We start from the raw sequence: 57,671 nt of genomic DNA, 5'->3' as shown, positions 1-57,671 counted from the left end.
AAATTGAGATTAATTTAAAATGATAATCAATCAAACGTCCCTCGGGACGAAACGAACCATCTATTTATTTTTTTCTACCAACCAAATGTTCCGATGGAACATGATTTCAATATTCTTTTATTTATTTTTTAATATATAACGAACCATTTTTAATTGTCTTTTTATCCAACAAATCTTGCTGATATAATTTTTCTAAAATAGAACTAGCTTCAGAAGTCGATTTATCTAAAATTACAGCATACTCTTTTGGAGCTAATGTTGGGAAAATCTCAAACAAATCTAATGGATTTTCGTTTTTAATGGTTTTCTTTTTTGCTTCAGGAAATAATGCTAATAATGCATTTTCATAAGCTGCATAAGGTTTAGAACCGTAAACAGTCAGTTGGTTATTATTGGCATCGGCTAAAAATAAAGTAGGGAAGCCTCGTACTCCTAGAGTTTTGCCTAAATTTAAATCTTCTTGAAAAAGCTTTTTGGCATCTCCGTCATAATTGGTTTTCAGTTTTTCGACATCCAAACCAGCAATTTTAGCAGCTTCTGCAATGTTTTCCCATTTTGCGATGTTCTTTTTATTTAGATATAATTCTTCGCGAAGAACACGCATAAATTTCACAGCCTTTTCTTTACTCTGCATTTGCGCTGCTTTCATAGCAATACATGAAGGATAAGATGAATCTAACGGATCTTCAAGCCATACATTTCCATCAATCGGCATTTCGTAATACAAACTGGCCTCATCCCAATGATGCGCCACATCTGAAGGTTTGCTTATTCCGCCGCTGTTATAGCTCCAATCAGGTAACAAACCGCCCATTCGGTAGTCAATTTCGAAATAATCGCCGTATTCCAGTTTTAATTTTCTAAGTTGAGGTTCAATTCCCCAACAAGAAGAGCAAATAGGATCGGTATAATAAATTATCTTAACAGGTTTGTTTTCTGTTGGAATAGTTGTTTTTGCATTCGATTTTTCGCCAGCAGGCATTTCGCACATTCCGCTTACAGGATCGCATAATAGCGGATTTGTTTTTTCTTCGCTCATTTTAGAATTCGTTTGTGACTGGCAGCTTACACTGCAAATCAGGATTAATAGTATCGACAGTATTTTCATAGTAGTTTTTAAAAGGTACTCTCGGTTTTATGAATTTATTGCAAAGTTGAGTCGAATATCATAACCAGTCAATTAGTCAAAAAAACATGACTAGAAAAAAATCTATTCACTATTTTAAAAAGTGAGATTATCATTATAAAGTAATTGCGAGCTTGTAATTAATTGTTTATTTTTCACTTCTTAAAAATAGAAGCCAAAGATGAATTATATTCAAAAGATTAAACGCCTTTACAGCCTATCTGAAAATAAAAACTACGGATTTTTAGAAAATCAGATTCTCGATCTTGAGAAAAAATTAAATGTGAAACTTCCTTCAAAACTCAAAGAATATTATTTAGAATTAGGAAAAGAAGAAAACCTTAATTACTGTTTTAACAGACTTTTGAAACCTGAAAATGAAATCGGATTTTCTGATGACGATTTTCTGTTTTTTTACGAAGAAAATCAAAACGTAGCTTTTTGGGGAATTAAAAAAGAAGATTTATCATTGGTGAATCCGCCAGTATATGGCAATTACGACACAATAGAAAAATCGGATTGGGAGATTGAAACGGAGACAATCGAAGACTTTTTTTTGCTAATGGCTGTTTTCAACGGTACTTTGGGCGGACTTCAATTTAACGGAAATTATTTAGGAGAAATTGATTCTGAAATTGTAAAACTTGTTGTAGAAAGTTATGTGCTTGTTCCCGAAATCAGCAGAGAAAATCAAAAGATATACACAGATGAGTTTTATGATGTAATCAGTTTGTCATTCGATCAAGAAAACAATTGCACAGGAGCTTTTATTGGATCAAGTGATCAGGAACGATTTGATGCCATTCTTAATCTTGTTGATATTGACTGGTCGTATCTTTCTTATGATGATGAAGAATATGATGAGGATGATAAAGAATAATTAAATTAAAAATGGGGCAATAAAATAGAGAATGAGAGAATTAAATTATTTAGTAAAAATAGATGGAAACGAAGCGCTTTTAGAAAAATTCATTGAAGCGATTGATACTAATGCCGTTAAAATTGATAAAGCATATCCAAATCCGTATGTATTAGATTCGGGCGAAAAATTTCTGTTATCTCCTATAATTGAATATTTTTTCCAGACTAGATCTTTCTCAAAAGAGTTTTATATTTCATTTGTTGAAAAACTAAGAAAACTTACTGGATTTGATAGCTACCGTTATACATTAGGATTGCAAGCTGAGGAATTGGTTTTTAAAAGTTTTGAAAGAGTAAAAAAAGGCAAATACAAGATTTTTATACCAAAAACTAAAGAAGAACTTCCGAAGCCAATATTGACAGAAGAACAAAAAGAACTTTTAAGTTTTATATGTTATATTGCTGTTTCTCATATAAAATACGGACCTAGTTATGCTACAGTTACTGCAAATGAATATTTTGATGTGGTAACAGAATTGGGTTCAGATGAAGTAGAACAACTTAAGAAGTACGGAACAGGGAAGCTTTCAAAAGAGCTGACAGAATTTAAAGACAAAGATTTTGCGGGTAAAGCAAATGATGTTTTTGCTAAAATAAGTCTTAAACTGATTACCGAAACAGAAGAAAGTTACGAAAAAGCATTAAACTTCATTAACAATCTTCTAAAATCTGATTTCCCTAAAAGCTTTGAAATTACTTTTTCATCTAAAGGAAAAGAATTGCTTCCAATAAAAGGGCTTCCAAAATGTGGACAGAATTATCTTTTCGCAGGAGCGGTAAAATATCCAAATCTGCATAATGGTATTTTAGAATATATTGATCTTACTAAAAAGAAATACGAATGGTACACCAACCTTGAAGCTGAAAATTGTGCCATGCCTTCTACTTTTGCTGTTTTTGCTTTAGGATTAGAGAACGAAAAGTATTTTGATACCCTAATAGATTATTATCAAACAATAGATGGAGAACACCAATCTATTCAGCAGAAATTTACACCAGTGTTTCTAGAGAAATTCGGAATAAATGAGAAATCAATTAAAGTATATATCAACGCTATTTTATCGATGCAGGAACATCCGAATAATAAAGTGTTCATTTCTTATTTTACAAATGAAAATAGCTTGAAGTTATTGCTGGACAATAAAGAGAATTTTATTTCGAATTATTTTACGGAGGAAGATTTAAAAGACTATTCAGATAGTGGGACTAATGTTCAGGAAATGGCAGATTATTGCTGGGAAGGTGTGATGTATACTACGTTTGGAGAAAGTAAAGGTTTCGCTAAAATTAGCAAACAGCTTACAGATTCAGAAAGAGAAATCTTTGAAAAACTTTTGTAATGAGCGTTATTAATAAGCAAATACAAATTGAAGAACTCAGCAATAATACCTTTTTCTGGAGATATTATTTCTGCTGGTCACGCGGTTATGATGAAAAAGAAGAACTCAATATCGACGAGGTTCTAGAAGTTGTCGAAATTAACGAAACTGAAGCTTATGAGTGGGAATGGAAGTTTTTCAATCAGAATGATATTGAAGAAAATCCAAGATATGTTTCGGGCAAAATAAATGATGATTTAAATTATGCTGTTGAATTCGCCGAATATGAAATCAACTTTTTCTTGAATGATATTTACATCGGCAATTTAGGCGGACATTTTGAAGCTTGGTTTTTTACTTTGGATGAATTATTAACTTTTGAAAAATATCCAAATCTGTTTCTTCTTTTTCTTCCAATGACAGGAATACATGAAAATGAAAAAGTTATTTTAAAACCCATAATTGTAAAACATTTAAATGCAATTCCAGAGTTTGAACTGCATTCCGAATATATTTCAGATTGTATTTTAAATGGTTTAGTAATGCAATCTTCATTCCTGGAAATAAAAGATATCGGATTGACAAATACCGAAAACCACAGCGTAAGAAACATAACAGATTACCCATGCTACAAAGAAGGGGTAACACTATTAAATAAAATTTTGCTTTCTTTTATAAATGAGTAACAAATACGCAACTTTGTTCCTTTGCAACTCTGGACCTTTGTGCCTTGCCACACTCATTAAACTTTCATTAACAAAAAGTAATTTATCATTATTTTATATTTGTAGGAAACAAATTAATCATAAAGCATTCTTCTCATGAAAATAAAGCCTTTTTTCTACATATTTTTATTCGGTATTATTTCGGTTTCGGCGTATAGTCAGAATGTAAAATTGCTAAATATCAATCAGCTTAACGAGAGAATCAAAAATGGAAAAGACAGCACTTATGTTGTGAATTTTTGGGCAACATGGTGTGCGCCATGTATAAAAGAATTACCACATTTTGAGAAATTGGGAGTAGAGCACAAATCTGAAAAACTGGCTGTTTTATTAGTAAGTTTAGATTTTAAATCGAAACTGGAATCAAATGTGATTCCGTTTGTAAAAAGGAAGAATTTAAAGAATGAAGTCTTTTTATTGAATGAAAGCAGTCCACAGGAATTTATTGATAGAATAGATCCGAGTTGGTCAGGAAGTATTCCGGCTACACTTTTTATTAAAAATGATAAACGAAAATTTGTTGAAAGCGAATTTACCTACGAACAATTATTAACTGAATATAAAAAACTGTAAACCATTATGAAAAAAATAATCTTATTACTAGCATTAGCATTTTCTGCATTTCTATCTCATGCACAAAGTGGAGTAACTCTTAAAGCAGGCGATGCAGCTCCAGATTTCAAACTGAAAAATGTTGACAATAAAGAAGTTTCTTTTGGAACTTTTAAAGATGCAAAGGGATATATTGTTATTTTTACTTGCAATACTTGTCCATACGCAGTTGGTTACGAACAGAGAATTATCGATTTGGATAAAAAATTTAAATCGCAAGGATATCCTGTAATTGCAATTAACCCAAACGACCCGGAAGCTTCTAATGCAGATACTTTTGCAAAAATGCAAGATTTAGCAAAAGACAAAAAATATTCTTTCCCATATTTATTTGATCCAGGACAAAAAATTACAGACGAGTATGGTGCAAAACGTACGCCTCATATTTTTATCGTTTCTAAAACAGCAAAAGGAAATGTTGTAGAATATGTTGGAGCAATCGATAATGATCCAGAAGGGAATAATCCTCAGAAAATTAAATACGCAGAAGATGTAATTGCATCATTAAAAAGCGGACAAAAGCCAGCAATTACGCAAACTAAAGAAATTGGCTGTACGGTAAAAAGAAAAGCAAAAGCTTAAGTTTTTTGTTTCAGGTTTAAAGTTCCAAGTTAAACGGAACAGAATAAAACATGAAACATGAAACCTGAAACAAAAGAATAATAAAATATAAACGCCCCATATTTGGGGCGTTTTTGGCATGTATAGTGAACAAGTTTACTTTTTATCAATCTTGTAAAGTCTTCCTTGATCGGTAACGGCGTATAATGCTTCATCTTTTCCTTGTGTAATATCTCTGAATCTTTGTCCTTCGCCAGCCAATAATCTTTCTTCTCCAGCCACTTTATTGTCTTTAAAAGCTAAACGAACAATATGCATACCGCTTAAAGCGCCTATGAATAAATTATTTTGCCATTCTGGAATTCGTTTTCCAGCGTAAAACGTCATTCCGCTTGGTGAAACTACAGGATCCCAGTAATAAACAGGCTGTTCCATTCCGGTTTGCTGCGTAATACCTTCTCCAATTTTCGTACCACTATATTCAATTCCGTAAGTAATTGTTGGCCAGCCGTAATTTGCACCAGCTTTAATTCGGTTAATTTCATCACCTCCTCTTGGACCGTGTTCGCTTTGCCACAATTCACCAGTTGTTGGGTGCATAGCCAATCCCTGCGGGTTTCTGTGGCCAATAGTATAAAGTTCTGGCAAGGCTCCTGTTTGTGTAAAAGTAGGATTTCCTGGAGCCGCTTGTCCGCTTGTTGTAATATGGACAATTTTCCCCAAACTGCTCGTGACAGATTGCGCCAACGGACGAGTTTCTAGCACAGATCTTTCACCAATGCTTACAAATAAATTTCCGGTTTTATCAAATAAAACTCGGCCGCCATAGTGCAGTGTACTTGAGTTTGGAGTATTTGAGCGATAAATGACTGTTGCATTTTCAATCGCTTTCTCGTCATCAGAAATTCTACCTTTCGCGACAGCGGTAATATTTCCGCCAGCAACAACTTCAGAGAAAACCCAGTAAATCATTCGGTTTGTTGCAAACGCAGGATCTAAACAAATTCCTAATAATCCTCCTTGACTATCTGGATTAACAGTGGGAACTCCCGTTAAGGCATTGCTAATAACCCCAGCTTGGGTTACGATTTTAATTTTACCTGCTTTTTCAGTTACCAAAAGTCGTCCATCAGGAAGGTAGGCAACGCCCCAAGGAGCGCTTAAACCGTTGGTGATTACTTTAGATTCAATTTCGGTGGTAGTCTGAATGCTTCCCGCGCGTGTCTGCCCAGAAAATGCGGGTTGATAAGTGGTGTTTGCCGTTCCTGTTTCTACAGGAGGACCTGTTGGTCCTGGATCTGTGCCTCCGTCAGTATTGTCATTATTCGAACAGCTACCTAAAGCAAGAATTCCAGCAAGAAGAAAAATACTTTTTTGAATTATCATAATGCTTTCATTTTAATGGTTAAAATTAAATTTTTGCATTATCGAACATTTCGAAAGAGAAGATTTAGGGTAGAGGTTTGTTAATTATCAAATGGTCAGTTTCGAACAAACTCTTATTTTCAATTAAGAATGCCTAAATGCTGATGCCATTTTATATGAAGTAATAGAATTTCAAAAACAGAAATCAAACTTCTTTTGGAAAAAGCATTTAGTGGGACATGCCTAATTGGAACGGGAAATTGTTATAAAATATTGCCAGTAAGTACTGGATTATCTTCTTCTTAGCAGAAATTTAACATACAATATTTTAAAAGAAATAAGGCTGAGCTCTTATTTTTAAAGGAGATTTTAAAGACTTTTTAATTTTTTCATGAAGATTGGAAAGACTTCATTTAATTCGTCAAAAAGAGGGTTTTTACGATTTTTTATTTTGATTTCACTGAATAATTTTAATCCTAAAGCAAATTGAGTTGCCTCTGAATCATTGGCAAAAATGTTCTTTTGTTTAATTTTTTCTATGATTCCAAAGATTTCGTCGTGATTGTCAAATTCAATTCCAAGTTCTCTTGCAGGTTCCGTTTCACCGTTTGCATATTCCTTAAGGCTTAATGTCAAGTAATATTTGTTTGATCTTTTTTCCATGATTTTTGTAATTCTAATTTTATTTGAGCCATTTATCGACTAAAGTCTTAAAGGCTTCTTTGTATTGTTCGCCAACTGTTATTTCTATTTTATCGATAAAAATGGAGTTTTTACTGATGGCGCTTATTTTATCTAATGAAATAATGAAAGAGCGGTGCACACGCATGAATTTTGACGATGGTAGTTTTTCTTCTAAAGCTTTAAGCGAAATCAGCGACATTAAGGCCTTTTGAGAATCTTCCAGATGCACTCTTACGTAATCTTTCAAACTTTCAATGTAGGTGATATCTTTTAGCGAAATTCTTACCCATTGGTATTCAACTTTCAAAAAGATAAATTCATCATCGGCAGCAATGCTGTTAAAATGATTATTGGCTTCTTCAGATAATTGTAAAACTTTGCTGGAAGCGCGTAAAAATTCTTCGTAGCTGAAAGGCTTAAGAAGATAATCTACCGCATTTACTTTATAACCTTCAATTGCATAATGATTATAAGCAGTTGTAAAAATGATTTTTGGTAATGGTCCAGGCTGATCTTGTATTAATCTTGCCAGTTCCATTCCGCTTAAATTGGGCATATTGATATCCAAGAAAACTAAATCGGGTTTTGTTTCCCTGATCAATCCCATGGCATCTACAGCATTATCACAAGTAGAAATTAATTCTAAAAATGGTGTTTGCTCTATAAAGGTTTCTACTAGTCTTAAAGCTAATGGTTCGTCATCTACTGCTATACATTTTATTACTGTCATTGCTCTAAATTTATCTTCAATTTAATTTTATATGTTCCGTGATCGGTAACTCCAAAAGAAATAGAGTGCTGATTCGGATAAATCAATTGCAGTCTTCGTTTGGTGTTGGTCAAGCCAATTCCGCCTACATCAGAAACTGCTGTTTTTTCAAAATAAGTATTTTCAACTTCAAATTCGAGCTCACTTCCATTTTGCGTAAGCTTAATGTAAATTTCACTTTTATCGGTGGCATGAACACCATGTTTAAAAGCATTTTCTACTAAAGGTAGTAATAACATCGGAACAATTGGGTAATCATGTATCTTTTCAGGAATATCTGTCGTAATAGTCAGTTTGCTATTGGCACGAAGTTTCATTAATGCAATGAAGTCTCTCATAAATTCGGCTTCTTTCAGCAGCGTTGTTTTTTCTTCGGTGCTGTAAAGCAAATAACGCATCATACGGCTTAAGGTATGAAGTGCATTTCTAGAATCTTCAACATTGGTATAAGTTAACGAATAAATACTATTGAGCGAATTAAAGAAGAAATGCGGGTTAATTTGAGCTTTTAGCATCGCCAATTCGGCCATTGTTTTGTCTTGTTCTAATTTTTGTTTATGCTGTGCGGCTTTCTGCCAATGCTGAAGCATAGCCCAACTCGTGCTTATTCCTAAAACCAATAGCGTTAAAGTAAAAACGTAATTGTCAAAATAAGGATTTTTGTATTTTTTAAAACCAATGGCTTTCATAATCTGATTATGAAGATCGGTTTGTGAAGTATAAAAATAGGCAATGAGCTGCATGGCAACAATTGCGGCAAATGCCCAAAGCAAGAAGGGTGAAGTATTGTCTTTTATAATAGTTTTAGGAACAATGATTTTTGCTGTAGAATAAAAGACAACCATTAGCAGAAACAATATGATGCTTTGCCAAAGCCAGAATACTTGTGGAAGTACAACATTCCAAGTAAGAGGAATATAAAACAGCATAAGATACCCTAATAATAACCAGCCAAGAATGTGTAGTCCGGTAAATAAATAAGGTCTGAAAATATTCGGTGTCATTACAATTTGTAGTTTATATCGACAATATTACATTTTATTTAAATACAAATTTTGAGCAATCGCTAAAACGGTATTTACAGTCTCTAAAAAGCATTTTAGAGCCGATAAGATAAAAATTAAACACTTGTTTAATATTATAAAAAAATCCATCGGTTCTCATCTTACTTTTATCGATTCTCTTTTGCTCTTCGTCTATTTGAAATTTTTCGTATCTTATATTTTATTTCTTTTGTTCACATATAATCGATAATTACACATTTTTCACAATGACTAAGCAATCATTTTTAAGCATCCTCGCAGCATCACTTATTATCGCTTCTTGCGGTAAAAATGATAAATCGGCTCAAGCCGGAGGCGCACCGCAGATTAAAGAATATAAGACTGTTACATTACAGCCGAAATCAGCGATATTGAACAGCGATTTTCCTGCTAGTATACAAGGACAGCAAAACATAGAAATTCGCCCACGAGTTGAAGGTTATATTGATAAAATTTTTGTTGATGAAGGTGCAGTAGTCAAAGCTGGACAGCCATTATTTAAAATAAGCGCTCCAGAATATGAGCAGCAAGTTCGTACTGCAACAGCAAGTATTAAAAGTGCTCAAGCAGAAGTAAGTTCGGCAAAATTGGCTGTGAACAAAGTGAAACCATTGGTTGAAAAAGGAATTATCAGCAAATACGATTTAGAGTCGGCTCAATATACTTATGAGTCAGCTATGGCATCTTTGGCTCAAGCAAACGCAGCTTTAGTAAATGCTAAAGTTAATTTAGGATATACTACTGTGACAAGTCCTGTAAATGGAGTTGTAGGTTCAATTCCTTTCCGTTTAGGAAGTTTGGTAAGTTCTAATACTGCTGAACCTTTAACAACAGTTTCAAGTATTGGAAATGTATATGCTTATTTTGCTATGAACGAAAAAGTACTGCTGAATTTTACTAAAGACGCTGGAGGTTCATTAAACCAGAAAATAAAAAGCATGCCTGCAGTTTCTTTACTGCTCTCAGACGGTTCGACTTATGATCAAAAAGGAAAAATAGAAACCGTAAACGGATTAATTAATACAGAAACAGGTACTGTAAATTTTAGAGCACGTTTTCCAAATCCAAAAGGAATTATCAGAAGCGGAAGCAGTACAACAGTACAAATTCCGAATGAAGTAAAAGATGCTATAATTATTCCTCAAAGCGCCACTTTTGAATTACAAGATAAAATGTTTGCAGTAGTCTTAGGAAAAGACAAGAAAACTAGAAATGCTAATATTACAGTATTAGACAATTCAGCAGGAAATTATTATGTGGTAACAAGCGGTTTAAATCCTGGAGATGAAATCGTATTAGAAGGAGTAGCTTCTTTGAAAGAAGGAACTGAAATTAAAGCCCAAAATCAAAGCCCAGAAACAGTTTACGCCGATTTAAAATAAAAGAAATGTTTAAAAAATTTATACAAAGACCCGTACTCTCGACGGTAATATCTGTTATTATCGTTATTTTAGGTGTTTTAGGCCTAATTGAGTTACCGATTTCCCAATATCCGGATATCGCGCCACCAACGGTAAACGTTGCGGCTAGTTATACTGGAGCGAATGCTGATGTGGTACTTAAAAGTATCGTAATTCCATTGGAAGAACAGATTAATGGTGTAGAAAACATGACTTACATGACTTCTACAGCAACAAATGATGGAAACGCATCGATTAAAGTTTTCTTTAAAGTAGGAACAAATCCTGACTTAGCAGCGGTAAACGTTCAGAATAGGGTTTCTAGAGCAACAAGTTTACTGCCAGTAGAGGTAACTCAGGCTGGGGTTACAGTAACCAAGAGCCAGAGTAGTAACTTGTTGATTTTCTCTTTATATAGTGATGATAAAGCTTACGATCAAACGTTTCTTCAAAACTATGCAAAGATTAATCTTGTGCCACAGATTCAACGTGTGGTTGGGGTAGGAGATGTAACTGTTTTTGGTGCCAAAGATTACTCTATGAGAATCTGGTTGAAACCAGATGTAATGCAGCAATATAAACTGATTCCGAGCGATATTTCGGCAGCTTTAGCAGAACAGAATATCGAGGCTGCGCCAGGTAAATTTGGTGAAAACGGAAATCAGTCATTTCAATATGTTATTAAATACAAAGGACGTTTAACAAGCGCTCAAGAATTTGGAGACATTGTTATAAAATCTGTTGGAAACGGACAGATGTTAAGACTTAAAGATGTTGCCAAAGTAGAGTTAGGATCTTTAAGTTATGCTCAAACAATTAAAACAAATGGTGTAGAATCGGCAGCGATGGCAATTAGCCAGACTCCTGGATCAAACGCGCGTGATGTAATTATCAATTCTAAAAAACTGATTGAAGAAGCAGCGAAGAGTTTTCCAAAAGGAATGAAATACACCATTATGGTGGACGTTAACGAAAACTTGGATGCTTCTATTGAAAAAGTAATTCATACTTTGGTTGAAGCCTTTATATTGGTTTTTATAGTAGTATTTATTTTCCTTCAAGATTTTAGATCGACTTTAATTCCGGCAATTGCGGTTCCGGTTGCGATTGTGGGAACATTTTTCTTCCTGAATTTATTCGGATTTACGATCAACTTATTGACGCTTTTTGCGATGGTACTTGCCATTGGTATTGTGGTCGATGATGCGATTGTCGTCGTCGAGGCCGTTCACGCCAAGCTGGATCACGGATATAAATCAGCTAAGAAAGCAACCATTCATGCAATGGACGAAATTTCGGGAGCAATCATTTCGATTACCTTGGTAATGGCTGCGGTATTTATTCCGGTAACATTTATTAACGGGTCTACAGGGGTTTTCTACAAGCAGTTCGGTATTACGCTGGCAGTTGCGATTATTCTTTCGGCAGTAAACGCCTTGACTTTGAGTCCTGCATTATGTGCGCTTTTATTGAAACCGCATGCCGATGATCATAAACATAAAAGTTATTTACAGCGTTTTTATACTTCTTTTAACGTTGCATTCGATAATGTTACTGCACGATACAAACGTTCGGTAAGCTTCCTTTCTGTTAAAAAATGGATTGCTTTGGCTTCAATTATAATTGCTGGTGTGGCATTAGTTTATATGATGAAAACTACGCCATCTGCTTTCGTACCTTCTGAGGATCAGGGAACTGTTTTCGCTAACATCAGCTTACCGCCATCTGCTTCTATGGAACGTTCAGATATTATTGCCAAAAGAGTCGATAGTATTGCAAAGACAATTCCGGGAGTTAAAAACACACTTCGTATTGTCGGACAGAACTTTACGGCTGGAGCGGGTAGTGCGTACAGTATGGTTATTGTGAAATTGAAACCTTGGGACGAACGTGACCTTAGTGTTGATGATGTAATCGGTCAGCTTTTTGCAAAAACAAGCGGTATTCGCGAGGCAAGTATTTTCTTCATTTCACCTCCAACCATTCAAGGTTTTGGACAAAGTGGTGGATTCGAATTCCAATTGCAGGATAAAGGAGGACATACAACTGCAGAGTTCTTTAAAGTAAATAACGAATTCTTAGCAAAATTATCAGAGCGTCCAGAAATTCAATATGCGACAACGCCGTTTAACCCTGGTTTCCCTCAGTATATGATGGATATTAATTTAGCGAAAGCAAAAGATGCAGGAGTTTCTGTAAATACGATTCTATCAACCATGCAAGGATATTATGGTGGATTGTACGCTTCGAATTTCAATAAATTCGGAAAACAATACCGTGTAATGGTTCAGGCGGCTCCAGAATTTAGAGCCAATACCGAAGGATTGAACAAGATATTCGTTAGAAATAGTGCAGGAAACATGGCGCCAATTACGGAGTTTGTAAAAATGACCAGAGTTTTTGGACCAGAATCTATTTCGAGATTTAACTTATTTACGTCAATTTCAATTACAGGAGCACCAAAACCAGGTTACAGTTCTGGAGATGCCATTAAAGCTATTCAGGAAGTGGCGGCAGAAAATCTTCCGGCAGGTTACGGTTATGAATTTTCTGGTTTAACGCGAGAGGAATTAGCATCTGGAAGTGAAACGATTTTCATTTTCCTTTTATGTTTGGTTTTCGTTTATTTCTTGTTGAGTGCACAGTACGAAAGTTACATTCTGCCATTTGCCGTATTATTATCAATTCCGTTTGGATTAGCTGGCGCGTATTTATTCTCGATTATTTTTAAATTGAATAGTAATATTTACTTGCAGATTTCATTAATCATGCTGATCGGGCTTCTTGCAAAGAACGGTATTTTGATTGTCGAATTTGCTTTGGATAGAAGAAGAAAAGGATTGCCTGTTGTACAAGCAGCAATTGATGGAGCAGTAGCGCGTTTACGTCCAATTTTGATGACTTCGTTTGCCTTTATTTTAGGATTAGTTCCGTTGATGTTTGCCAAAGGTGCAGGTGCTGTTGGTAATAAATCTATTGGTACTGGCGCCGTTGGGGGTATGTTAATTGGAACTATTTTAGGAGTTTTCGTAATTCCGGTTCTATTTGTCATTTTCCAAAACTTACAAGAAAAAATAAGTGGTCCTGCGAAAGATGGTTATGACGATGACGATGAAGACGAAATTCATTTAATAGAAGCTCACAAAGAGTAAACTTAAATTACAACAAAAATGACGAATAGTTCAAATAAATATATTTTACTGGTAATAACAGCCGCACTAATTAGTGCGTGCTCTGTTACCAAGAAATACGAACGTCCCACAACTTTAAAAACAGACCAGCTGTATCGTGATCAGTCTACAACCGATTCGACTACAATTGCAGATATGCCTTGGAATACCGTTTTTAAAGATGAAAAGTTAAATGCATTAATTCAGAAAGGTTTAGAACAGAACTTGAATTTAAAAAATGCAATTGAGAATATTGTTCAAGCAAGAGCTTCTTTACGTCAGAGTAAATTGGCTTATTATCCAAGTTTGCAATTGGACGCCAATGTGACGCATAACAAACAATCTCAAGCAGGATTAAACTTTCCTGCAGGAATCAACATTAACACTCTGACTACAACTTACAAATTGGGAGTTAGCAGTTCTTGGGAAATTGATGTTTGGGGAAAATTAAGCAGTTCTAAAAGAGCGGCTTTGGCAACTTATTTGGCTTCTGATGCTGCAAAACAAGCAGTTCAAACGCAGTTGATTGCCGATATTGCCAATAATTATTTCTTGCTATTATCGTATGATGAATCGTTAAAAATTACAGAAGAAACATTAAAAAGCCGTATCGAAAACGTTGCAACCATTAAAGCCTTAAAAGAAGGAGCAATTGTAACTGGTGCAGCTGTTGTACAGAGTGAAGCCAACCAGCATGCGGCAGAAGTTTTAATTCCGGACTTAAAACAAAGCATTCGTGAAACCGAAAATGCTATAAATATTTTACTAGGGCAAGGGCCTGGACCAATTGATAGAGGTGTTTTAGGAACACAGATTATTCCTGAAAAAATCGCAATCGGAATGCCTGCTCAGTTGTTAAATAATCGTCCAGATGTCCGTCAAGCAGAGTTTAATTTCAGAGTCGCTTTTGAGTCGACTAATTTGGCTAAAACTTATTTTTACCCAAGTTTGACACTTACAGCAAGCACAGGATTTTCAAATTTAGAATTGAATGACTTCTTTAGCCATTCTATCTTTTATTCTATTATTGGAGGATTAACACAGCCTTTATTCAATAATGGCTTAAATAAAATGAGATTGACAACAGCCCAGTCACAACAATTGCAAGCATACAATAATTTCCAGCAAAGTCTTTTAGTGGCAGGTCAGGAAGTTTCAAATGCTTTGTATGCGTACCAAATGGCTGTTGAAAAAGAAGATTCTAGAGCGAAACAAATTGCAGCTTTAGAAAAAGCAGTAGACTTTACACAAGAACTTTTAGAATACAGTTCGGCAACTAACTATACAGATGTATTAACATCTCAACAAAATCTTTTAGCAGCACAATTGAACGGAGTTAATGATAACCTGCAAAAATTACAAGCTGTTATTAATTTGTACAGAGCGTTGGGTGGTGGTTGGAAATAATTGTTTATAATGATAAAAACCGTCTCAAAACCTGAGACGGTTTTTTGAAATGTACGTCGTTTAAAAAACGCTCTCCGTCGATTAGTTTGATGATTTTGTATAATGAATGCTTGAATCGTGAATCTTTGGCATTACTTTCGATTAATATCTAATAAGATTAACATTTAAATTCTAAAGAAATGAAAAAGTTTATATTCGCCTCAGTGCTTTTTATGAGTGCAATTTTTGCTCAAGCTCAGGTATCAGTAAATGTAAATATTGGTACACCTCCAAATTGGGGACCACAAGGTTACGACAACAGCAGATACTATTATTTGCCAGACATCGATGTATATTATGATGTGAATCAAAGCGTATTTATTTACGACAACAGCGGAAAATGGGTTCGTGAAAGAAGACTTCCGTCAAGATATAGAAGTTATGATTTGTATTCAGGATACAAAGTAGTTTTGACCGATTATAGAGGAGATTCTCCTTATTACTATCACACAAAACATAGAGCCGAATATCCGCAAGGTTACCACGGAAAACCTCAAAAAAATAGAGGAGAAAAACCAAAAGGCAACAACGGTAATCATTACGGAAACGATAAAGGGAAAAACAAAGGAAATAAGTCAGACAAGAACCACGATCACGGTAATGGCAAACACCATTAAATAAACATGACTAAAAGAAAACGCCTCCAATTGGAGGCGTTTTTGATTTATACCATAAGTAAATATAAAATATACTGATTATATATTTAAATATAGCTCGCGGTTTCAATCGCGGGAGACATAATGTAATGATATTGTGTCGCTCCTCCGGAGCTTTTTTCTTGCGCTAGGAATTTTTGCTATAAATATTTCACTCCGCTGGAACTTTTTTAGATGTGTATTTTATTCGTTAATTGATAGCTAAAATAAATTGCCTCCAGCTTTAGCTGGAGGTTACTAGATTCTACATTTATTGGCTTTAGCCAAACTAGGCGCAAAAGTTTGGCTAAAGCCTTTTATTTGGATAAACAAAAAAACTCCAGCTAAAGCTGGAGGCAATTGATATTTAAATTTTTTATTAAAATAAATTTGTGCTAATTCGTGCAATTAGTGGCTATAAAAATCCTTTTTAATCCTATATCCCGATAGCTATCGGGAGTGGAAAAAATTATTCTGAAACCGCTTTCACTTTATGACCAAAAGCACCAAAAGAAAGGATAATCAAGAAACAGATTAAAGGAATAATATATCCTGACTGAATATCATCATGATTCATATCGATTAAAGTACCCATTCCGTAAGGAATAATCGCACCACCAACAATTGACATTACTAGCCAAGAAGAACCCGTTTCTGTGTTCGATTTTAAACCTTTAATACCTAATGAAAAGATTGTTGGAAACATAATTGACATAAAGAATCCGATTCCGCCAAGAGCGTAAAGAACTCCCATTCCTGATCCATATATGGCTACAAGAGAAAGAAGAGCTGACATAACACAGTAAATCGAAAGTAAAACGTAATCTTTTACAAACTTTAAAAAGAAAGTCCCAATAAAACGTCCAGCCATAAATAAAAAGCCATAACCGGCTAAATAAAAAGCTGCAGTTTTTTCATCTAAACCAGCTCCTTGTTGTGCAATTCTGATAAAGAAACTAGTAACGCATACTTGAGCGCCAACATAAAAGAATTGAGCGACAACAGCCCATGTTAAATGCCTAAATTTTAAAACAGAGAAAAAACCAGGTTTAACTTCAACTTCAGTATGCTTTGGTTTCATCGAAGGAAGATGCATGAAATAAAAAGCTATAGCTACTAGAACCAATACAGTTCCTAAAACAATGTAAGGCATTTTAACAGCCTGAGCTTCGCCTAATAAATACGCTGCTTTTTCAGTCTCTGGCATTGCTGCCATTTGCTCTTTTGTATGATTTGTTCCTGATAAAATAAATAATGAACCTACAAACGGAGCAACAACTGCTGCTAGCGCATTAAAAGAAGCTGCTAAATTTATTCTTTTAGAGGAAGCCTCTGCGGGACCTAAAATAGTAGCGTAAGGATTTGCACTGGTTTCAAGAATTGTTAATCCGCAGCCAATTACAAAAAGAGCAAATAAAAACAATTCATATGTTCTTGAATCTGCGGCTGGAACAAATAAAAATGCTCCTGCGGCAAAAACTAATAATCCGACGATAATACTAGTTTTGTAGCCAAATTTTTTGATTAGCATTCCCGCAGGAATTGCCATGATAAAATAAGCAAAGAAGACAGAAGTATCAATCAAAGTAGATTGACTATTATTTAATTCACAGGCTTTCTTTAAGTGTGGAATCAAAACAGAATCCAGATTATGCGCCATTCCCCAAAGAAAAAATAAACTGGTAATTAAAATAAATGGAACTTTATAATTGGCAGCACCGTTTCCAGTTTCTAAAGGCGCTTCATGTTGATCGCCGGCTTGGTTTGTAATTTGCATTGTTTAGGTAGTTTTTAGTTTTTTATATAGGTTCAAAGCTTCAAAGCGACAAAGGTTCAAAGTGAAGAAACCTTTGTTTCTCTGCACCTTTGAACCTTTGTTCCTTGAAGAAAATTATTTTTTCTTCACTAAAAGTAAGTGATCACATACCAAAACCACTTCACCGCGTTGGTTGATGATTTCTACATGTTCTGTGACAGCTCCCATTTCTGGATTTTTGGCTTCGCCTTTTTCAGAAATGGTAACTTCTGAGTGAATCGTATCTCCGATATGAACTGGTTTTACAAAACGCATTTTATCATATCCTCTAGAAAAAGCTTCCGGATTTATTTCAGATGCTGTTAATCCAATTCCGATGGCAAAAACCATAGTTCCGTGCGCGATTCTTTGTCCGAATGGCTGAGTTTTGCACCATTCTTCGTCCATGTGGTGTGGAAAGAAATCTCCAGTGTGTCCAGCGTGAACTACAAAATCAGTTTCTGTAATGGTTCTGCCTAAAGTTACTCGTTTGTCGTCGATTTGATAATCTTCGAAAAAAGTCGATTTAAAATACATAATTTATTCTTTTTATTCGTCAGCTCTTTCAAATAGATTTCAAAATCAGGTTTGTTTTGAAGAGGACTTAAATTTTGTTTTTTGGTTTTGAAATATAGTGTTTTAATTACACTTCATCAAAAGAAATTCCGCCGTTTTTGTTACTTTCATAACAAGCTTCTACGACTTTCATTGTGTCCAGAACATCTTGAACACTTGCTGATAATTTTTGGTCAGAACCTTCTTTGAAATGCATCAGATTAGACATTGCACCAATAAAAGCTTCTGGAAACCACGAACCTTCTAGTTTTACTTCTGTCCATTCATATTCATTTTCATTATCTTTTTTTGGCAGCGCGTATTCAAAAACATCAGGAAGACCGTCAGGATAGTTCATCAACAAGCCCATTTTTGCTTTAACAGCGCCTTTTGTTCCTTCCCATTTGATGTAGCTTTCTTCATGTTTTGGACCAAAGTGATGATCGTGATTCGTATTGATTACAACATGCTTGTCTTCGCCATAATCCAAGATAATCGTAGATCTGCTTGATGATAATTTTTTAAGCGGATGTTTAGCCGTTTTCGCGTAAACACTTTTAGGGTTTCCCAGAAAAGATCTTATGCAATCAATATAATGCACGCTGTGGAAAAGAATCTCCAATCTAGGATGTTCTTTAATTAAAGGAAATAATTCCCAAGGCGTATTTACGGTAACTTTAAATTCTAAATCGTATAATTCGCCAATAATCCCCTGATCAATCAAATATCTGGCTGCGCTTACAAAAGAAGCAAAACGCAATTGGAAATTGATTGCCGCAACTAAATTTTTTCTTTCGCAAACTGCTACAATCTCACGTGCCTGAGCCAAATCATTTCCCATTGGCTTTTGGATCAAAACAGCAGCGCCGTCAGGCAATTGTTCAAGAATCTCAATGTATTGATCAGGTAAAACGGTGATATCGTAAACAGCGTTTGAAGGCGCATTTTTTACTGCATCGGCAACACTTTCAAAAACATGATCGATTTTGAATTGCTTCTGTAAATCGTATGCTTTTGAAATCGTTCGGTTGGTAATACCAAAAACTTTAAAACCAGCCATTTCGTAAGCAGGAAGATGCGCATCTTTTACAATACCGCTCGCTCCGATAATTACAATGGGCTGTTCTGTTTGGGGAAGTAAAGGTTTATATTGAATATTCATTTGTTCTATGTTTTGAAATTAAGCTTGCCAATTTTAATTTTTGACAGAACTGTGTAATGTTGTTCCTTGACTTAGTTCTTTTATTTTCTTTTGAGTTTCTTCTAAAAGTATATCTGATGAAATATCTGTTTCAATCGCTTTTAAAACTGCTCCGTCAATTAATTCGGCTACTTTTGGCCAGATTGGAGTTTGAGGAAGTGTCAATGCATTTTCGTGAAGCATTTCCAGTTTATGATAAAACGGAATTAAAGTATTAATTTCTTCATCTTTCCAAGTCGATTTTCGGCATCCGATTCCGCCTTCCATAGTTAATAATTTATCGCTTTCGGGTGTAGTGGCAAATCGTAAAAAATCATATGCCAGTTTTTTGTGCTTGCTTCCTGAACCAATCGTATACAGCCAATATACATTTAAAGAAGCCGTTTTATGACCGGGATCAGATGGAAGGGAAGTGATATCGATTTTTCCTTTCACTTTCGATTCTTCAATCACTTCTGCCATTGAAGCAAATCCGAACCAGTTGATTGCCATTGCGGCTTGTCCTTCGGCGAAAGCCAAACCTGCTTCAACAGAACCAAATTCTTTCGATTTTGGATGAACAGCATTTGCATCATTGACCATTTTTCTATAAAAATCCAATGCTTTTATTGCTGCTTCATTATGAATATCAATCTGATTTTTTTTGTTTAATAATGAACCTCCACGTGTCCATAATTGCAGACAGAAGTCAAAAACCATATTGTGTCCGTCAGGATAATTGGCAAAAACAGCACCGTATAAATTTTGCTCGGGACGATTAAAAAATGTCGCAATTTCTGTAAATTCTTGCCACGTTTTTGGAGTAGAAAGTTCGTAACCAAACTGTTTTCTAAAATTCTCTTTTTCGGTTTCGTTTTCGAATAAATCCTTTCGATAAATCAAACATTCGGGGCCGTCATGAAATGGAAGTCCAAAAATGCCATTGCTTAATTTCTGCAAATGCAACAGCGATTTATGCCATCCAAAAGGATAATTTTCTGGCGGATTTTCTCCTATTAAGGAAAATAAATTTAGAACCGCATTTTCGTTTGCAGCATCAAAAATCCAATCGGTATTGATATGGGCAATATCCCATTTTCCTTCTTTTAAACCTTTATCTGAAATGGTAGTTTCATATAAATCATGAAGTTCTAATGCAACCATTTCAGCTTCCATTTTTATATTGTTTTGAAGTGAAAATGCATCCCATAATTTTCGAAGTGTACTTTCGAAAGGATCGAATTTACGAACGGCGATTCTAATTTTTTCCATTAACAGTCTATAAATTCTTTAATAATTTTCTCGTTGTCCTGACCTAGTTTCGGCGAACCTTTTCCTGAAGTCAGATATTCGCCGTCAATTTTTATCGGACAGCGTGTAGTTTTATAAGTATAGCCGTCCAACATTTCGACTTGCTGAGTGAAATTCAAAACCTTAAATCCATCTTCCGCAAATAGCTGTTGATAGTTTAAAACTCCTGCGCACCAAATGTCTGCTGGTTCTAAAATATCTAACCAAAATTGTGTTTCCTGCGTTTGCAAATGATCGGCAAGAATATTTTTTATTTCGTCTCTAAGCGTAAATTTATTTTCAGGGAAAACCAATAAAGCATCGCATTTTAGCAAAGAAGCCAAAACAGGAATCGAGCCCATTGCAAGTGCCAGATAACCGTTTTTGGTTTTGTAAATTCCGTATGGTGCACCCAAATAAGCGTGTGCATTATTGGTTTTGGTTCGAACTGGCAATTCACCGCCGTCATTGAAGAAAGTGGTAATGGTTTCAAACTGAAAATCAAACGCCGATTCCAGCATACTCACCTGAATTTGTGCTCCAATATTATGCGTTGCTTTTCGATATAAAGCAGCTAAAATTCCTTGTGCCAAATGTGCTCCGGCTAACATATCTACAATCGATAATCCCATTGGAACCGGACCATCTTCCTGATTACCGCTTAACCAGGTCAAAGCCGTTAAAGATTGTAAAAGCAAATCCTGACCTGGTAGATCCTTTAAATCAGGATGCTCTCCAAAACCAGAAATCGAAGCATAAATCACATTCGGATTAATGTTTTTTATATCTTCATAACTCAATCCAATGCGTTCCATAACTCCGGGTCTGAAATTATGCATGACAACATCGGCTTTAGCTAATAATTTTTTTAGTTTTTGAAGCTCTTCTAGCTGTTTAAAATCAATGGCGAAAGATTCTTTGTTTCTGTTGATGGTATGAAAAACAGACGATTCGCCGTTCATAATCAAATCAGAAGTATATAAAGTACGGCAAATATCTCCCGTTCCCGGTTTTTCAATTTTTATAACGCGTGCGCCCAAATCAGCCAAACGCAAACTCGCCGAAGGCCCCGAAAGAAACTGACTGAAATCTATAATTAAATAATCTTCTAAAGGTTTCATTTTTTTTGTTTAACCGTTTTATTGTTTAATCTTTATTTTCAACAATTAAAATCTATTTTAATCTGCTAAAATCTTTTTAAATCTGCGTGAAATACCTTTTATGCATAGATTTTTTCACGCAGATTTATACAGATTAAAGCAGATTTGCACAGATTTTAATTTAATCTGTTGAGTATTATTTAGCTTGAATAAATTCTTCGTGTATAATTAAATTGTCTTGTCCTACTTTTGGAGCGGCTTTTTCGCTTAATAGAATTTCACCGTCTAATTGAATCGGACTTCTCGTTGTAACTAAAGTTTCGCCTTCGGTATTCTTCACCGTTTGTTTCAGTTGCAATTCATTCACAAAAGGCTGATTGTTTAATTCTTCATAATTGAAAACTTTTCCGCACCAAATCCCTTCTTTTTGCAGAATTTCAATCCAGTAATCAGAAGTTTGGGTTTGAATTCTTTCGCTTAAAATCGTTCTGATTTCATCGCGTTTTTCAAACCAAAGATGTTTATCCGCGTAAGCGTTTAAATCCAATCCTAAAGTTTTTCCAATAAAAAGTAAATTGCCCATTGCAAGAGATAAATAGCCGTTTTGTGTTTGGTAAACTCCGTAAGGAGCGCTTAAAAAAGCATGTGCACTTCCTTTAATATCGCCGCGTTCAGGTAATTGACCGCCATCATTTAAGAAAGAAGTAATCGCTTCAAACTGTACATCTAGAATAGATTCCAACAGACTCACTTCTACCAAAACACCTTTTTTGGTTTTAGCTCTTTTTAAAAGTGCTGCCAAAATTCCTTGTACAAAATGATTCCCGCACATTAAATCGGCTACAGCCAAACCAAAAGGAACTGGACCTTGACTTTTGCGTCCGCTTAACCAGCTTAATCCGGAAAGCGATTGTAACAATAAATCTTGTCCTGGTTTTTTAGCCCACGGACCTTCGTTTCCGTAACCTGTAATGGTTCCGTAAATAATCTGTGGATTTATAGAAAGCGTATTTTCAAAATCTAATCCGATTTTTTCCATCACTCCGGGTCTGAAATTATGTGTCATAATATCAGCCTTTTCGATTAGTTTTTTTATTAAAACCAAATCGTCAGGATTTTTCAAATCGGCAGCAAAAGATTCTTTATTTCTGTTAATGGTATGAAAAAGCAAACTGCTGTCATCCACAAACAAATCTTTAATACTCAATTGTCTGCAGGCTTCGCCTTTTACGGGACGTTCGATTTTGATGACGCGTGCACCCAAATCGGCTAGTTTTAATCCAGCTGAAGGCCCTGCTAAAAACTGACAGAATTCCAGAACAATTAATCCTTCTAAAGGTCTCATACGGTTTGGATTTTTAGAGATTCCGCATAAAGCGAATTCATTTCTTCCAATACTTTTAATTCGTCTCCGCCATTCATCAAATAATTGCGAACCACATCTCCAGCATGATCCTGGAAATACATATGCCCATAATACCTCGGACGAAGAAAAGCGCGTTCTAAAGCAGGAAATGTATTTTTGAAATAATCATGCGTCACACCATTAATTCTCTCGCTTTTCCAAGCTTGCAAATGACCTGGCTGACCGCCATTGTCGGTATAAATATTCTGCTGAACTTGTGATGAACACGTAAATTCGGCGTATTTAATGGCAGTTTCAATATGTTCGCTGAATGATGAGACCGCTAATCCAGTGCCACCCAAAGACGAAATCATTGAATTGTTATTTAAACTTACTAAATCGTAAAAATGTAAAAGTTTACGGCTGTAGCCAATGCGTGAATAGTTAGAATAACCATATGCAAAGGGACAATACGCAATTTCGTCTGAGTTAACCATTGCTTCATAAACCTGAATTGGGTTTCGGTTAAAATTAGCTGTATCAATTAATTGAGCCAGTTCTCTAAACATTTGAAGCGCTTTGATTCCAGTGGTTTCAGAAATTACTTTTTCTTCAGAAAGAAAAGGAGCTTCACCCAAACTACAGCAAAACATATAAAAGCTCATTAAAACATCTACCGGAATTCCAGCAAAAGCAACTAAACCTTTTTTGGCCAATGCTAATAAATCATCATAAGTTTTAGGAACTTCTAAATTGTTTTTCTCTAAAAGGTCCAATCGGGCAGAAGCAACCGGAGTTGCAGCATCAATTGGCAATGCCCATAATTTGTCGTGAAAAACATAACTTCCGTATGATTTTCCAACAGTATTAATTTCTTGGTCTTTAATATATTCGTTTGATAAATAATCAGATAACGGAAGAATCGCTTTGGTCTGAGCTCCAAAACCTGTCCAAGGATGATCGATAACCAATAAATCGAATCTTTTGGCTAAGTCTTCGATAGAAGCATCGGCAAATTCTTGTAAGCTTCTTTTCTCCCAAGAAATTTCAACTTCAGGATGTAGTTCTGTAAAACGCTGCGATGTGGCAACCATAGGAAGCAAACCTCTTGTATGGTTCCAAGTTATGCCTTTTAATTTTATCATTTTTGTATAGAAGTTTTGGGTAAATGTAATCGATTGTATTAATAAATGTAAAATTTACAATTACAAAAGTAGAAATAAGATTTAGATGGACAAGAAATCCCTTCTTTTTAAGAAATCTTTTTTATATAAATCGATAATTAGTGATATAATTTTTACAAACCGTCTAAAAATTGTTATAAAAATTTAAAGTTTAGTCATTTTTATTAGTGGAAAATAAAATAAAGGTCGATTATTAATTTTTAAAAAGTATTTTTGTAATTGTGAATTTTACATTTATTTTTTTTATACAAAAACTAATTAACCTGATGAAATATATTGTTTGCGAAAAACCGCAGGAATTTTTACTAAAAGAAACCAATATTCCGGAACCAAAAGAAGGTGAAGTTTTATTGAAAATTAAAAGAATCGGAATCTGCGGAACTGATATTCACGCTTTTGGAGGAACTCAGCCTTATTTTGAATATCCAAGAATTTTAGGTCACGAATTGGCTGCAGAGTATGTAAAAGGAAATGCTACGGGTTTTGAACCAGGAGATAAAGTAACTTTTATTCCGTATTTCAACTGTGGAAAATGCGTGGCTTGCAGAAACGGATTGACAAATTGCTGTGTAAATATCAAAGTTTTCGGAGTTCATATTGATGGCGGAATGGCCGAATATGTTTCTATTCCAGAACAATATTTATTGCACGGTCAGGGATTAGATTATGATGAATTGGCTTTGGTCGAACCATTGGCAATTGCAGCACACGGCGTTAGAAGAGCGGCTGTAAAGGCTACAGATATTGTTTTGGTAATGGGAGCAGGACCAATCGGAATTGGTTTGATTCAGTTTGCTAAAATAGCTGGAGCCAAAGTAATCGTAATGGATATCAACGATTACAGATTAAACTTCTGTAAAACAGAACTAAATGCAGATGAAACAATTAATCCGTTAAATGATAATGTTGTGCAAAAATTAGCTGAATTGACAAATGGCGACATGGCGAATGTGGTAATTGACGCGACTGGAAATCAGAAAGTGATGAACAGCGCTTTCAATTATATTTCGCATGGCGGAAGATTTGTTTTGGTTGGACTTCAAAAAGGGGAACTGAGTTTTAGTCATCCTGATTTCCACAAAAGAGAATCGACTTTAATGAGTAGCCGAAATGCGACAATAGAAGATTTCGAATATGTAATGAAATGTCTGAAAGAAGGAAAAATCGATCCTAAAAAATACATTACGCACAGAACAAGTTTCTCTGAAATGATTACTGATTTTGGGAATCTGATTGATCCGAAGAATAATGTAATTAAGGCGTTAATTGAAATAGAGTAATTAGTTATTGGTGAAAAGTGATTAGTGAAATGTGTGCAAGTTTAAGTTAAATGTATTTCACTTTTCACATCTTACAAATCACATTTAACACAAAAAAAAATGGATTTAAACTTAAAAAATAAAATAGTTGTCGTTTCTGGTTCGGCTGGTAAAGAAGGCAGTATCGGAGAAACGATCGTGAATAGATTGGCAGATGAAGGCGCAATTCCAGTTTTAGTTGACCGAAATGCGAGAGGTTTTGAATATGTAGAAAGACTTCAAAAAAGAGGTGTTAATTCTTTATTCGTTCAAACTGACGTTACCAATCCTGTTGCGATAGAAAATGCTGTAAAAGTAATTGGAGCTAAATACGGTAGAATCGATGCTATAATCAATAACGTTGGTGTCAATGATGGAGCAGGATTAGATTCAAGTTATGAGGATTTTATGAATTCTTTGAAATTGAATGTGGTAAGTTATTTTCTTTTAGCTAAATATTCGCTTCCATACTTAAAAGAATCAAAAGGAAATATTTTGAATATCGGTTCAAAAGTTGCCTTAACGGGACAAGGCGGGACTTCAGGTTACGCTGCCGCGAAAGGTGGAGTTTTGGGCTTAACAAGAGAATGGGCGGTAGATTTGATTCAGTACGGAATCCGTTCGAATGCCATTATTATTGCAGAAAGTTATACGCCTGCTTATGAAGATTGGATTAAAACATTGCCAGATGGAGAAGCGGTCTTGAAAAAAATCAGTAAAACGATTCCATTAGAAAGCCGAATGACGAAAACAGAAGAAATTGCAGATACGGCACTTTTCATCATTTCTGAAAAATCATCGCATACTACAGGACAATTTGTTTTTGTGGATGGAGGTTACGTACATTTAGACCGCGCTTTAATCAGCGATGTTAATTAAAAAGTTATGAGTAAAAGAATAGATTCCCATCAGCATTTTTGGGTATTTGATCCCGTTAGAGACAGCTGGATTGATGAAACCATGCAAAATATTCAAAGAGATTTTCTTCCAGAAGATTTACACCCGTTATTAAACGCCAATCAGTTTGAGGGCTGTGTTGCTGTTCAGGCTAGCCAATCAGAAGAAGAAACTCAGTTTTTATTGGATTTAGCTTCTAAAAATGATTTCATAAATGGTGTTGTAGGCTGGGTAGATTTGCGAAATGAAAGCATTGAAGAGCGTTTGCAATTTTTTTCAGATCAAAAAAAACTGAAAGGTTTCAGACATGTAGTTCAAGGTGAAGTTGATGATTTTATGGATGGAGCAGCATTCAGAAGAGGAATTAAAGCTTTAAAAGCATTTAATTATACTTACGATATATTAATTTTCCACAGACAGCTTTCGGCTGCAATACGTTTGGTAAAAGATTTTCCAGAACAGCGTTTTGTGATTGATCATATCGCTAAACCAGATATTAAATCAGGAAGTATTGATTCTTGGAAAAAAGGAATCGAAGAAATCGCAAAATATGACAATGTTTGGTGCAAAATCTCAGGAATGGTAACAGAAGCCGACTGGAAAAACTGGAAACCAGAAGATTTGAAACCGTATTTAGATGTGATTTTCGAAAACTTCTCAGCAGATAAATTGATGTATGGTTCAGACTGGCCAGTTCTCAATGTAGCTTCTGATTATCATGAAGCAGTAAAGACTTTAAAAGATTATATTTCGAAATTTTCTATTGAAGATCAGAATAAGATTTGGTTTGAGAATGCGAAGGAGTTTTATAAGTTATGAGTTAGCTCATAGATTAAAAGAGCCTGAAAGGCTCACATCATGAACACTGGGCAACGCCCAGTGACAGCAAATAGACATACGTAACAAAGCCCTGAAAGGGCGTAAGCAATTACATGGCGATTATTGCTTACGCCCTTTCAGGGCTTTTGCTGTGCTCTGGTCTATATCAATTCATAGGGCGTTGCCCTATGGTGATAGCTTTGAGGCCTTTGGCCTCTTAAAACGGTTAAAATATAGCCCGTGGTTTCAACCACGGGACACAATGTGAGAAATGCAATACGTGACAATATTGCATCCCCGTGGTTTCAACCACGGGCTATGTTTGAAAATTGGTTCTAGAATTTAACCGCTTTCTTAGGTACATTTTTGTCAATAGTTGTAGTCTTCGAAAAATTAGCCGAAGAACCACTTAAATCAATATTCTTGCTCGCTTCACCATTAATTGTAATTGCATTTGATGAAGAAGGATTAAATTCGATATTTTTCAGCGAAAGATTTTTAGTATTGTAAATTTCGAAAGCATTCTTCGCTTCGATATCCAATTGTGCATTGCTGATTTTGATTCCGTTTGCGTCAATTATAGAAAAACCTTTTTGTGCTTTGGCAATCAAGTTTGAGATTTCAATATTTTCTAAATTCATTTCAGGAAGACCTTGTAAAAATACGGCTTGCTGAGCACCTTTAATCGTAATATTTTTGATTATAATATTTTTAAACTGAGGCGTTTCTTCGTTTACCGGAATCGCTTTTGTGCTAACGGTATTCCCGCCTTCTGCTAAAGTTTCAGCGATTGATTTTCCTCCGTAATACAAATCAAAAGAAATCGCTTGAGATGGAATATCAGTCATAAAAACATCCGAGATGTAAATGTTTTCTACAACACCGCCACGCCCGCGAGTACTTTTAAAACGTAGACCAACATCAGTTCCCATAAAAGTACAGTTAGAAACGTGCAGGTTTTTTACACCGCCTGACATTTCACTTCCAACCGTAACACCACCATGACCATGATAAACGATATTGTTTTTTACAATGATATTTTCGCAAGGAACGCCTCTGTCACGTCCGTCTTTGTCTTTTCCAGATTTTATACAAATCGCATCGTCACCAACATCAAAACTTGAGTTTTCGATTACTACATTTTTACAAGATTCTACGTCAAGTCCGTCACCGTTTTGAGAAAACCACGGATTGCGAACGGTTATATTTCGAACAATCAAATCTTCAATTAATAAAGGGTGAATATTCCATGCTGGAGAGTTTTGAAAAACAGGTCCGTCAAACATGACTCTTTTGCTATTTTGAATGCTTACCAAAACTGGACGAAGAAAATCGTGAATAGCTTCAAAATCTTCTTTTGTTTTTAAATCAAGACGAATGTTTTGATCGGCACCTTTAGCGCCTTTTAGATATTGCTCAGAAGGATACCAGCTGTCTTTCTTTTCATTTAAAACACCGCCAGACGCTACAAATTTCTTCCATTGTTCATCTGTTAGTTTGCTTTTTTTAACTTGTCTCCAAGCTTCACCTGAACCGTCCCAAACTCCATTTCCGGTAAAAGCAATGTTTTCTAAGTTTTTTCCATAAATAGGAGAGATACAGCGCCAAGTATTTAAACCTTCAAAGCTGGTTTCTATTATTGGATATAAAGATTTATCGGTAGAGAATTTAATTAAAGCGCCAGTTTCAGCATGCAATTCAATATTACTTTTTAGAATGATTGGACCAGTCAGCCAGATTCCGGGTGGGATAATTAATTTTCCTCCACCTTTTTTAGAAAGTGCATCAATCGCATCAGCAAAAGCTTTTGTATTCAAAACATAACCGCCGTTTACCGCTCCAAAGTCTTTTAGATTTACACTGTAATTTGGAATTACAGGTTCTTGGACTTCAATCATTTTAAATTCAATATTTTTATAAGTATCAGAAGATTTTTGTGCAGAAACTGTATTGAAACTCAAAGCAAAAGAGGCGAGAGCAACACATAAAAGGGTTTTTCGGTTAGTTTTCATTCGTATTATATTATAGTTAAAAGTCCTTTTTTTGGAAACCGGTACATTATCAATTCAGTTTTTTATTTATTAAATTTTTATTCAATAAATAAAATTACACTTTTTTAATTTGAAATATTTAATGTAATCGATTACACAAAACTATTAAAAAAATAATAGAAAATGACACTTTTGGTGAGTTTATCACAGATTTCTTATGAATTTAATTTTTTTTAATTGGGAAATCAGACGATAATGAAAAGCCGAATTTTTGAAGTGAATGTTTCGAAGTCAATATTACAGGAGGGTACAGGATGCCTGTAATTTTATATTCTTTTAAATTGTCCCTGTTATTTGGTAAAAGTGTTAAAAATACAATTATTTGTAAAAATTATAGCGCTTTAAATAAATGCCTCGTAATTTTAGCTTAAGAAAAAAATCAATACTATAAATAATGCGTTTAATTCCTTTCAACAAATTACTAGTCGTTTTTTTACTGGTATTCACAATTTCGGCAAGTGGTGCTGAAATCTGGGTTTCACCATCAGGAAAAGATTCGAACATCGGAACAAAATCAAATCCGCTGGCAACGGTTCACATGGCAATGCGAAAAGCGAGAGAACTTCGTCGTTTAAAAGATCCATCTATAAAAGACGGAATTCGAATCATTGTAATGAACGGAACGTATTATTTAAACGAACCTTTATTTGTACGTCCTGAAGATTCTGGAACTGCGGACAGCCCAACAATAATAGAAGCTGATGCAAACGCAAAACCAATTATAAGCGGTGGAATCGAAATTAAAAATTGGACAAAATCGACAACGATTATAAATGGACTAAAAAAAGGCTCCGTTTGGGTGGCCGATGCTCCTAAAAAAGCGGGAAGTCTGATTGATTACAGACAATTATGGGTAAACGATAAAAAGGCAGTTAGAGCCAAAAATACAGATGGAAACTCGATGGAAAGAATCTTATCATGGAATCATGAATCGCAAACTTGTTGGATTCCGTTTAAAGATAAATCGGTAAAGTTTGAGCCGGGAATGGAAATGTTTATTGTGCAATGGTGGTCGAATGCGAATCTTAGAATTAAAAACATCGAAGTTCAAAAAGACAGCGCCAGACTTTCGTTTGAAGAACCTGAAAGTAGAATTCAAAGCGAGCATCCCTGGCCAGCACCTTGGATTTCTAAAAATAACGGAAACTCAGCTTATTTCTTAAACAATGCTTTTTCGCTTTTAAACGAACCAGGAGAATGGTTTTTAGATAAGAAAAATGCCAAAATCTATTATATTCCAAGAGCTGGAGAAGATATTGCTACAGCTAAAGTTACTGCTCCGTTTTTAGAAAATCTTCTGGAAGTAAAAGGAACAATCGATTCTCCTGTTCATCATTTTCAATTTAAAGGAATTTCGTTTCAATACAGCAATTGGCTTCGTCCATCGCAGCAAGGTCATGTGCCGTTGCAATCTGGTTTGTATTTGTTAGATGCTTATAAATTGAAACAGCCAGGAACACCAAATCAGGCAAGTTTAGAAAATCAAGGCTGGGTTGGACGACCTCGCGCTGCCGTAGAAGTGAATTATGCGAATAACATTCAGTTTGAATCGTGCCGTTTTGAGCATTTGGCTTCAACTGGTTTAGATTTAAATAAAGGAACAAATCACAATACCGTAAAAGGAAATTTATTTAAAGATATCGGCGGAAGTGCCATCAATGTTGGGGTTTTCTCTGAAGAAGCTTTTGAAGCGCATTTGCCTTTAATCATAAAAGATGAAAGAGAAATGTGTTCGGATGAAGTAATCGCTGATAATTTAATCACCAACGTAACCAATGAAGATTGGGGAACTCTGGGAATCAGTGCAGGTTTTGTTCGAAATATTACAATTGAACACAACGAAATTTCAGATGTCTCGTATTCTGGAATGGCGATGGGCTGGGGTTGGACACACACTCCAAACGTGATGCAGAACAATAAAATTCTGGCTAATAAAATTCATCATTATGCGAAACACTTGCATGATGTTGCTGGAATTTACACGCTTTCGGCTCAGCCAGGAAGCCGAATCGAAGAAAACTATATCGACAAGGTTTACAACAGTCCATATGCGCACGATCCGTTTTTATGGCTGTATTTGTACACCGATGAAGGAAGTGAAGGTTTTACTATTAAAAACAACTGGATTGCGGAAAAGAAAATCCTTAAAAACCATAACGGCCCAAAAGGAAATATCTGGGAACACAATGATCCGTATGTGAGCACTAAAATAAAAGATGCAGCAGGAATTAGAGCGCCTTATAAAGATTTAGAAAAAGAAGTCGTAATCGATGAAAATTGGGGATTACAGGAAATGCCAAAACCGTATGCCATCGAATTGATAGGTTCTGATTTTGATATCGAAAAAATCAAATCGACTTTAACTGGTTTTAGAATTGTAGGTCAGGAATTGTACCAATGGAAAAATCATTTGGTGATTTACGGAAAAATGAATCAGCCGGAAAGAACGAAGCGAAAACTGGCGGGTGCTTTTCCATCTTTACAGATTAAAATCTATGAGGATTTAGTTTACGATTTCCAAAACTTCGAAAGATGCAAAGATTCAAAACCAGCATCTGATTGGGAAAATGTGGTTTTAACAGCAAATCTTCCTGCTGATGAAAAACTGCAAAAGGAATATGTAGAATATCATAAAACGCAATTCGAAAAATGGCCAGAAGTTGCCAAAGGTTTCTGTAATGCCGATTTCCAGCAATTGCAGGTCTTCAAAAATGAAAGACAATTGATCTTAGTTATCAGTATTCCGAAAGGCGAAAATTTGGATAAACTAAATCCAAAGACAACGGAAAATAATCCGCGTGTAGACGAATGGAATGCCTTAATGAAAAAATACCAATCGGGAATTGAAGGCGCAAAACCAGATGAAACTTGGATTTTCTTAAGTAAAGTAGAAGTAGAAGCAAAAAAATAATACGCATAATAAACCCGACAGGTTTTTAAAACCTGTCAGGTTTATTATGCGGAAAAAATATTTAGCCACAGATTAAAGGATTTCCACAGATTAAAAAATCCATTTAATCCATTTAATCCTTTTAATCTGTGGCAAAAAAAAAACTAAAATCAACAATCTAAAATAACCACACCTCATGTTAAAAATAGCCATTCTGGGACTTGGAGAAGGACGAAGCACAATGTCGGCTGCTATAGAAAGTTCAAAACTAGAACTCGTTAAAATATGCGACCGAAACGAAGAATTGTGCAAACAGCGCGCAAAAGAATTCGATTTTTATTCGTACACGACTAATTACGACGATTTGTTAAACGATGCTTCAATTGATATTATCGCGATTTATACGCCAGATCATCTTCATGCGCAACACGTAAAGCAAGCTTTATTGAGCGGAAAACATGTCGTGTGTACAAAACCTTTTATAGATGATCTTTCGGATGCAAAAGAACTTTTAGAATTGAGCAAATCAACAGGAAAGAAAGTTTTCATTGGGCAAAGTTCCCGTTTCTTTGAACCAGCCAAAAGGCAAAGAGCCGATTACGAAGCAGGTTTAATTGGCGATTTAATTACCATTGAAGCGCAGTATCACGCGGATCACAGATGGTTTTTAAAGAAAGAATGGTCGCTTTTACAATCATTTAAATGGTTGTACGGAGGTTTGAGCCATCCTGTAGATTTTATCAGATGGTATCTTCCAAATATTCAGGAAGTAATGGGTTACGGAATGATCAGCAGTAACGGACAAAATGCAGGATTAAAGAATGAAGATACGATGCATTTTATCTTCAAAGCAACCGATGGAAGAATTGCTCGTGTAAGCGGTGTTTACACTTCGCCAACTCAGCCAGCACAACGTGACAGCGGAATGAGCACAATTTTGCGAGCTACAGAAGGCGCAAGTCAGGCCGATTATCATGAATTGCGTTATGCCGTTACAGACAAAACTGGCGAAGAAAAAGTAATTACTTGGGGAGATAGTACGATAAAATATTATTTCCGTTTTGAGGGACAAAGTCATCACGGCGGAGAATATCAAAATTATTTAGAATATTTTGTAGACAGCATCGAGCAAGGTTTTGAAGCTTATCCAAACATGGAAGAAGGAATTGGAACCGTAGCTTTATTGCAAGCAATGGATAAATCTTTGCAAACAGGAATGCCGGTTAAAATTGCCGATATTCTTAACGAATACGGACTATGAACAGTATCTATGATAAATTAACCACGCTCGATTTTGTCATTGTTGCTGGTTATTTAGTGGCTTTATTGGTCATTGGATATGTGGTAAGTATGAAACAGAGAAAGAAAAACGAAACGCTTTTTCTGGCCGGAAATTCATTAAACTGGTACAGCATCGGATTTAATATGTGGGGAACCAATGTTGGGCCTTCATCTTTATTGGCCTTTGCGAGTATTGGTTATGCAACTGGAATTGTTGCAGGAAATTTCGAATGGTACGCTTTTGTTTTCTTATTGCTTTTGGCAATGGTTTTTGCGCCAAGATATATTGCAAGTAAAGTAAGCACTATGCCCGAATATATGGGAAAACGCTACGGCGACAGTACTCAAAACATTTTAGCTTGGTACGCTTTGGTAAAAATCTTGGTAAGCTGGTTGTCTTTAGGATTATTCAGCGGAGGCGTTTTAGTACGTCAGATTTTGGGAATTCCGATGTGGCAGAGCGTTACTGTTTTAGTGATTTTCTCTGGAATTTTCACTTTTGCAGGAGGATTAAAAGCAATTGCTAAAGTGAATGTTTTTCAGATGATTCTGCTTATTGTAGTTTCGCTTACACTTTCCTTTTTAGGTTTGCAAAAACTAGGAGGAATCGATGTTTTAATTGCTAAAACACCATCAAACTTTTGGAATTTAGTTCGTCCTTCAGATGATTCTCATTATCCTTGGCCAGCTATTTTATTAGGATATCCAGTTGCTGCAGTTGCTTTTTTCTGTACCGATCAATCGATGGTGCAGAGTGTTTTAGGAGCTAAAAATCTGGAGCAGGGACAATTGGGCGTAAACTTTATTGGTTGGTTAAAAGTGATGGCTTTGCCGTTGTTTATTCTTCCTGGAATTTTGTGTTATGCCCTATATCCAGAATTAGGAAGCAACTCAGACTTAGCTTATATGACCATGGTTACAAACCTTTTCCCAAGCGGAATGAACGGTTTGGTGATCTGTGTAATGATTGCGGTTTTGGTTGGAACAATTGGTTCTTCGTTAAACGCCTTGAGTACCGTTTTTACGAATGATATTTATGTAAAGAAAATCAATCCAACGGCGACGATTCAGGATCAGATTAAAATTGGTCGTTTAACGATTGCTGCCGGATGTGTATTTGCGATTCTGATTGCTGTTGCGATTGACAATATCAAAGGACAGAATTTATTCAACATTTTTCAGGCGGTTTTAGGTTTCTTGGCGCCTTCATTATCTGTTGTTTTCCTTTTGAGTGTTTTCTGGAAACGCACTACAAAAAAAGCGGTAAATGCAACGCTTTCTTGGGGTTCGGCTTTTAGTTTGTTTGTTGGGGTTTTATATCTATGGATTTTCCCTGCCGATAAATATCCTGTTTGGCCTCACTTTTTATTGATTTCGTTTTACATTTTTGCCGTGCTTTTAATTACGGCAGTTATTATTTCTTTAACCGATAAAAATCCTGAAGTTAATGTTTCAGACGAAACGGATATTCCTAAAACGAGTAAAAAGGTGAAACTTTTGTTTGGTTTGTTGGGATTGGTGATTTTGATTTTGTATTTGGTTTTTAATGGAAACTAGAATAGTTATCAAACTTATATTATAGAAAAACGCTTCCTAATAATAGGAAGCGTTTTTTGTGTTTATGTTTTAAAATATATTTTTTAAAATTGTTCTTATATTTATATGAATTTCAAAGAAATAAAAATTAAATATGATTAAAATATATGTTGACTGGAATATAATGTCAGGAATGAGAAGTAACCACTTTCCAGAATTATTATCTATACTTTTAAACAATGATAAATTCTTGTGTTTATATTCAACATCACATATTAGTGATATTTTTCGAAGTTATTCGGATGATGAAGAACAGAAAGCAAGAATTCAAGATGATTTAGAATTCATAACAAAAATAACGAATGATTTTTGTCTCTTTAATGATGGTAAAAATATAATTCTGGACCAATATGATCCACAAGAATTACTTGATAGTAGAATTGAAGAGTCGGATATTTTTTCAGATTTATCGATCGATAATTTATTCAAAAGTGATTCCGATGATCCTGCTTTAAATTCATTATTAGAATATTTTAAAACAACCCTAAAATCTTTAGAATTAGACTCTGTTTTTAAAGAAGCATTTGAAAATCCAGAATCTGCAAAAATTCTAAATGATATATTTCCAGGATTGAAAGATGATCTTACAATGAATGGCTTTTTCAATAGCTTTAGTAAAATGAACTATAATTTAAATGAGACAGAAGGTTATAAGGATTTAAGACAAATAGTTCAAAAAATAGGTGTAAATAGTGGGCATTTTAATGAAAATAAAGATCCATTCGAGTTAATTGACAATTCATATAAAAAGAAAGGAATTGAAAATTTTAAATCTAATGAATATTTACCAAAGGGTAAAAATGCACCCGAATGGTATGATGAAATTATGAATGAATATCTTTATCTAGATATGCATGGTTACAAATCTGACAAAGTTAAAGTGTCTGAAAAAGAGAGAAATACGTTTTCAAATACAACAGATGATGCATCTCATACGGCTTTTGCCTCTATTTGTAGTTTTTATCTAACTAATGATGACAAAAATTATCTTAAAACAAAAGCTGTATATAAAAAACTTTCAATAGAAACAAAAGTTTTGAAACCAGCAGAATTTATAGAGTACTACAATGAGTATCTAAATTATAATTCAATTTCAGATCATTTTAAATCGTTATTTGAAATTTTTACTAAACCAATTTTTTATGACACAGATAATGATGAAGGAGAATATTTTGGAAAATTTGCATATCCAAACGAGTATTTCTTCAATTTTTTTAATAAAATTTGGGTTCCAGTTAATAAGGGAGAAGATTATTTTTATTTTACATTAAGTACGATTCCTCCCAATCCAAGTAAAATATACACTGCATTTAAAGAGATCGAATCATTAGTTAGAATGTTTTACGAAGCTTTTGGTCCAGATAAAAATGGATTAGAATTATTTGAAATTTCTGAAATTCAGAATGAAATATGGGGAGGTAGGCATTGGTTATCAGATGTTGGCGAGATAAAACTTGTTAGAATAAATGGATGGTTACAATTGTATTATAATAATGAAGAAATAAAAAAGAAGATTGTAGATGTAAAATTAGCTAGCAATGATTCTTTGATAAAGAGATTGTTAAAAGGATATAAGAGATACTTTAAATCAAAATCTGTCTAGAATTTAATTATACATTAAAAAAACTCAACGAGTTTTATAATCTATCATTATTTCCCAGTCGAAACTAACAACTCCCTAATATCAACCTTCAAATATTTAGAAATCTCATAAAGTGTTTCAATAGAAGGTTGATAATCATTCGTACACCAACGCGAAACTGTCGATACCGTTTTGCCTAAATGTTTTGCTAATTCCTTATTACTTCTATTGTTTTCAACCAAAACAACCTTTATTCTATTTAAATTTAATTGCGACATAATGTTGATTTATTGCTTTTTTATGCAAATATGATGTATTTTAAATATAATAAAAAGTATAATAGTGTTATTAAAAAATGCTATAAAATCGCAATTAAGTTTTGTGTAATTATTATTTGTAATAAAATATTTACTATTTTTGTTTCAATGAAATAAAAATAAAATGAAACAATCAGTAAAAAGACGATTAAAAATACAGCCAAAGCATATTGCACGATCATATCATCGATACGTTATATTTCCAGAAATACGTCTTTGCGGAAAATGGCTTCAGAAAATTGGTTTTCATTACGGGAATTTCGTAACGATTGAACATCAGCAAAATAAAATTATTATTACAACCAATAATGAAATTGAAACGAAATAAAAATCATCTATTTTAAACATAGCCCGTGGTTTCAACCACGGGCTATGTTTTGAAAAAGATTGCAAATAAAGCAAGGCTATTTTATGAGTTGCCTCCAGTTTTAACTGGAGGTGTATGTAAAAAGAATAGAAAAAGGCTTTAGCCAAATTGTCGATATTTTGGCTAAAGCCTTTTGAGCTTCCTAATTAATTTGTCATCCAGCTAAAGCTGGACGCAATTAAAACTTTTAAAAAAAAACTTTGCGCCTTAGCGACTTTGTGGCATAAAAAAATTACTCAACCTTCTTTTTCTTCTCCAAATTTGGCAAGAACCCCGTAATAACCCCAATCAAAGGCAGGAACGCACAAATCTTAAATACATATTCTATACTTGTAGCATCGGCAATTTTTCCTAAAATAGCAGAACCTAAACCACCCATTCCGAAAGCAAATCCGAAGAAAAGACCCGCTACAAGTCCGACTTTTCCAGGCATTAATTCAGTTGCATAAACCAGAATCGCTGAGAATGCCGAAGAAAGAATCAATCCGATAATTACAGATAAAGTTCCAACCCAGAATAAAGAAACATAAGGCAACATCAAAGTAAATGGAGCAACACCCAAAATAGAAACCCAGATTACATATTTTCTTCCATAACGATCTCCAATTGGACCACCAATTAAAGTTCCGGCTGCAACAGCTCCAGAGAACAAGAATAAATAGACTTGTGACTGCTGAATAGAGATATGAAATTTATCAATCAAAAAGAAAGTATAATAACTCGTAATACTGCTCATGTAGAAGTATTTAGAGAAAATCAAAACCAATAAAATTACAAGAGAAGCAATTACACGGTTTTTAGATAAATGATGCGTTTCAATTTTATGAGCCGATTTATTCGCATTTCTTTCAGATAAATGTGCCGTGTACCAAATTGCAATTTTATACAAAGCAAAAACACCAACTAACGCAATAATACAAAACCAAGCGATATAAGATTGTCCGTGCGGAATTACAATAAATGCTGCTAATAAAGGTCCGATAGCACTTCCTGCATTTCCTCCCAATTGAAAAATAGACTGCGCCAAACCTCTTTTTCCGCCCGAAGCCAAATGCGCTACACGTGAAGATTCAGGATGGAAAATTGAAGATCCAATTCCGATTAAACTTACTGATAATAATAAGTTGATAAAACTCGAAGCGATCGAAACAAAGAAAAGTCCAACCATTGTAAAACACATTCCAACAATCAGCGAGTATGGTTTTGAGTTTTTATCGGTATACATTCCCACAAACGGCTGTAAAATAGACGCTACCATTTGGTAAGTCAAAGTAATAATTCCGATTTGAGTAAAACTTAAACTGAAATTATCTTTTAAAAGCGGATAAATTGAAGGAACAACAGCCTGTAAAAGATCATTAATTAAATGAGAAAAACTTATGATGACTAAGATCGAATAAGTGGTTTTTTTAACTATGTCAGGATTTGCTTTAATAGTGTCCATGTGGTATTTTTTGATTTTTAAATTAGGTTAAAAAACAACAGCTGTATTATTTTTTGCAAAGATTAAAAGAATACTAATGTCAGAATTGCTATATTTGGACAATGAATAGTCAATATCGGACATATAGAGTAGCAACGGATTTTGGATATCAAGTAGATTCCTCAATCCCGGTTATAGGTTATACTGAAACAGTTAACAACGAAATGTGCATCTCCCACTCGCATCCAAGAGCTCAATTAATCTATGCAACTCGTGGCGTAATGAATGTTGTGGTCGGCAATAACATTTGGGTTGTAAATCCGTTGCAAGGCCTTTGGATTCCAAGCGGGGTAGAACATCAGGTTACTTTTCAGAAAGACGTTAACTATTACAGTGTTTTTATTGATCCTTCTGCAATTGGAGGATTGCCAGAAAAGAGTTTTTCGTTTGATATTCCGATGTTTTTAAAGCAATTGGTTTTCAAAATCATTTCTTTTGGAACAAGCGGCAACTTAACAGAATCACAATTAAGAATCATTTATGTCTTTTTAGACGAACTGGCTTTAATAGTGCCAAGCGCCACTTTTTTGCCTACTACAAATGATGAAAGGCTACAGAAAGTGGTAGAACTTTTAATGAGTGATGTTTCGAGTAAACAAACAATTGATTATTATGCCGAACTTTCTTTTATGAGCAGCCGAACTTTATCGCGATTATTCATAAAAGAATTGGGAATGAATTTCAGCGATTGGCGCACCCGAATGAAATTACTGGAAGCTATTAAAAGATTAGGCGAAAAACAATCCATAAAAGAAATCGCTTTAGATTTAGGTTACGAAACAGCGAGTGCTTTTATTTATATGTTCAAAAAGCATTTGGGCAAAACGCCTTCTAACTATATTTTAGAAGATGAAAATGAATCTGAAAAGATGATTGCTTAGATTGTTAGCCTAAATTAGAACGCGGATAAAACGGATTTACTTCGTAAAGACGCTGATTTAGACGGATTTTTTCTTTTAGTTATCCAAAATAACACAGTCTTTGTCATTTCGACGAAGGAGAAATCTCCACGAGAAGCTCGACAAAGATTGGGTTCGTTGCGGAGTTACTTGCGAAGATTTGCTTCGCCTGTTCGCTATCGCTCGGGTCTCATTCGTCGAAATGACAAAAATGCGTAAGCTGGCTTTAAATTTAAGCCTTTATAAAAGTTTCTTACATTCTTAATTTCAAAACTTTGACAAAGCTATTGATAGTAAAAAAACAAAAAAATCCGTTTTCATCCGTGTCTTCGCGATAGCGAATCCGTCTCATCCGCGTCCCATAAAATTGTAACATCATTTTTTTTAGTACTAAAAAAGTGATAAGCCATAATTTTTCCCTTAAAAAATTATCAAAAAGTACTGTTTTTTATGAAATAGCAGGATAGTGCAGGTTGTGAAATGTAAAGATAACACTTATCTTTAGTCCCAAAATACACTAACTATGCTAAACCGCTTTCCCATTTTTAAGACTTTACTTCTTTTTGTTGCTCTTTTTTGTTGTTCGCTGTCCTCAGCACAAGAAAAACCAAAAGAAGCGACATGGATCTGGTATCCAGGAGATTTTGAAGTTTGGTTAAGCAATAAAATGCAGGTAAGACGTACAGAACGCGAAGCCGTATTTCCTCCGCTTTGGCAATATTACAGTCCATATGCTTTGGTTACTTTTCAAACAGAAGTAGATATTCCACAACCAGACGAAGTGAAAATCTTCTCAGAAGGATCTTTTCAATTACTTTTAGATGGTATTCAAATTTACGGACAGCCAAAATCGATTACAGTTCCTGCTGGAAAACACAAGATTTCTTTTAAAGTTTACAATCAAGAAGTACTGCCAGCTATTTATATTAATGGTAAATATATTAAATCTGATGCCTCTTGGAAAGTAACCAACGAAGATAAACTTTGGATTGATGAAACTGGAAAAGCACAACAATCTGGTACGCCTTGGGTTCCTGTTGGTTCTTGGAATTTTAATTCGCCAGAAAATAAACCTTCAGGATTCAAACTAACAACAAAACCTTTAAGTGCAAAGAAAACAGAAAAAATAGGGTCTGGCCAATTAGTAGATTTTGGAAAAGAAACTTTTGGTTACATTAAAATTCACGGTTTAAAAGGAAAAGGCAAAGTCGCACTTTATTATGGCGAATCTCGTGAAGAAGCGATGGATTCTGCCAAATGCGAAACTTTAGACCATTTATCTTTTGACGGAAAACAATCTGAAACTTACACTCATGACGGTTCAAAAGCATTCCGTTATGTTCAGGTGCAAGCAGATGCAGGGGTAAAATACGATTCAATTTCGATGCTTTATGAATATCTTCCATTAGATTATCGTGGCGCATTTAAATCATCAGACGAGCAATTGAATAAAATTTGGGATGTGTCGGCTTATACGATGCATTTAACTTCCCGTGAATTTTTTATCGACGGAATCAAACGCGACCGCTGGGTTTGGTCTGGAGACGCTTATCAAAGTTATTTGATGAATTATTATTTATTCTTTGATTCGGCTTCTGTAGAAAGAACTTTGTTAGCGCTTCGCGGAAAAGATCCTGTAACAGCTCATGTAAACATCATTATGGATTATTCATTGTATTGGTTTGTAGGTGTTTACGATTACTACTTACACACAGGCGATACGAAATTCATAAAAACTTTTTATCCAAGAATGAAATCATTAATGGATTTCTGTTTAGAAAGAAGAAACAAAAACGGGTTCCTTGAACCATTAGAAGGAGACTGGGTTTTTATCGATTGGGCAGACGGATTGCCAAAAACTGGTGAAGTTAGTTTTGAGCAAATGCTTTTAGCGAGAAGTTTAGAAGCTATGGCGGTAAGTGCTGAAATTGCTGGGAAAATAGAAGACCAAAAACAATATCAAAAATTAGGTACTGATTTAAAAACGAAATTATTTGATGTCTTTTGGGATAAAAAAGAAGACGTGATGAAACACCAGCGAATCGATGGAAAAATACAAAACATTGTAACCAGATACGCTAATATGTTCGGTATTTTCTTTAATTATTTTAATGAAGAACAAAAACAAAGCGTAAAAAATAAAGTGTTGTTGAATAAAGATGTTCTCCAAATCACAACGCCATACATGCGTTTTTACGAGTTGGAAGCATTGTGCGCGATGGGCGAACAGAATTATGTTTTAAAAGAAATGAAAGATTATTGGGGCGGAATGCTAAATGAAGGCGCAACATCTTTCTGGGAAGAATACAATCCGAACAAAAAAGGAACAGAGCATTTAACAATGTATGGTCGCCCTTACGGAAAAAGCCTTTGCCACGCTTGGGGAGCAAGTCCGATTTACTTATTAGGGAAATATTATTTGGGTGTAAAACCAACCGCTCCAGGTTATTCAGAATATGAAATTAAACCAAATTTGGGAGGTTTAAAGTGGATGGAAGGAAAAGTTCCGACACCAAACGGAGAAGTTAAAGTGTATTGCAGTACCAAAGAAATCAAAGTAAAAGCAGGCGAAGGAGAAGGAAAATTGATTTTTGAAAGTTCATCAAAGCCAAAAACAAACTCTGGAGTAATTACAGAGTTAACAAAGAATAAATATCAATTGATTGTAAAACCGAATGTGGAGTATAAAGTGAGTTATAAGGCTTTGTAAGTTATGAATTATGAGTTATGAGTTATGAGTGATTAGTAATTAACTGATAGTTTGTAACGCCCAGTTTGCCATTCCGACTGAAAGGAGGAATCACACTTGTAACCACAAAGATTATCACGTCCAGTTTGTCATTTCGAGGAACGAGAAATCTTCGCAAGTAACTCCGCAAAGATTGTCGATTATAGTTGCGGAATTCCTAGTGTGATTCCTCCTCCGTCGAAATGACAAAAAAAAGCTCAATAAAAAAAAAATAAAAAACCAATGTTTTCAAAAAATAAAAAATATAACATCAAATTAAAAACCGCTTTCCTAATGCTAATCGCTCTCTGCATTCAAGCAAAAGCACAAACAACAACATGGAAACCAGCCTCATTTGAAATTGTAAAATCAAATTACAAAACGTTCAAAACCACACAATACGCACATGTATTTTCAGGAAGCAAACACAATATTGTTCGTTTAGCTCCAGAATTGCAAGGTTTGACTGGAATTGAACTTCCTTTAGATAAATATAAAAATGGAGCTAATGCTCCTTTGCAGTTAAAGTTTAAAGAACCAGTTCAGGTTTTAGTTGGAGTTTTTCACGATGAAAATTCAGAATATCTTCAAGCAGATAAACTTCAAAACGCCAAATTAATTTTAGAAAACGGAGTCACTATAACAGGATTGCCTTCTGTAAATGTTTATGCGGTTTCTTTCCCAAAAGGAACACAAACATTAAATCTTGGAAAAGGATTATTTGCTGTTTTAGGAGTTGTAAAAGCTTCTGAAAAACTAGAGCCAAGAAATGCCAATTTTCCAGACGGAATACTGTGGAATCCAACTTTTATCGTTGAAGGATTTTCAGATGAGAAACCGCTTTTCGAAATTATCGGCGGAGAAAACAAACCTGTTATCGATGAAGGAATGTCTGGAACAGAAGAAATTCAGGGAGGTTTTGAAGGCGGACGTGTAGTAAAAGTTGGCGATACATATCATATGTTTCCAACAGAAAGAGCAGGAGAAAAAGGAGTAGATTATTATTATGATCGTGTAAAAACCAAAATCGGACACTGGACAAGTAAAGATGCCATTCACTGGAAAAGAGAATCTACAATTTACCGAGCAAGTGGTGTTTATGCCGTTACCGAAGACGATAACCCAATGAATGATCGTCGTGCTGCAATTTGGTCTTATATGCCAGTTTTTAATGAAAAAGCAAACAAATGGTACGGCTATTATTTGGCTTATACCGTAAGTAAAGAAATTGAACCAAACCATTCCTTCGGAAGAATTTGGCGTTGTGAATCGACTGTAGAAGGAATCGACGGAATTGGTGGTCCTTATAAAGATATTGGAATTATTATGGAACCTGGATTAGATTCTCAGCCTTGGGAAGGTCGTCAGGGAGTTGCTTCATTTTTCCCTTATCAAGTTGGAGATAAATATTTCGGGTTTTACAGCGGTGCGTATCCGTTCAATTCATGGGCAGATTATCCGAAAAAATCAGGAAAAGGCTGGTTTGTAGCTTTAGCCGAATCTAAAAGTTTAGAAGGGCCTTGGTTGAGAATGAATAAAGGTTTGGAACCAATTAAAACCATACATCCGCTATTTGTAGAAAATCCAATTGTAAGTCAGTTACCAAACGGAATGTACATCGCGATTTTCGACGGTGGTCCAGACGGCTGGGGACATCATTTACCAAATATGATTGGCTATTCATTATCAGCTGACGGTCTTAATTGGGCAGGAGCACATTATTTACCAATAGAAACCAAAGTAGATAAATGGTGGGATATTATGAGAACTCCTTTGTGTCTAATTTCAGAAGGAAACGATGTTTACACAATAGTATACAATGCAATCGATTTGAAAAGAAGATTTCATCCAACAGGAATGGTAAAAGTAAAGCTAAATAAAGATGTGATGGAATTGAAATTGAAAGAGCTGAAAAAATAATTTCACGCAGATTTTGCAGATTTTAGCTGATTTAAACAGATAAAAATCAATTAATAATCTGCAAAATCTGCGTGAAACAAGATAATAAAAAAACTTAGAGCTTTAGCGCCTTCGTGGCAAAAAAACATAAAAATGAAAATTAAATACCTAATCCTAACCATTTCAGCACTTGTCCTAACAAGTTGTGCAACTAAATACAAGAAAAGAGAAATTACAGACAGCGTAATGCAGGAGATTTACGAAGAAATCAAAACGCCTTATAAATATGGTTTAGTAATGGTTCCTACCGACAACTCGTATAAAATGGATTGCCCGAGTGTATTTAGAAAAGATGGCAAATGGTATATGACGTATTTAATTTACGACGGAAGAGGTTACGAAACCTGGCTTGCGGAAAGCGACAATCTTTTAGATTGGAAACATCTAGGAAAAGTAATGTCATTTTCAGAAAATGAAAAACACTGGGATGTGAACCAAAAAGCAGGATATATTTCGTTGCAAGACATGACTTGGGGCGGAAGCTACGAATGGGAAAAGTACGATGACAAATATTGGATGAGTTATTTTGGCGGAGATAGTAAAGGTTATGAAGCAGGAGTTTTATCAATCGGAATGGCATATACCAAAGAAGCGCCGACAAAACCGCACGAATTTCAAAGATTAGAAAATCCGGTTTTAACGCCAAAAGATAAAGACGCCAGATGGTGGGACAATAGTACGATGTACAAAAACAGTGTGATTCGTGATAAAGATAAATTGACAGGGCACAATTTTATCATGTATTATAATGCCCGTGGCGATAGTATCAATCCTGCAAAAGGTGCAGAACGTATTGCGATGGCGGTTTCAAACGATATGAAAACATGGAAACGTTATGGCGATAAACCATTAATCAATCATCATAAAGGAATTTCAGGAGATGCTTATATTCAGCGAATTAATGATACTTGGGTGATGTTCTATTTTGGAGCTTTCTGGACGGGTTGGAATCAAGGTGCATTTAACCGTTTCGCCGTTTCGAATGATTTAGTAAACTGGACCGATTGGAAAGGAGATGATTTGGTTAAATCTTCTGAACCTTATGATGATATGTTTGCTCATAAATCATTTGTGGTCAAACATGACGGAGTAGTTTATCATTTTTATTGCGCTGTAAACAAAGCAGAACAAAGAGGAATTGCAATCGCAACGTCTAAGGATTTAGGGAAAAGCAAATTGAATTTTGTGGCTCCGCCGGAGAAAAAGAAGAAATAGTTATGAGTTATGAGTTATGAGTTATGAGTTATGAGTTATGAGTTATGAGTTATGAGTTATGAAATACCTTAATACTCCCAACTGAAATGACTCCGTTAGGAGGCTCTCGTCGGTAGAAAAAAATAGCGCATAGAAAATTTTGTCCCATAGGGACAATTGAATCAAAATAATAATGAACAATAATATAAAACCAATGTTTACATCTAAATCAAAATACAATAATCCATTTTTCAGATTACGATTTTTGACGTATACATTTTACATTTTACTATTCACAACTTACACGCAAGGACAATCCGTAACAGGAGAACCAGCGGGAGTTCCAGAATTACATAAAAAATACGAATTTGCTCCTTGGGAAGATCCAACAATAACGAGTATCAACAGACAGCCGTCGAGAGCAACTTCATATTCATATGCTTCTGTTGAAGACGCACTAAAAGGCGACAGAACCAAAAGTCGAATCCAAATGCTAAACGGCGATTGGAATTTTAAATATGCGGTAAATCTTAAAGAAGCTTCAAAAGATTTCTATAAAAATACTGTTTCAGGGTGGGATAAAATCGAAGTGCCTTCAAACTGGGAAATGAAAGGATACGATAATCCAATTTACAAAAGTGCTGTTTATCCGTTTCGACCAATAAATCCGCCTTATATTCCTAAAGATTATAACGGAGTTGGTTCTTACCAACGCAGTTTTACCGTTCCTGAAAATTGGAAAGATATGACCGTGACTTTACATTTCGGAGCTGTAAGTTCAGGTTTTGAAGTTTGGCTTAACGGAGAATTTTTAGGTTATGGAGAAGACAGTTTTTTACCATCAGAATTTGATATTACACCTTATTTAAAAGCAGGCGAAAATGTAGTTTCAGTTCGTGTAATTCGTTGGACTGATGGTTCATATTTAGAAGATCAGGATCATTGGCGCATGAGCGGAATCCAGCGTGAAGTTTTCATTATGGCAGAGCCGAAACTGCGTATTCAGGATTTCTTTGTTCAAACCAAATTAGATAAACAATATACAGATGCGATTTTCAAATTGCGTCCAAAAGTAGAGAATTTAACTGGAGCAAAAATCAAAGATTATACGATAAATGTTCAATTGTATGATGCCAATAATACGGCAATGTTCAAAGAACCCCTTCAAAGACCTGTAATTGATTTAATCAACGAAAGTTATCCTCGTTTGGACAATGTTCGTTTTGGATTCTTTCAAGAGACCATCAAAAATCCTAAAAAATGGAGTTCAGAAGAGCCGAATTTATATACGATGGTTATTTCCATAAAAGATAAAAACGGAAATGTTACCGAAGCCAAAAGCTGTAAAGTGGGTTTCCGTTCGATTGAATTTTCGAAAGAGAATGGCAAAATGCTCATAAACGGAAAAGAAACTTATGTATATGGCGTAAACCGTCACGATCATCATCCTACAAGAGGAAAAGCCGTTACGAGAGAAGATATCAAGCAAGATATTACTACGATTAAAAAGTTCAATTTCAATTTTATACGTACGAGCCATTACCCAAACGATCCTTATTTTTACGAATTATGCGATCAATATGGAATCATGGTAATGGACGAAGCCAATCAGGAAACACACGGAATTGGCGGTAAATTAAGCAACGATCCGCTTTGGACAAACGCTTATATGGAAAGAATGATTAGAATGGTCGAAAGAGATAAAAACCATCCGTCGGTTGTAATGTGGAGTTTAGGAAATGAAGGCGGAAAAGGTCCAAACCATTCTGCAATGTCAGGTTGGGTTCATGATTTTGATATCACTCGTCCAGTGCATTACGAACCAGCGCAGGGAAATGCAAAATTAGACGGTTACATCGATCCGCTTGATCCTAGATATCCGAAAACAATCGATCATGCTTATCGTTTCGAAAACCCACAGGATGATTCATATGTCGATATGGTCAGCCGTTTTTATCCGGGCGTTTTCACTCCTAAATTTTTAGTAGATCAAAAGAAAGATACACGTCCTATTATTTTTGTTGAATATTCTCATGCCATGGGGAATTCAGTTGGAAATTTAAAAGAATTATGGGATGAATTCCGTTCGCTTCCAAGAGTTATTGGAGGTTGTATTTGGGAATTCAAAGATCAGGGAATCGTGAAATTTGATTCGAGATCTGGTCAGAATTATTTTGCGCACGGAGGAGATTTCGGCGAAAAATATCATGATGGAAATTTCAATACAAAAGGAATTGTAGATTCTTACGGAAAACCAAAAGGCTCAATTTTTGAGAATAAATGGGTGTATCAGCCAGCGATTTCGACTTTAAAAGGAAATCAATTAGAAATCAAAAATCGTCAGGCCGTTAAATCTTTAGAAAGCTATGTTCCAGTTTTAAAAGTTTTGGAAAACGGAAACGTAATTAAAACTCAGATTTTGAAACCTTTTAAATTAGAAGCAGGACAATCGACAACTTTAGAAGTGAGTCAATATCTTCCAAAAATGAAAGCCGATGCCGAATATATTTTAAATATAGAATTCCAACTTTCAAAAGATGAATTATGGGCTTCAAAAGGTTACGCTGTCGCGGAAGATCAATTCATATTGAAAAAGAAAGAAGTCGTTTCTCCAGAATCTAAAAAAGAAACGCTGAATGTTTCTGAATCTGAATCTGATTTTAAAATCAAAGGAAAAGCTTTTGATATTACAATTGGAAAAACAAATGGCGCTTTGAGTTCTTATATTTTCAATGGAGAAGAACAAGTTTTTGCACCGCTTTTACCAAACTTCGTAAGACCGCTTACAGACAACGACAAACGCGGATGGAAATCGCAAAAGTTGTTGAAACAATGGTATAAAGCAAAACCAAAATTGGTTAACATTTCAATTCATAAATCAGCTTCGGAAATCAAAATTACAAGTGATTACGAAATTATAAAAGACAGTGCGAACGTAAAAGTAGTTTACGACATTTTACCAAACGGACTAGTAAAAGTAGATTATAGCTTGAAAGCTTCAAACAAACTGCCGAACATTCCAAAAATCGGAATGCAGATGGGAGTTCAGAGAAAATTCGATCAAATTTCATGGTATGGAAAAGGCGAATTGGAAAATTATAGCGATAGAAGTTTCGGTTCGTTTGTTGGAAAATATTCGCTTCCAATAAATGATTTTATCGAACATTATCCAAAACCACAAGAAAACGGAAACAGATGCGATGTAAGATGGATGGCATTAAGTACTCCGCAAAAAAACAACGGATTTTTAGTAGTTAACGATAATAAAGTTTTAAGTATGAGTGCATGGCCTTATACGCAAGAAAATCTAAGCGCATCTGGACATACGTATGATTTGAAAGATCCAGGATTTCTAACTGTAAACATTGATTTAATCCAAATGGGAGTAGGAGGAAATGACAGTTGGACATTGGTTGCACAGCCATTAGAACAATATCAGATTAAGTCTGGAAATTACGAGTATAGTTTTTATTTGACGCCTTTCAGCGGTTCAAAAAATGAATTGGAAAATAGTTTGAAGAAGTTTAAATATTAGATTACAATTTATCCTAACAGGTTTTCAAAACCTGTTAGGTATTTTGTATTTATAGATTAAGTATATTTTAAGTGCAGTTTGTCATTTCTATGTAAAGAGAAATTACACAAGAAATTCGACAAAGATTATCAAACATAGCCCGAGGTTGAAACCTCGGGAAACGCATCATTAAATCACGTTGCGCCCCAATGGTTGGAAACCATTGGCTATGTTTTTAATAATAAATAATACATCAAACCCGACAGGTTTCAAAAACCTGTCGGATTTACAAACGAAATAAAACAAAGAATAATGTTTCAAAAAAAACACCTCTTTTTTGTCCTTCTTTTAACAAGCTTTGTCTCTGCGCAGGAAGTCCATAAAAAAGAAACCTCTTTTCAGCCAACATTAGAATCCTCGAAACCTTGGGTGTATTGGTATTGGATGAAATCGGCGTATTCTAAACCCGGAATCACAGCCGATTTAGAATCTATGAAACAAGCAGGAATTGCGGGCGCTTATTTAATGACTATAAAAGGTCCAGCAAATCCGCCATTGATAGACCCTCCCGTTTTACAGTTGAGTCCAGAGTTTTGGGATATGATTCATTGGGCTTTTAAAGAAGCAGATCGTTTAGGATTAAAACTAGCTTTTCATGGAGCAGACGGATTTGCCGTTGCAGGCGGGCCGTGGATTACACCAGAAATGTCGATGCAGAAAGTAGTCTGGTCAACGACTGAAATTTCGGCTGGAAAAAATGTGGCGCTAAAATTGCCAGTTCCAGTACATTACAAAGATTATTATAAAGACATTGCCACTTTTGCTATTCCGATAAAAGAGTACCAAATTACTTCGCAGATTCAATTACCAAAAGTTACGACCTCAAACAATACCGATGCTTCGTTTTTGGCTGATCCGAAGAAAGACGAAAACTTTAAGTTTGCAGATGCAGGTTGGATTCAATACGAATTTGCACAGCCTTTTACCTGCAAAGCGATTGTAATTGAAACCAAAGGAAGAGATTATCAGGCACAGCGTTTAATTGTGGAAGTGAGTGATGATGGAGTTCATTTTAAATTCCACGAAAGACTGATCGCACCTCGTCACGGCTGGCAGGATATGGATTTTCCGAATACACATACTATTACACCAGTTACAGCAAAATATTTCAGATTTGTGTATGATCCAGTAGGAACAGAACCAGGAGCTGAAGATTTGGATTTTGCCAAATGGAAACAGAATCTGAAAGTGAGTAAAATTACACTTTCGAATCAATCATTGATTAATAATTACGAAGGAAAATCAGGCGCAATCTGGCGTTTGACTCCGCAGACTACAGATAAAGAAATTCCGAATTTTGATGCATTCAAAAAATCAGAAATTATCAATATTTCCAATTTTGTTGATGCTAACGGAAATTTGAATTGGAAAGCACCAAAAGGGAAATGGAAAATCATCCGAATGGGACACACTTCTACAGGACATGAAAATGCAACTGGCGGTGCAGGAAAAGGACTGGAAGTAGACAAGTTTAATCCCGAATTAATTCGTTTTCAGTTGGATCATTGGTTTGGAGAAGCTGTTCGTTCTGCTGGAACAGAAGTGGCTTCAAGAGTATTAGAAATTCTTCATTTTGACAGTTGGGAATGCGGAAGTCAAAATTGGTCTTCGGTTTTTCAGGCTGAATTTAAAAAGAGACGCGGTTATGATATTGTAGATTATCTTCCTGTAATGGCTGGAATTCCAGTTGAGAGCGCCAATTTTTCAGAGAAAGTTTTGTACGATGTCAGAAAAACAATCGGCGATTTAGTTGCAGATAATTTCTATGGAACTGTTGCGCAAATTGCCAAAGAATATAAAGTTAAATTGAGTACAGAAAATGTCGCCCCAACAATGATGAGTGATGCTTTATTGCATTATAAATATGTCGATTATCCGGGCGGTGAATTTTGGCTGAAAAGCCCAACGCATGACAAACCGTTTGATATGGTCGATGCTATTTCGGGCGGACATATTTATGGAAAAGATATTATTCAGGCAGAATCTTTTACGGCTTTGCGAATGGATTGGGACGAACATCCCGGAAATCTAAAAACCACGGCGGACCGCAATTATGCTTTAGGGATTAACCGTTTATTTTATCATGTTTTTGTGCATAATCCGTGGACAGATAGAAAACCGGGAATGACCTTAGACGATATCGGAACTTTTTTCCAAAGAGACCAAACTTGGTGGAAACCCGGAAAAGCTTGGTTTGATTATTGTCAAAGAGTGCAGTTTCAGTTGCAAAAAGGAAAACCTGTAATTGATTTGGCAGTTTTTATTGGAGAAGATTTTCCTTCCCGTTCTTTTGTGCCCGATCGATTAGTGCCTTTTATTCCGAATGTGTTTGGAAAAGAAAGACTGGAAAGCGAGAAAATCCGTTTAGAAAATGAAGGTCAGCCAACGGCAAAAATGCCAAAAGAAGTGACCTATTCTAAAAGTATTACCGATTTATCACAATGGATTAATCCGTTGAATGGATATCAATACGATTCTTTCAACGCCGATGTTTTAATCAATAGAGCGAAAGTTCAGAATGGTAAAGTAACATTTGATGGCGGAATTGAATATGGCGCTTTATTCTTCCCAGGAAGTCATAAAATGGCACCAAATAAGATGCTTTCTTTGGCTTCTGCCGAAAAAATCCTCCAATTAATAAAAGATGGAGCAACGATTTTTGTAGATGAAAAACCGAATCTTCAGCCAGGAATTCAATCAGAAACCGATCAAAAGAAATGGCAAAATGTAATTGATGAAATTTGGAATAACGCCAACTCATCAACATGGAAGATCGGAAAAGGTACGGTTATCAAATTACCGTATTTAGGAAAAGATTTTGCGTCAATCGGAATTACTCAGGATGTTTATTTTCCAAATTTAAACCGAGCTGATTCAGAAACATTGGCGTGGGCGCATCGTAAATCGGATACTGAAGATGTTTATTTTATATCCAATCAAAAAGGACAAAAAAGAACATTCGATGCTTCTTTCAGAATAGCTGGAAAAATTCCTGTTTGGTACAATCCCGTAACAGATCAAACTTCGGCTTTAGCCAATTGGAAAATAGAAAACGGAAGAACAATTGTTTCGATAAGTTTAGATGCGAACGAATCTGGCTTTGTGATTTTTAAGGATGAAACAAAAGAAGTTTTAGCGCAAGGAAAATCATCTGAATTTGAAAAAGTTCAGACTTTAGATGAAAACTGGGAATTACAACTTGATCCTGAATTTAAAGGACCGAAAGAAATAGTAAAAACAAATAAACTTTTTGACTGGAGTACTTCTGAAAATGATCAGATTAAATATTATTCAGGAACGGTAGTTTATAAAAAAGAGTTTAACTGGAAAGGAAAAGATACTAATAATATCTGGTTGGATTTAGGTGAAATTGCCAATATTGCTGAAATCAAGATTAATGGAAAAGATTGCGGAACGCTTTGGACTTTTCCTTTCAAAACAGACATTTCAAAAGCTTTACAAAAAGGAAAAAACACGATAGAAATAAAAGTTACAAATACGTGGGTAAATAGATTAATTGGCGATCAAAAATTGCCAAAAGAAGAAAGATTGACATGGACAACAGCGCCATTTAGATTGGAAGGGAATCCATTGCTAAAAGCGGGATTATTAGGGCCAGTGAGTATTGTAAAAGAAAAATGAAATGTTAGCCACAGATTAAAATGATTAACAAAGATTAAATATTAGCCACGACCCAAGCGATAGCGAACGGGCGAAGCAATTCACGAATTATTTTTAGAATATGAATTGAGGAAAATTCGTGAATTTTGTGGCGAAAAAAAAATCTTTCTAATCCTATTAATCTGTGGCAGAAAAATAAATAAAAAATGAAAAAATCAATCATTGCATTATTAACGATTTTAGCAAGTTTTCAAATCAATGCCAAAATCAAATTGCCAGCATTGTTTTCTGATAACATGATGTTACAGCAAAAATCCAACGCACCAATTTGGGGATGGGCAGAAAAGAACGCTAATATTGTAATCAAAACTTCGTGGGATTCTAAAACTTATAAAGTGAAAGCAGATGCTTTAGGAAAATGGAAAGCAGAATTAAAAACGGTTTCCTTTGGTGGACCTTACACAATTGAAGTTTCAGAAGGAAGCGAAAAAGCAACTATCAAAAATGTTTTGTTAGGTGAAGTCTGGCTTTGTTCAGGTCAGTCGAATATGGAAATGCCTTTGAAAGGATTTCAAGGACAACCCGTTAAAAACGGAAATGAAATTATCGTAAGATCAACCAATAAAAACATTCGTTTAATCACGATTCCAAGAGCGACGGTTTTAGAACCAAAAGATGATTTTGAAGGAAAATGGGAAGAAGCTTCTCCAAAATCGACTTCGAATTTTAGTGCAACGGCTTGGTATTTTGGATCACTTTTACAGGAAGTTTTAGATGTTCCGGTTGGATTGATTCATGTTTCTTACGGAGGTTCGAGCATGGAAGCGTGGATGAATCAGGAAATGCTGAAAGATTTTGCCAGCGCTAAAATTCCGACTACTAAAGAAGAATTGGCAAAAGATCCAAACCGTGTGCCGACGACTTTGTTTAACGGAATGCTTTCGCCTGTAATTGGTTACGGAATCAAAGGCTGTATCTGGTATCAGGGAGAATCAAATTATGAGAGAGCTTCAGAATATACTGCTTTAATGAAAAAAATGGTCAGCAGTTGGAGAGCTTTATGGAAACAAGGCGATTTTCCGTTTTACTATGCGCAGATTGCACCGTTCAATTATGCTTCTTTTCATCCAAAAGATTATTTAGAAAAATACAATTCGGCTTATTTGAGAGAGGCGCAGTTTAAGGCTTCAAAGGAAATTCCGAACTCAGCAATTGCGGTTTTGATGGATGTTGGAGAAGAAAACAACATTCACCCAATGGACAAGGAAAAAGGTGGAAAGCGATTGGCTTTTCAAGCTTTAGCAAGAACGTACGGTATTGAAGGTTTCGAATTCGAGAGTCCAAAATATAAAAGCATGGAAATCAAAGACGGTGCTGTAACCGTTTCTTTTGATGATGTGGCAAACGGAATCACCTCTTACGATAAAGAAGTTTTAGGTTTTGAAATTGCAGGAGAAGACAAAGTTTTCTATCCTGCGAAAACAGTCGTAAGAAGAAAATCAGTAGTTCTGACTTCAGATAAAGTTAAGAAACCAGTTGCAATACGTTATTTATGGAAGGATTTCGCTAAAGCGGAATTGTTTAGTGCGGGTGGTTTGCCAGTTTCTTCGTTTAGAACGGATGAATGGTAGTTTATAATTGTGAATTGTTAATTATAAATTGTGAATTGACATGCAGTTTGTCATTTCGAGGAACGAGAAATCACACTAGAAATTCTGCAATAGTAAACGACAATCTTTGTGGTTATGGTTGTGATTTCTCCTTTCAGTCGAAATGACAAAAAAACTTTTAAAAAGCAGATAAAATTGAAATACATAAAATACATACTTTTTTTCACAACGCTTTGTCTTAAAGCGCAAATTCCTGCGCTCGACAATTACAATCAAATTTGGACAACGCAAAGCAATAATTCATCAGAATCTATGCCTTTGGGAGGCGGGGATATTGGTATGAATGTATGGGTAGAGAAAGGCGATTTGTATTTTTATTTTTCGCGAAGCGGCACTTTCGACGAACATAATACTTTATTGAAATTAGGACGTGTGAAGGTGACTTTAACACCAAATCCATTTGAAGGAAAAGAAGGTTTTCGTCAGGAATTGAAACTCAAAGGCGGTTATGTTTTGGTTGGACAAAACGATACCAAAATCAAACTTTGGGTGGATGTTTTTAAACCAATCATTCATGTTGATTTAGAAAGTAAAAATTCGCTGAAAATGACAGCTTCTTATGAAAGCTGGCGTTATCAAAACCGTTATCCGAAAGGAAAAGAAAACAATGCTAATTCTTATAAGTGGGCGCCTCAGGGAGAACTTATTACGTATAAAGATTCTATTTCTTTTGAAAATAACGGAGTTAAATTTTACCACAGAAATCGAGAAAATACGGTTTTTGACGTTGCGGTAAAACAGCAGAAAATGGAATCGGTAAAAGATCAAATGCTGAATCCGATTGCCAACCTAACTTTCGGTGGATTCATGAAAGGTAATAATCTAAAACCAGACGGAACTTATTTAGGAAAATACCAAGATATCGATTTCAAAGGTTTTAATTTAACGAGTACTAAACCTTCAAAAAAGCATTCTTTAGAAATTTATTTAAACACCAATCAATCTGATTTTTCTACTTGGAATAACAGTTTGAAAAGTTTGATTTTAGCGAATAATAATAATTTCAAACAAGCAGAAAAAAACACTCAAAAATGGTGGAATGCTTTCTGGAATCGCAGTTTTATTTTTACCCAAAAAAAGCAATCTATTGAGAAAGATTCAGTTTATCAAATCGGGCAGAATTATCAGTTGTTTCGATATATGCTCGGATGCAATGCATACGGAAAATATCCAACCAAATTCAACGGCGGACTTTTTACGGTTGATCCTGTTTACACGAATAAAGACCTGAATTTTACGCCCGATTTCAGGAATTGGGGCGGAGGAACGATGACGGCTCAAAACCAGCGATTGGTTTATTTTCCGATGGTAAAAAGCGGAGATTTTGACATGATGAAATCGCAATTGAATTATTACATAAGCCTTCAAAAAAATGCCGAATTACGTAGTAAAGTTTATTGGAATCATAACGGAGCTTCATTCACTGAACAATTAGAAAATTTCGGACTTCCAAATCCTGCCGAATACGAATGGAAACGTCCCGAAAATTACGATCCAGGAATGGAATATAATGCTTGGCTGGAATACGAATGGGACACCGTTTTAGAATTTTGCCAAATGATGTTGCAACAAAAGGAATATGCGGGAGAAGACATTCAAAAATACAATCCATTCATTATAAGCTGTCTTCGTTTTTTTGATGAACATTATCAATATTTAGCCAAACAAAGAGGCAGAAAAGCTTTGGATGGAAACGGAAAATTAGTTTTATATCCGGGTTCTGGAGCAGAAACGTATAAAATGGCGAATAATGCCAATAGTACTATTTCTGCTTTACAAGTAATTACATCACAGCTTTTAAACCTTTCTTCGGAACAATTATCTAAAGAAGACTTAGAATATGTTAAAGCATTTCAAACTAGAATTCCACCTTTAAATTTTGGACAGATCGATAATCATAAAGTTTTGGTTCCGGCTAAATCTTGGGAACGAGTTAATAATTCGGAAGTTCCGCAATTATATCCTGTTTATCCATGGGGAATTTACGGCATCGGAAAACCGGATTTAGAAACGGCTTTGAATACATGGAAATATGATGCAGATGCTTTAAAATTCAGAAGCCATGTAGGCTGGAAACAAGACAATATTTTCTCGGCTCGTTTGGGATTAACAGATGAAGCGGCAAAATACAATATAATGAAAATGGCAAATTCAGAAAGACGTTTTCCAGCATTTTGGGGTCCAGGATTTGATTGGGTTCCTGATCATAACTGGGGTGGATCTGGAATGATTGGTATGCAGGAAATGCTTTTACAGGAAACTGACGGCAAAATCTATCTTTTTCCAGCATGGCCAAAAGACTGGAACGTACATTTTAAATTACACGCTAAGCAAAATACTACGATTGAAGCTGAACTCTTTAATGGAGAATTGAAGGCTTTAAAAGTAATTCCTGAAGAAAGAAAAAAAGACATTATAAATCTGCTTGGAAAATCTGAAGCAGAGAAAACAAAATTAAACTAACTATTACTAACAAAAATGATTAAGAAATTAATAAGCGGTGTTGTTTTGTCCGTATTTTTGACCACAAACGGACAAGCACAATCAGTTCCAAATACTGATAAACAAATTGTAAAAGTCGATTTTGACTTTTTTCAAAGAAGATTAGAAGAAGTTCACGATCCGAGTTACGATTCTTGGGTTATCAATGAAAATAAAGAAGACCAGAAAACTTTTAATGGAGTAAGTTTTAAACTAAAAGGAAACTTCACTTCAAAATGGTATAAAGTCGGAATGAACGCTCCGTTTTACAATAAACTGGGAAGCGACGGTTTGGTGACGGCTGAAAATTTAGAGTTAAAAATCAGCGATTTGAAAGAAGGAAAACATACACTTTTGACATTTCATAACGCTTTTGATGTGATTACAGGCAAAACTTTTTCGCCAATAAAAATTTATGTTGATGGAAAACTTCAGGAAACTGTAAATGCAAGTCAGAGAGCCAATGCTAAGATTGATGCTTCGATGGCCTATATTGCTTTTAATGCTTCAAAAGGGAAAGATGTGATAGTTCGTTTTGAAATTGATCCAACTTCAAATCCTGATATCGTAAAACAAATTGTAATCAATGGCTTTGAATTAGATACGCCAAACTTAATGAATCAGGCACGTACTCCGGAACCAAAAAACAGAGATGAACATGTTGAAGTAACCAAAATTTTAAATTTAAAATGGGACGCTCCAAAAAATGTAGTGGCTCATAAAGTTTATTTTGGAACAG

41 protein-coding genes (1 of these 41 cut by a window edge) are annotated in these 57,671 nt (G+C 35.1%); 26 read left to right on the top strand and 15 right to left on the bottom strand.

All coding sequences use genetic code 11. The features are described 5' to 3' along the window. Nucleotides 1–121: 121 nt before the first annotated feature. Nucleotides 122–1,039 (bottom strand): DsbA family protein, encoded by a 918-nt coding sequence (locus ABXT06_RS10000; RefSeq protein ID WP_354590634.1) that lies wholly within the window; start codon nucleotides 1,037–1,039, stop codon nucleotides 122–124. A 268-nt stretch (nucleotides 1,040–1,307) separates the two neighbouring features. On the opposite strand from ABXT06_RS10000, the gene ABXT06_RS09995 reads away from it, so the two are divergent. The 5 genes from ABXT06_RS09995 to ABXT06_RS09975 all read left to right on the top strand — a co-directional run bounded on the left by ABXT06_RS09995 (nucleotide 1,308) and on the right by ABXT06_RS09975 (nucleotide 5,285). Further along, nucleotides 1,308–2,006, top strand: coding sequence for an SMI1/KNR4 family protein (locus ABXT06_RS09995; protein ID WP_354590633.1), 699 nt, complete (start codon nucleotides 1,308–1,310; stop codon nucleotides 2,004–2,006). Between the two features lie 31 nt (nucleotides 2,007–2,037). After that, nucleotides 2,038–3,387 (top strand): DUF6138 family protein, encoded by a 1,350-nt coding sequence (locus tag ABXT06_RS09990; RefSeq protein WP_354590632.1) that lies wholly within the window; start codon nucleotides 2,038–2,040, stop codon nucleotides 3,385–3,387. After that, a complete protein-coding gene (locus ABXT06_RS09985) occupies nucleotides 3,387–4,052 on the top strand; it encodes an Imm19 family immunity protein (RefSeq protein WP_354590631.1) in 666 nt (221 codons plus the stop codon). The genes ABXT06_RS09990 and ABXT06_RS09985 overlap by 1 nt, the downstream gene beginning before the upstream one ends. A gap of 135 nt (nucleotides 4,053–4,187) precedes the next feature. Continuing rightward, a complete protein-coding gene (locus tag ABXT06_RS09980) occupies nucleotides 4,188–4,664 on the top strand; it encodes a TlpA family protein disulfide reductase (RefSeq protein WP_354590630.1) in 477 nt (158 codons plus the stop codon). Nucleotides 4,665–4,670: 6 nt separating this feature from the next. Then, a complete protein-coding gene (locus ABXT06_RS09975; RefSeq protein WP_354590629.1) occupies nucleotides 4,671–5,285 on the top strand; it encodes a thioredoxin family protein in 615 nt (204 codons plus the stop codon). Nucleotides 5,286–5,420: 135 nt separating this feature from the next. On the opposite strand, the gene ABXT06_RS09970 is transcribed toward ABXT06_RS09975, so the two are convergent. The 4 genes from ABXT06_RS09970 to ABXT06_RS09955 all read right to left on the bottom strand — a co-directional run bounded on the left by ABXT06_RS09970 (nucleotide 5,421) and on the right by ABXT06_RS09955 (nucleotide 9,086). Further along, nucleotides 5,421–6,650, bottom strand: coding sequence for a PQQ-dependent sugar dehydrogenase (locus ABXT06_RS09970; protein ID WP_354590628.1), 1,230 nt, complete (start codon nucleotides 6,648–6,650; stop codon nucleotides 5,421–5,423). Between the two features lie 348 nt (nucleotides 6,651–6,998). Further along, complete coding sequence (locus ABXT06_RS09965; RefSeq protein ID WP_354590627.1) at nucleotides 6,999–7,292, bottom strand: DUF3861 domain-containing protein; 294 nt, start codon at nucleotides 7,290–7,292, stop codon at nucleotides 6,999–7,001. A 19-nt stretch (nucleotides 7,293–7,311) separates the two neighbouring features. Then, a complete protein-coding gene (locus tag ABXT06_RS09960; RefSeq protein WP_354590626.1) occupies nucleotides 7,312–8,043 on the bottom strand; it encodes a LytR/AlgR family response regulator transcription factor in 732 nt (243 codons plus the stop codon). After that, nucleotides 8,040–9,086 (bottom strand): sensor histidine kinase, encoded by a 1,047-nt coding sequence (locus tag ABXT06_RS09955; protein ID WP_354590625.1) that lies wholly within the window; start codon nucleotides 9,084–9,086, stop codon nucleotides 8,040–8,042. The genes ABXT06_RS09960 and ABXT06_RS09955 overlap by 4 nt, the downstream gene beginning before the upstream one ends. A gap of 266 nt (nucleotides 9,087–9,352) precedes the next feature. Here ABXT06_RS09955 and ABXT06_RS09950 point away from each other — a divergent pair, with 266 nt between their 5' ends. The 4 genes from ABXT06_RS09950 (at nucleotide 9,353) to ABXT06_RS09935 (ending at nucleotide 15,758) form a co-directional block, all read left to right on the top strand. After that, the gene (locus ABXT06_RS09950) at nucleotides 9,353–10,507 is read left to right on the top strand and encodes an efflux RND transporter periplasmic adaptor subunit (RefSeq protein WP_354590624.1); all 1,155 of its coding nucleotides are present in this window, start codon (nucleotides 9,353–9,355) and stop codon (nucleotides 10,505–10,507) included. 5 nt (nucleotides 10,508–10,512) lie between these two features. Then, a complete protein-coding gene (locus tag ABXT06_RS09945; protein WP_354590623.1) occupies nucleotides 10,513–13,677 on the top strand; it encodes an efflux RND transporter permease subunit in 3,165 nt (1,054 codons plus the stop codon). An 18-nt stretch (nucleotides 13,678–13,695) separates the two neighbouring features. Continuing rightward, nucleotides 13,696–15,102: an efflux transporter outer membrane subunit gene (locus ABXT06_RS09940; protein ID WP_354590622.1), complete on the top strand. Its 1,407-nt coding sequence runs from the start codon at nucleotides 13,696–13,698 to the stop codon at nucleotides 15,100–15,102. A gap of 179 nt (nucleotides 15,103–15,281) precedes the next feature. After that, nucleotides 15,282–15,758, top strand: coding sequence for a hypothetical protein (locus ABXT06_RS09935; RefSeq protein WP_354590621.1), 477 nt, complete (start codon nucleotides 15,282–15,284; stop codon nucleotides 15,756–15,758). Between the two features lie 487 nt (nucleotides 15,759–16,245). Here the strand turns inward: ABXT06_RS09935 and fucP are convergent, their stop codons facing one another. The 7 genes from fucP to ABXT06_RS09900 form a co-directional block, all read right to left on the bottom strand. Then, the gene (gene fucP, locus ABXT06_RS09930; protein WP_354590620.1) at nucleotides 16,246–17,553 is read right to left on the bottom strand and encodes an L-fucose:H+ symporter permease; all 1,308 of its coding nucleotides are present in this window, start codon (nucleotides 17,551–17,553) and stop codon (nucleotides 16,246–16,248) included. A gap of 114 nt (nucleotides 17,554–17,667) precedes the next feature. Further along, the gene (locus ABXT06_RS09925) at nucleotides 17,668–18,108 is read right to left on the bottom strand and encodes a MaoC/PaaZ C-terminal domain-containing protein (RefSeq protein ID WP_354590619.1); all 441 of its coding nucleotides are present in this window, start codon (nucleotides 18,106–18,108) and stop codon (nucleotides 17,668–17,670) included. Between the two features lie 106 nt (nucleotides 18,109–18,214). After that, nucleotides 18,215–19,288, bottom strand: a complete 1,074-nt coding sequence (locus tag ABXT06_RS09920; protein ID WP_354590618.1) for a Gfo/Idh/MocA family protein — start codon at nucleotides 19,286–19,288, stop codon at nucleotides 18,215–18,217. 33 nt (nucleotides 19,289–19,321) lie between these two features. Next, nucleotides 19,322–20,578, bottom strand: a complete 1,257-nt coding sequence (locus tag ABXT06_RS09915; protein ID WP_354590617.1) for an extracellular solute-binding protein — start codon at nucleotides 20,576–20,578, stop codon at nucleotides 19,322–19,324. After that, nucleotides 20,578–21,717 carry a CaiB/BaiF CoA transferase family protein gene (locus tag ABXT06_RS09910; protein WP_354590616.1) on the bottom strand — a complete coding sequence of 380 codons (1,140 nt, stop codon included), beginning with the start codon at nucleotides 21,715–21,717 and terminating at the stop codon, nucleotides 20,578–20,580. Before ABXT06_RS09910 ends, ABXT06_RS09915 begins: the two co-directional genes overlap by 1 nt. A 175-nt stretch (nucleotides 21,718–21,892) precedes the next feature. Then, nucleotides 21,893–23,041 (bottom strand): CaiB/BaiF CoA transferase family protein, encoded by a 1,149-nt coding sequence (locus ABXT06_RS09905; protein ID WP_354590615.1) that lies wholly within the window; start codon nucleotides 23,039–23,041, stop codon nucleotides 21,893–21,895. Continuing rightward, on the bottom strand, nucleotides 23,038–24,186 hold the full coding sequence (locus tag ABXT06_RS09900; RefSeq protein WP_354590614.1) for an ABC transporter substrate-binding protein: 1,149 nt from the start codon (nucleotides 24,184–24,186) through the stop codon (nucleotides 23,038–23,040). Before ABXT06_RS09900 ends, ABXT06_RS09905 begins: the two co-directional genes overlap by 4 nt. A gap of 305 nt (nucleotides 24,187–24,491) precedes the next feature. Between ABXT06_RS09900 and ABXT06_RS09895 the strand changes: the two genes are divergently transcribed. The 3 genes from ABXT06_RS09895 to ABXT06_RS09885 all read left to right on the top strand — a co-directional run bounded on the left by ABXT06_RS09895 (nucleotide 24,492) and on the right by ABXT06_RS09885 (nucleotide 27,239). After that, nucleotides 24,492–25,505, top strand: a complete 1,014-nt coding sequence (locus ABXT06_RS09895) for a zinc-binding alcohol dehydrogenase family protein (RefSeq protein WP_354590613.1) — start codon at nucleotides 24,492–24,494, stop codon at nucleotides 25,503–25,505. A gap of 99 nt (nucleotides 25,506–25,604) precedes the next feature. After that, a complete protein-coding gene (locus tag ABXT06_RS09890; protein WP_354590612.1) occupies nucleotides 25,605–26,402 on the top strand; it encodes an SDR family oxidoreductase in 798 nt (265 codons plus the stop codon). Between the two features lie 6 nt (nucleotides 26,403–26,408). After that, on the top strand, nucleotides 26,409–27,239 hold the full coding sequence (locus ABXT06_RS09885) for an amidohydrolase family protein (protein ID WP_354590611.1): 831 nt from the start codon (nucleotides 26,409–26,411) through the stop codon (nucleotides 27,237–27,239). 335 nt (nucleotides 27,240–27,574) lie between these two features. On the opposite strand, the gene ABXT06_RS09880 is transcribed toward ABXT06_RS09885, so the two are convergent. After that, the gene (locus tag ABXT06_RS09880) at nucleotides 27,575–29,251 is read right to left on the bottom strand and encodes a glycoside hydrolase family 28 protein (protein WP_354590610.1); all 1,677 of its coding nucleotides are present in this window, start codon (nucleotides 29,249–29,251) and stop codon (nucleotides 27,575–27,577) included. A gap of 433 nt (nucleotides 29,252–29,684) precedes the next feature. Between ABXT06_RS09880 and ABXT06_RS09875 the strand changes: the two genes are divergently transcribed. The 4 genes from ABXT06_RS09875 (at nucleotide 29,685) to ABXT06_RS09860 (ending at nucleotide 36,660) form a co-directional block, all read left to right on the top strand. Continuing rightward, nucleotides 29,685–32,201: an L-rhamnose mutarotase gene (locus ABXT06_RS09875; RefSeq protein WP_354590609.1), complete on the top strand. Its 2,517-nt coding sequence runs from the start codon at nucleotides 29,685–29,687 to the stop codon at nucleotides 32,199–32,201. A gap of 175 nt (nucleotides 32,202–32,376) precedes the next feature. After that, nucleotides 32,377–33,441 carry a Gfo/Idh/MocA family protein gene (locus ABXT06_RS09870; protein ID WP_354590608.1) on the top strand — a complete coding sequence of 355 codons (1,065 nt, stop codon included), beginning with the start codon at nucleotides 32,377–32,379 and terminating at the stop codon, nucleotides 33,439–33,441. Then, the gene (locus ABXT06_RS09865; protein ID WP_354590607.1) at nucleotides 33,438–35,018 is read left to right on the top strand and encodes a sodium:solute symporter; all 1,581 of its coding nucleotides are present in this window, start codon (nucleotides 33,438–33,440) and stop codon (nucleotides 35,016–35,018) included. Before ABXT06_RS09870 ends, ABXT06_RS09865 begins: the two co-directional genes overlap by 4 nt. 133 nt (nucleotides 35,019–35,151) lie before the next feature. Then, nucleotides 35,152–36,660: a hypothetical protein gene (locus ABXT06_RS09860; RefSeq protein WP_354590606.1), complete on the top strand. Its 1,509-nt coding sequence runs from the start codon at nucleotides 35,152–35,154 to the stop codon at nucleotides 36,658–36,660. A 47-nt stretch (nucleotides 36,661–36,707) separates the two neighbouring features. On the opposite strand, the gene ABXT06_RS09855 is transcribed toward ABXT06_RS09860, so the two are convergent. Beyond that, a complete protein-coding gene (locus ABXT06_RS09855; RefSeq protein WP_228012038.1) occupies nucleotides 36,708–36,917 on the bottom strand; it encodes a helix-turn-helix transcriptional regulator in 210 nt (69 codons plus the stop codon). A 163-nt stretch (nucleotides 36,918–37,080) separates the two neighbouring features. On the opposite strand from ABXT06_RS09855, the gene ABXT06_RS09850 reads away from it, so the two are divergent. Further along, entirely contained in the window at nucleotides 37,081–37,284 is a 204-nt protein-coding gene (locus ABXT06_RS09850; RefSeq protein WP_354590605.1) for a SymE family type I addiction module toxin, read from the top strand. A gap of 271 nt (nucleotides 37,285–37,555) precedes the next feature. Here ABXT06_RS09850 and ABXT06_RS09845 read toward each other — a convergent pair whose 3' ends face one another. Next, a complete protein-coding gene (locus ABXT06_RS09845; RefSeq protein WP_354590604.1) occupies nucleotides 37,556–38,767 on the bottom strand; it encodes an MFS transporter in 1,212 nt (403 codons plus the stop codon). Nucleotides 38,768–38,868: 101 nt separating this feature from the next. Here ABXT06_RS09845 and ABXT06_RS09840 point away from each other — a divergent pair, with 101 nt between their 5' ends. The 9 genes from ABXT06_RS09840 to ABXT06_RS09800 form a co-directional block, all read left to right on the top strand. Next, on the top strand, nucleotides 38,869–39,687 hold the full coding sequence (locus tag ABXT06_RS09840) for an AraC family transcriptional regulator (protein WP_012026080.1): 819 nt from the start codon (nucleotides 38,869–38,871) through the stop codon (nucleotides 39,685–39,687). Nucleotides 39,688–40,228: 541 nt separating this feature from the next. Further along, on the top strand, nucleotides 40,229–42,415 hold the full coding sequence (locus ABXT06_RS09835; protein ID WP_354590603.1) for an alpha-L-rhamnosidase-related protein: 2,187 nt from the start codon (nucleotides 40,229–40,231) through the stop codon (nucleotides 42,413–42,415). A 261-nt stretch (nucleotides 42,416–42,676) separates the two neighbouring features. Further along, the gene (locus tag ABXT06_RS09830) at nucleotides 42,677–44,353 is read left to right on the top strand and encodes a glycoside hydrolase family protein (RefSeq protein ID WP_354590602.1); all 1,677 of its coding nucleotides are present in this window, start codon (nucleotides 42,677–42,679) and stop codon (nucleotides 44,351–44,353) included. A gap of 132 nt (nucleotides 44,354–44,485) precedes the next feature. Continuing rightward, nucleotides 44,486–45,607: a glycoside hydrolase family protein gene (locus ABXT06_RS09825; protein WP_354590601.1), complete on the top strand. Its 1,122-nt coding sequence runs from the start codon at nucleotides 44,486–44,488 to the stop codon at nucleotides 45,605–45,607. Nucleotides 45,608–45,779: 172 nt separating this feature from the next. Next, nucleotides 45,780–49,121 (top strand): glycoside hydrolase family 2 TIM barrel-domain containing protein, encoded by a 3,342-nt coding sequence (locus ABXT06_RS09820; RefSeq protein WP_354590600.1) that lies wholly within the window; start codon nucleotides 45,780–45,782, stop codon nucleotides 49,119–49,121. Nucleotides 49,122–49,412: 291 nt separating this feature from the next. Then, nucleotides 49,413–52,802, top strand: coding sequence for a glycosyl hydrolase (locus tag ABXT06_RS09815; protein ID WP_354590599.1), 3,390 nt, complete (start codon nucleotides 49,413–49,415; stop codon nucleotides 52,800–52,802). Between the two features lie 185 nt (nucleotides 52,803–52,987). Then, nucleotides 52,988–54,412 carry a sialate O-acetylesterase gene (locus tag ABXT06_RS09810; protein WP_354590598.1) on the top strand — a complete coding sequence of 475 codons (1,425 nt, stop codon included), beginning with the start codon at nucleotides 52,988–52,990 and terminating at the stop codon, nucleotides 54,410–54,412. 174 nt (nucleotides 54,413–54,586) lie between these two features. Further along, complete coding sequence (locus ABXT06_RS09805) at nucleotides 54,587–56,914, top strand: DUF5703 domain-containing protein (protein ID WP_354590597.1); 2,328 nt, start codon at nucleotides 54,587–54,589, stop codon at nucleotides 56,912–56,914. Nucleotides 56,915–56,929: 15 nt separating this feature from the next. Next, nucleotides 56,930–57,671, top strand: the 5' portion of a protein-coding gene (locus ABXT06_RS09800; protein ID WP_354590596.1) for a pectate lyase family protein. 1,718 nt of this gene lie beyond the right edge of the window; only the first 742 of its 2,460 coding nucleotides appear in the window; its start codon is at nucleotides 56,930–56,932; the stop codon falls past the right edge of the window.

Origin of the sequence: Flavobacterium sp. UW10123, assembly GCF_040538975.1 — a bacterium.
GTDB lineage: Bacteria > Bacteroidota > Bacteroidia > Flavobacteriales > Flavobacteriaceae > Flavobacterium.
Note: the sequence above shows the minus strand (reverse complement) of the source record. Positions and strands in the feature narration are given on the sequence as shown.

What these genes read in the sequence shown, in the direction of transcription:
- ABXT06_RS09830 (WP_354590602.1), top strand. Translation starts at nt 42,677, where the DNA reads ATGTTTTCAAAAAATAAAAAATATAACATCAAATTAAAAACCGCTTTC.
- ABXT06_RS09945 (WP_354590623.1), top strand. Translation starts at nt 10,513, where the DNA reads ATGTTTAAAAAATTTATACAAAGACCCGTACTCTCGACGGTAATATCT.
- ABXT06_RS09875 (WP_354590609.1), top strand. Translation starts at nt 29,685, where the DNA reads ATGCGTTTAATTCCTTTCAACAAATTACTAGTCGTTTTTTTACTGGTA.
- ABXT06_RS09850 (WP_354590605.1), top strand. Translation starts at nt 37,081, where the DNA reads ATGAAACAATCAGTAAAAAGACGATTAAAAATACAGCCAAAGCATATT.
- ABXT06_RS09825 (WP_354590601.1), top strand. Translation starts at nt 44,486, where the DNA reads ATGAAAATTAAATACCTAATCCTAACCATTTCAGCACTTGTCCTAACA.
- ABXT06_RS09870 (WP_354590608.1), top strand. Translation starts at nt 32,377, where the DNA reads ATGTTAAAAATAGCCATTCTGGGACTTGGAGAAGGACGAAGCACAATG.
- ABXT06_RS09880 (WP_354590610.1), bottom strand. Translation starts at nt 29,251, where the DNA reads ATGAAAACTAACCGAAAAACCCTTTTATGTGTTGCTCTCGCCTCTTTT.
- ABXT06_RS09905 (WP_354590615.1), bottom strand. Translation starts at nt 23,041, where the DNA reads ATGAGACCTTTAGAAGGATTAATTGTTCTGGAATTCTGTCAGTTTTTA.
- ABXT06_RS09990 (WP_354590632.1), top strand. Translation starts at nt 2,038, where the DNA reads ATGAGAGAATTAAATTATTTAGTAAAAATAGATGGAAACGAAGCGCTT.
- ABXT06_RS09925 (WP_354590619.1), bottom strand. Translation starts at nt 18,108, where the DNA reads ATGTATTTTAAATCGACTTTTTTCGAAGATTATCAAATCGACGACAAA.
- ABXT06_RS09840 (WP_012026080.1), top strand. Translation starts at nt 38,869, where the DNA reads ATGAATAGTCAATATCGGACATATAGAGTAGCAACGGATTTTGGATAT.
- ABXT06_RS09810 (WP_354590598.1), top strand. Translation starts at nt 52,988, where the DNA reads ATGAAAAAATCAATCATTGCATTATTAACGATTTTAGCAAGTTTTCAA.
- ABXT06_RS10000 (WP_354590634.1), bottom strand. Translation starts at nt 1,039, where the DNA reads ATGAGCGAAGAAAAAACAAATCCGCTATTATGCGATCCTGTAAGCGGA.
- fucP (WP_354590620.1), bottom strand. Translation starts at nt 17,553, where the DNA reads ATGCAAATTACAAACCAAGCCGGCGATCAACATGAAGCGCCTTTAGAA.
- ABXT06_RS09860 (WP_354590606.1), top strand. Translation starts at nt 35,152, where the DNA reads ATGATTAAAATATATGTTGACTGGAATATAATGTCAGGAATGAGAAGT.
- ABXT06_RS09935 (WP_354590621.1), top strand. Translation starts at nt 15,282, where the DNA reads ATGAAAAAGTTTATATTCGCCTCAGTGCTTTTTATGAGTGCAATTTTT.
- ABXT06_RS09920 (WP_354590618.1), bottom strand. Translation starts at nt 19,288, where the DNA reads ATGAATATTCAATATAAACCTTTACTTCCCCAAACAGAACAGCCCATT.
- ABXT06_RS09835 (WP_354590603.1), top strand. Translation starts at nt 40,229, where the DNA reads ATGCTAAACCGCTTTCCCATTTTTAAGACTTTACTTCTTTTTGTTGCT.
- ABXT06_RS09845 (WP_354590604.1), bottom strand. Translation starts at nt 38,767, where the DNA reads ATGGACACTATTAAAGCAAATCCTGACATAGTTAAAAAAACCACTTAT.
- ABXT06_RS09960 (WP_354590626.1), bottom strand. Translation starts at nt 8,043, where the DNA reads ATGACAGTAATAAAATGTATAGCAGTAGATGACGAACCATTAGCTTTA.
- ABXT06_RS09955 (WP_354590625.1), bottom strand. Translation starts at nt 9,086, where the DNA reads ATGACACCGAATATTTTCAGACCTTATTTATTTACCGGACTACACATT.
- ABXT06_RS09915 (WP_354590617.1), bottom strand. Translation starts at nt 20,578, where the DNA reads ATGGAAAAAATTAGAATCGCCGTTCGTAAATTCGATCCTTTCGAAAGT.
- ABXT06_RS09890 (WP_354590612.1), top strand. Translation starts at nt 25,605, where the DNA reads ATGGATTTAAACTTAAAAAATAAAATAGTTGTCGTTTCTGGTTCGGCT.
- ABXT06_RS09940 (WP_354590622.1), top strand. Translation starts at nt 13,696, where the DNA reads ATGACGAATAGTTCAAATAAATATATTTTACTGGTAATAACAGCCGCA.
- ABXT06_RS09885 (WP_354590611.1), top strand. Translation starts at nt 26,409, where the DNA reads ATGAGTAAAAGAATAGATTCCCATCAGCATTTTTGGGTATTTGATCCC.
- ABXT06_RS09815 (WP_354590599.1), top strand. Translation starts at nt 49,413, where the DNA reads ATGTTTCAAAAAAAACACCTCTTTTTTGTCCTTCTTTTAACAAGCTTT.
- ABXT06_RS09910 (WP_354590616.1), bottom strand. Translation starts at nt 21,717, where the DNA reads ATGAAACCTTTAGAAGATTATTTAATTATAGATTTCAGTCAGTTTCTT.
- ABXT06_RS09865 (WP_354590607.1), top strand. Translation starts at nt 33,438, where the DNA reads ATGAACAGTATCTATGATAAATTAACCACGCTCGATTTTGTCATTGTT.
- ABXT06_RS09900 (WP_354590614.1), bottom strand. Translation starts at nt 24,186, where the DNA reads ATGATAAAATTAAAAGGCATAACTTGGAACCATACAAGAGGTTTGCTT.
- ABXT06_RS09980 (WP_354590630.1), top strand. Translation starts at nt 4,188, where the DNA reads ATGAAAATAAAGCCTTTTTTCTACATATTTTTATTCGGTATTATTTCG.
- ABXT06_RS09950 (WP_354590624.1), top strand. Translation starts at nt 9,353, where the DNA reads ATGACTAAGCAATCATTTTTAAGCATCCTCGCAGCATCACTTATTATC.
- ABXT06_RS09855 (WP_228012038.1), bottom strand. Translation starts at nt 36,917, where the DNA reads ATGTCGCAATTAAATTTAAATAGAATAAAGGTTGTTTTGGTTGAAAAC.
- ABXT06_RS09895 (WP_354590613.1), top strand. Translation starts at nt 24,492, where the DNA reads ATGAAATATATTGTTTGCGAAAAACCGCAGGAATTTTTACTAAAAGAA.
- ABXT06_RS09995 (WP_354590633.1), top strand. Translation starts at nt 1,308, where the DNA reads ATGAATTATATTCAAAAGATTAAACGCCTTTACAGCCTATCTGAAAAT.
- ABXT06_RS09965 (WP_354590627.1), bottom strand. Translation starts at nt 7,292, where the DNA reads ATGGAAAAAAGATCAAACAAATATTACTTGACATTAAGCCTTAAGGAA.
- ABXT06_RS09970 (WP_354590628.1), bottom strand. Translation starts at nt 6,650, where the DNA reads ATGATAATTCAAAAAAGTATTTTTCTTCTTGCTGGAATTCTTGCTTTA.
- ABXT06_RS09975 (WP_354590629.1), top strand. Translation starts at nt 4,671, where the DNA reads ATGAAAAAAATAATCTTATTACTAGCATTAGCATTTTCTGCATTTCTA.
- ABXT06_RS09820 (WP_354590600.1), top strand. Translation starts at nt 45,780, where the DNA reads ATGAACAATAATATAAAACCAATGTTTACATCTAAATCAAAATACAAT.
- ABXT06_RS09985 (WP_354590631.1), top strand. Translation starts at nt 3,387, where the DNA reads ATGAGCGTTATTAATAAGCAAATACAAATTGAAGAACTCAGCAATAAT.